This window comes from Roseovarius sp. A-2 (genome assembly GCF_002072155.1).
Taxonomy (GTDB): Bacteria; Pseudomonadota; Alphaproteobacteria; order Rhodobacterales; family Rhodobacteraceae; genus Roseovarius.
Map to the genome: position 1 here is coordinate 1 of NZ_BDIY01000021.1, position 56248 is coordinate 56248.

General features: G+C 59.6%; 61 protein-coding genes and 2 tRNA genes (1 of these 63 cut by a window edge). 47 read left to right on the top strand and 16 right to left on the bottom strand.

All coding sequences use genetic code 11. The features are described 5' to 3' along the window. The first annotated feature begins 50 nt into the window (after positions 1-50). From BHD06_RS17900 to BHD06_RS17970, 17 genes are all read left to right on the top strand, one after another. Positions 51-127: transfer RNA gene (locus BHD06_RS17900), tRNA-Met, on the top strand. Between the two features lie 376 nt (positions 128-503). Continuing rightward, the gene (locus BHD06_RS17905; protein WP_176214398.1) at positions 504-722 is read left to right on the top strand and encodes a hypothetical protein; all 219 of its coding nucleotides are present in this window, start codon (positions 504-506) and stop codon (positions 720-722) included. Next, on the top strand, positions 661-999 hold the full coding sequence (locus BHD06_RS24825; protein WP_376764864.1) for a hypothetical protein: 339 nt from the start codon (positions 661-663) through the stop codon (positions 997-999). The genes BHD06_RS17905 and BHD06_RS24825 overlap by 62 nt, the downstream gene beginning before the upstream one ends. 387 nt (positions 1000-1386) lie before the next feature. Then, on the top strand, positions 1387-1848 hold the full coding sequence (locus BHD06_RS17910) for a hypothetical protein (RefSeq protein ID WP_080458344.1): 462 nt from the start codon (positions 1387-1389) through the stop codon (positions 1846-1848). Continuing rightward, positions 1842-2354 (top strand): hypothetical protein, encoded by a 513-nt coding sequence (locus BHD06_RS17915; RefSeq protein WP_080458345.1) that lies wholly within the window; start codon positions 1842-1844, stop codon positions 2352-2354. The genes BHD06_RS17910 and BHD06_RS17915 overlap by 7 nt, the downstream gene beginning before the upstream one ends. Positions 2355-2548: 194 nt before the next feature. Further along, the gene (locus tag BHD06_RS24430; RefSeq protein ID WP_067267188.1) at positions 2549-2674 is read left to right on the top strand and encodes a transposase; all 126 of its coding nucleotides are present in this window, start codon (positions 2549-2551) and stop codon (positions 2672-2674) included. Then, a complete protein-coding gene (locus BHD06_RS17925) occupies positions 2671-3138 on the top strand; it encodes an IS3 family transposase (protein WP_080458347.1) in 468 nt (155 codons plus the stop codon). The genes BHD06_RS24430 and BHD06_RS17925 overlap by 4 nt, the downstream gene beginning before the upstream one ends. Positions 3139-3570: 432 nt before the next feature. Next, positions 3571-3660: transfer RNA gene (locus BHD06_RS17930), tRNA-Ser, on the top strand. A gap of 149 nt (positions 3661-3809) precedes the next feature. Further along, positions 3810-4991: a site-specific integrase gene (locus tag BHD06_RS17935; protein ID WP_080458348.1), complete on the top strand. Its 1182-nt coding sequence runs from the start codon at positions 3810-3812 to the stop codon at positions 4989-4991. 3 nt (positions 4992-4994) lie between these two features. Continuing rightward, on the top strand, positions 4995-5660 hold the full coding sequence (locus BHD06_RS17940; protein WP_080458349.1) for a hypothetical protein: 666 nt from the start codon (positions 4995-4997) through the stop codon (positions 5658-5660). 96 nt (positions 5661-5756) lie between these two features. After that, positions 5757-5960, top strand: a complete 204-nt coding sequence (locus BHD06_RS17945) for a hypothetical protein (RefSeq protein ID WP_071972618.1) — start codon at positions 5757-5759, stop codon at positions 5958-5960. A gap of 162 nt (positions 5961-6122) precedes the next feature. Beyond that, the gene (locus BHD06_RS17950; RefSeq protein WP_080458350.1) at positions 6123-6977 is read left to right on the top strand and encodes a hypothetical protein; all 855 of its coding nucleotides are present in this window, start codon (positions 6123-6125) and stop codon (positions 6975-6977) included. Positions 6978-6991: 14 nt separating this feature from the next. Then, positions 6992-7468: a plasmid mobilization relaxosome protein MobC gene (gene mobC / locus BHD06_RS17955; RefSeq protein ID WP_254892469.1), complete on the top strand. Its 477-nt coding sequence runs from the start codon at positions 6992-6994 to the stop codon at positions 7466-7468. Between the two features lie 744 nt (positions 7469-8212). After that, positions 8213-8674, top strand: a complete 462-nt coding sequence (locus BHD06_RS24440) for a hypothetical protein (protein WP_254892474.1) — start codon at positions 8213-8215, stop codon at positions 8672-8674. 3 nt (positions 8675-8677) lie between these two features. Beyond that, a complete protein-coding gene (locus tag BHD06_RS24445; RefSeq protein ID WP_254892475.1) occupies positions 8678-8965 on the top strand; it encodes a hypothetical protein in 288 nt (95 codons plus the stop codon). A 282-nt stretch (positions 8966-9247) separates the two neighbouring features. Further along, positions 9248-9652 (top strand): hypothetical protein, encoded by a 405-nt coding sequence (locus BHD06_RS17965; RefSeq protein ID WP_080458353.1) that lies wholly within the window; start codon positions 9248-9250, stop codon positions 9650-9652. After that, a complete protein-coding gene (locus BHD06_RS17970) occupies positions 9652-10692 on the top strand; it encodes a type IV secretion system protein (RefSeq protein ID WP_080458354.1) in 1041 nt (346 codons plus the stop codon). The genes BHD06_RS17965 and BHD06_RS17970 overlap by 1 nt, the downstream gene beginning before the upstream one ends. Positions 10693-11096: 404 nt before the next feature. Here the strand turns inward: BHD06_RS17970 and BHD06_RS17975 are convergent, their stop codons facing one another. The 4 genes from BHD06_RS17975 to BHD06_RS17990 are packed head-to-tail and all read right to left on the bottom strand — an operon-like array spanning position 11097 to position 15396. Then, the gene (locus tag BHD06_RS17975) at positions 11097-12527 is read right to left on the bottom strand and encodes an NAD-dependent succinate-semialdehyde dehydrogenase (RefSeq protein ID WP_080458355.1); all 1431 of its coding nucleotides are present in this window, start codon (positions 12525-12527) and stop codon (positions 11097-11099) included. Between the two features lie 27 nt (positions 12528-12554). Further along, on the bottom strand, positions 12555-13367 hold the full coding sequence (locus BHD06_RS17980; RefSeq protein ID WP_176214400.1) for an NAD(P)-dependent oxidoreductase: 813 nt from the start codon (positions 13365-13367) through the stop codon (positions 12555-12557). Positions 13368-13413: 46 nt separating this feature from the next. Beyond that, on the bottom strand, positions 13414-14307 hold the full coding sequence (locus BHD06_RS17985; RefSeq protein ID WP_080458357.1) for an SMP-30/gluconolactonase/LRE family protein: 894 nt from the start codon (positions 14305-14307) through the stop codon (positions 13414-13416). Between the two features lie 3 nt (positions 14308-14310). After that, positions 14311-15396, bottom strand: coding sequence for a low specificity L-threonine aldolase (locus tag BHD06_RS17990; protein ID WP_080458358.1), 1086 nt, complete (start codon positions 15394-15396; stop codon positions 14311-14313). A 164-nt stretch (positions 15397-15560) separates the two neighbouring features. Between BHD06_RS17990 and BHD06_RS17995 the strand changes: the two genes are divergently transcribed. The 7 genes from BHD06_RS17995 to BHD06_RS18025 all read left to right on the top strand — a co-directional run bounded on the left by BHD06_RS17995 (position 15561) and on the right by BHD06_RS18025 (position 22554). Next, positions 15561-16025, top strand: coding sequence for an Lrp/AsnC family transcriptional regulator (locus BHD06_RS17995; protein ID WP_176214401.1), 465 nt, complete (start codon positions 15561-15563; stop codon positions 16023-16025). 194 nt (positions 16026-16219) lie between these two features. Beyond that, complete coding sequence (locus BHD06_RS18000; protein WP_176214402.1) at positions 16220-17494, top strand: FAD-dependent oxidoreductase; 1275 nt, start codon at positions 16220-16222, stop codon at positions 17492-17494. Then, positions 17491-18264 (top strand): ABC transporter ATP-binding protein, encoded by a 774-nt coding sequence (locus BHD06_RS18005; protein WP_080458361.1) that lies wholly within the window; start codon positions 17491-17493, stop codon positions 18262-18264. The genes BHD06_RS18000 and BHD06_RS18005 overlap by 4 nt, the downstream gene beginning before the upstream one ends. Next, entirely contained in the window at positions 18261-18965 is a 705-nt protein-coding gene (locus BHD06_RS18010; RefSeq protein WP_080458362.1) for an ABC transporter ATP-binding protein, read from the top strand. The genes BHD06_RS18005 and BHD06_RS18010 overlap by 4 nt, the downstream gene beginning before the upstream one ends. A 6-nt stretch (positions 18966-18971) precedes the next feature. Further along, positions 18972-19982, top strand: a complete 1011-nt coding sequence (locus BHD06_RS18015; protein ID WP_080458363.1) for a branched-chain amino acid ABC transporter permease — start codon at positions 18972-18974, stop codon at positions 19980-19982. Continuing rightward, complete coding sequence (locus BHD06_RS18020; protein WP_080458364.1) at positions 19979-21340, top strand: branched-chain amino acid ABC transporter permease; 1362 nt, start codon at positions 19979-19981, stop codon at positions 21338-21340. Before BHD06_RS18015 ends, BHD06_RS18020 begins: the two co-directional genes overlap by 4 nt. Positions 21341-21363: 23 nt before the next feature. Beyond that, complete coding sequence (locus BHD06_RS18025) at positions 21364-22554, top strand: ABC transporter substrate-binding protein (RefSeq protein WP_080458365.1); 1191 nt, start codon at positions 21364-21366, stop codon at positions 22552-22554. 324 nt (positions 22555-22878) lie between these two features. Here the strand turns inward: BHD06_RS18025 and BHD06_RS18030 are convergent, their stop codons facing one another. Then, entirely contained in the window at positions 22879-23181 is a 303-nt protein-coding gene (locus tag BHD06_RS18030) for a hypothetical protein (protein WP_080458366.1), read from the bottom strand. Positions 23182-23532: 351 nt separating this feature from the next. On the opposite strand from BHD06_RS18030, the gene BHD06_RS23835 reads away from it, so the two are divergent. Further along, positions 23533-23691: a hypothetical protein gene (locus BHD06_RS23835; protein ID WP_176214403.1), complete on the top strand. Its 159-nt coding sequence runs from the start codon at positions 23533-23535 to the stop codon at positions 23689-23691. 65 nt (positions 23692-23756) lie between these two features. Here BHD06_RS23835 and BHD06_RS18035 read toward each other — a convergent pair whose 3' ends face one another. Beyond that, on the bottom strand, positions 23757-24041 hold the full coding sequence (locus tag BHD06_RS18035; protein WP_080458367.1) for a DNA-binding transcriptional regulator: 285 nt from the start codon (positions 24039-24041) through the stop codon (positions 23757-23759). Position 24042: 1 nt separating this feature from the next. After that, on the bottom strand, positions 24043-24165 hold the full coding sequence (locus tag BHD06_RS24450) for a hypothetical protein (RefSeq protein ID WP_254892470.1): 123 nt from the start codon (positions 24163-24165) through the stop codon (positions 24043-24045). A 731-nt stretch (positions 24166-24896) separates the two neighbouring features. Here BHD06_RS24450 and BHD06_RS18040 point away from each other — a divergent pair. The 3 genes from BHD06_RS18040 (at position 24897) to BHD06_RS18050 (ending at position 31223) form a co-directional block, all read left to right on the top strand. Beyond that, entirely contained in the window at positions 24897-25136 is a 240-nt protein-coding gene (locus BHD06_RS18040; protein ID WP_139784788.1) for a hypothetical protein, read from the top strand. Then, complete coding sequence (locus tag BHD06_RS18045; protein WP_080458369.1) at positions 25136-27634, top strand: AAA family ATPase; 2499 nt, start codon at positions 25136-25138, stop codon at positions 27632-27634. The genes BHD06_RS18040 and BHD06_RS18045 overlap by 1 nt, the downstream gene beginning before the upstream one ends. A gap of 235 nt (positions 27635-27869) precedes the next feature. Then, a complete protein-coding gene (locus tag BHD06_RS18050) occupies positions 27870-31223 on the top strand; it encodes a type ISP restriction/modification enzyme (RefSeq protein WP_217805692.1) in 3354 nt (1117 codons plus the stop codon). Between the two features lie 68 nt (positions 31224-31291). Here the strand turns inward: BHD06_RS18050 and BHD06_RS18055 are convergent, their stop codons facing one another. Together BHD06_RS18055 and BHD06_RS18060 are read right to left on the bottom strand one after the other, a co-directional pair. Continuing rightward, on the bottom strand, positions 31292-31831 hold the full coding sequence (locus tag BHD06_RS18055; RefSeq protein WP_080458370.1) for a hypothetical protein: 540 nt from the start codon (positions 31829-31831) through the stop codon (positions 31292-31294). Then, positions 31831-32577: a hypothetical protein gene (locus BHD06_RS18060; RefSeq protein WP_139784789.1), complete on the bottom strand. Its 747-nt coding sequence runs from the start codon at positions 32575-32577 to the stop codon at positions 31831-31833. The genes BHD06_RS18055 and BHD06_RS18060 overlap by 1 nt, the downstream gene beginning before the upstream one ends. Positions 32578-33438: 861 nt before the next feature. Here BHD06_RS18060 and BHD06_RS18070 point away from each other — a divergent pair. Beyond that, on the top strand, positions 33439-33756 hold the full coding sequence (locus tag BHD06_RS18070) for a helix-turn-helix transcriptional regulator (protein WP_080458373.1): 318 nt from the start codon (positions 33439-33441) through the stop codon (positions 33754-33756). Between the two features lie 275 nt (positions 33757-34031). After that, positions 34032-35198 (top strand): MFS transporter, encoded by a 1167-nt coding sequence (locus BHD06_RS18075; protein ID WP_080458374.1) that lies wholly within the window; start codon positions 34032-34034, stop codon positions 35196-35198. Positions 35199-35352: 154 nt separating this feature from the next. Here the strand turns inward: BHD06_RS18075 and BHD06_RS18080 are convergent, their stop codons facing one another. Next, positions 35353-35976, bottom strand: coding sequence for a DUF1638 domain-containing protein (locus tag BHD06_RS18080; RefSeq protein ID WP_080458375.1), 624 nt, complete (start codon positions 35974-35976; stop codon positions 35353-35355). A gap of 859 nt (positions 35977-36835) precedes the next feature. Here BHD06_RS18080 and urtA point away from each other — a divergent pair. The 16 genes from urtA to BHD06_RS18150 all read left to right on the top strand — a co-directional run bounded on the left by urtA (position 36836) and on the right by BHD06_RS18150 (position 50642). Then, on the top strand, positions 36836-38116 hold the full coding sequence (gene urtA / locus BHD06_RS18085; protein WP_080458376.1) for an urea ABC transporter substrate-binding protein: 1281 nt from the start codon (positions 36836-36838) through the stop codon (positions 38114-38116). Positions 38117-38188: 72 nt separating this feature from the next. Beyond that, on the top strand, positions 38189-40162 hold the full coding sequence (gene urtB / locus BHD06_RS18090; RefSeq protein WP_080458377.1) for an urea ABC transporter permease subunit UrtB: 1974 nt from the start codon (positions 38189-38191) through the stop codon (positions 40160-40162). 126 nt (positions 40163-40288) lie between these two features. Continuing rightward, positions 40289-41452, top strand: a complete 1164-nt coding sequence (urtC, locus tag BHD06_RS18095) for an urea ABC transporter permease subunit UrtC (RefSeq protein ID WP_080458378.1) — start codon at positions 40289-40291, stop codon at positions 41450-41452. Beyond that, positions 41449-42189 carry an urea ABC transporter ATP-binding protein UrtD gene (urtD, locus tag BHD06_RS18100; protein WP_080458379.1) on the top strand — a complete coding sequence of 247 codons (741 nt, stop codon included), beginning with the start codon at positions 41449-41451 and terminating at the stop codon, positions 42187-42189. The genes urtC and urtD overlap by 4 nt, the downstream gene beginning before the upstream one ends. Before the next feature lie 3 nt (positions 42190-42192). Then, the gene (gene urtE, locus BHD06_RS18105; RefSeq protein ID WP_080458380.1) at positions 42193-42888 is read left to right on the top strand and encodes an urea ABC transporter ATP-binding subunit UrtE; all 696 of its coding nucleotides are present in this window, start codon (positions 42193-42195) and stop codon (positions 42886-42888) included. Positions 42889-43017: 129 nt separating this feature from the next. Further along, positions 43018-43827 (top strand): urease accessory protein UreD, encoded by an 810-nt coding sequence (locus tag BHD06_RS18110; protein ID WP_080458381.1) that lies wholly within the window; start codon positions 43018-43020, stop codon positions 43825-43827. Between the two features lie 10 nt (positions 43828-43837). Next, entirely contained in the window at positions 43838-44140 is a 303-nt protein-coding gene (locus BHD06_RS18115; protein ID WP_080458382.1) for an urease subunit gamma, read from the top strand. 12 nt (positions 44141-44152) lie between these two features. Next, positions 44153-44311 carry a hypothetical protein gene (locus BHD06_RS23840; RefSeq protein WP_176214404.1) on the top strand — a complete coding sequence of 53 codons (159 nt, stop codon included), beginning with the start codon at positions 44153-44155 and terminating at the stop codon, positions 44309-44311. Continuing rightward, entirely contained in the window at positions 44308-44613 is a 306-nt protein-coding gene (locus tag BHD06_RS18120; protein ID WP_080458383.1) for an urease subunit beta, read from the top strand. Before BHD06_RS23840 ends, BHD06_RS18120 begins: the two co-directional genes overlap by 4 nt. A 1-nt stretch (position 44614) precedes the next feature. Further along, positions 44615-46324, top strand: coding sequence for an urease subunit alpha (gene ureC / locus BHD06_RS18125; RefSeq protein WP_080458384.1), 1710 nt, complete (start codon positions 44615-44617; stop codon positions 46322-46324). Positions 46325-46335: 11 nt separating this feature from the next. Continuing rightward, positions 46336-46797, top strand: a complete 462-nt coding sequence (locus BHD06_RS18130; protein ID WP_080458385.1) for an urease accessory protein UreE — start codon at positions 46336-46338, stop codon at positions 46795-46797. Then, positions 46797-47429, top strand: coding sequence for an urease accessory protein UreF (locus BHD06_RS18135; protein WP_080458386.1), 633 nt, complete (start codon positions 46797-46799; stop codon positions 47427-47429). Before BHD06_RS18130 ends, BHD06_RS18135 begins: the two co-directional genes overlap by 1 nt. Beyond that, on the top strand, positions 47426-48049 hold the full coding sequence (ureG, locus tag BHD06_RS18140) for an urease accessory protein UreG (protein ID WP_080458387.1): 624 nt from the start codon (positions 47426-47428) through the stop codon (positions 48047-48049). Before BHD06_RS18135 ends, ureG begins: the two co-directional genes overlap by 4 nt. A gap of 70 nt (positions 48050-48119) precedes the next feature. Next, complete coding sequence (locus tag BHD06_RS23845) at positions 48120-48257, top strand: hypothetical protein (RefSeq protein ID WP_176214405.1); 138 nt, start codon at positions 48120-48122, stop codon at positions 48255-48257. A gap of 106 nt (positions 48258-48363) precedes the next feature. Further along, positions 48364-50160, top strand: coding sequence for an ABC transporter transmembrane domain-containing protein (locus tag BHD06_RS18145; RefSeq protein ID WP_080458388.1), 1797 nt, complete (start codon positions 48364-48366; stop codon positions 50158-50160). 170 nt (positions 50161-50330) lie between these two features. Then, a complete protein-coding gene (locus BHD06_RS18150) occupies positions 50331-50642 on the top strand; it encodes an ETC complex I subunit (protein WP_080458389.1) in 312 nt (103 codons plus the stop codon). 270 nt (positions 50643-50912) lie between these two features. Here the strand turns inward: BHD06_RS18150 and BHD06_RS18155 are convergent, their stop codons facing one another. From BHD06_RS18155 to BHD06_RS18175, 5 genes are all read right to left on the bottom strand, one after another. Then, positions 50913-51536, bottom strand: coding sequence for a hypothetical protein (locus tag BHD06_RS18155; RefSeq protein WP_080458390.1), 624 nt, complete (start codon positions 51534-51536; stop codon positions 50913-50915). Positions 51537-52052: 516 nt separating this feature from the next. Next, positions 52053-52391: a helix-turn-helix transcriptional regulator gene (locus BHD06_RS18160; RefSeq protein WP_080458391.1), complete on the bottom strand. Its 339-nt coding sequence runs from the start codon at positions 52389-52391 to the stop codon at positions 52053-52055. A 283-nt stretch (positions 52392-52674) separates the two neighbouring features. Beyond that, positions 52675-53073 carry a hypothetical protein gene (locus BHD06_RS18165; RefSeq protein ID WP_080458392.1) on the bottom strand — a complete coding sequence of 133 codons (399 nt, stop codon included), beginning with the start codon at positions 53071-53073 and terminating at the stop codon, positions 52675-52677. Between the two features lie 60 nt (positions 53074-53133). Next, the gene (locus tag BHD06_RS18170) at positions 53134-54009 is read right to left on the bottom strand and encodes an S-methyl-5'-thioadenosine phosphorylase (RefSeq protein ID WP_080458393.1); all 876 of its coding nucleotides are present in this window, start codon (positions 54007-54009) and stop codon (positions 53134-53136) included. Positions 54010-54141: 132 nt separating this feature from the next. Beyond that, positions 54142-54954 (bottom strand): cysteine hydrolase, encoded by an 813-nt coding sequence (locus tag BHD06_RS18175; protein ID WP_080458394.1) that lies wholly within the window; start codon positions 54952-54954, stop codon positions 54142-54144. Positions 54955-55089: 135 nt separating this feature from the next. Here BHD06_RS18175 and BHD06_RS24650 point away from each other — a divergent pair, with 135 nt between their 5' ends. Then, complete coding sequence (locus BHD06_RS24650) at positions 55090-56031, top strand: AraC family transcriptional regulator (RefSeq protein WP_080458395.1); 942 nt, start codon at positions 55090-55092, stop codon at positions 56029-56031. On the opposite strand, the gene BHD06_RS18185 is transcribed toward BHD06_RS24650, so the two are convergent. Further along, positions 55998-56248 carry the 3' portion of a diguanylate cyclase gene (locus tag BHD06_RS18185; protein WP_139784790.1) on the bottom strand. Its footprint extends 1132 nt past the window's final position, so the window shows 251 of its 1383 coding nt (coding positions 1133-1383); its start codon lies beyond the right edge, outside the window; its stop codon occupies positions 55998-56000. The genes BHD06_RS24650 and BHD06_RS18185 overlap by 34 nt on opposite strands.

Below are 56248 nucleotides of genomic sequence, written 5' to 3' on the forward strand. Positions count from 1 at the left end.
GGGGCAACCAAAGGCCACATGAGCCCCTTCGGCAATTGGCCAATAAGCGTCGCGGGATGGAGCAGTCCGGTAGCTCGTCAGGCTCATAACCTGAAGGTCGTAGGTTCAAATCCTACTCCCGCAACCAGTTTTAGCGAATGACCATTCGCAATAAGGCCCGCCTCCTCTGCGGGCTTTGCTTTTGCAAGCATCTCCAACAACTTACCCCGTACATCCAGTCGGTGGCCGTTTGCCTCGGCGTCCCAGATGACAAACACCGTGTCGATCAGCCCGTGTAGTTCGTCCGAGGCGGCGGCCGACACCGCCTCGTCCTGCAGGGTCGCGGCGAGGTTGTCGACATACTCTCGGTAGAGCTCAGGCGAGTCGGGCGGCAGATCGACCGGGGCAGGGATCAGGGTGTCCCGCTCAGCGCGCAGAGCCTCGAGCTCGGCATCGACCGCGTTCAGCTCCTTGATGATCGGGGGCGAGTGGTCGCCCTGCGCAACCGCATCCAGGAACCCGCTGTGCCGCTGCTCGAGCTCACGGATCTTGAGGTCGTGGGCCTTCAGGAGTTCGGCAGCGCCTTTCTGGCCGGCCTTCATCCTCGCCTCGAATTGCACTGCGAAACGCGCGTAGGCGTCATCCTGCATCAGACCTGTGCGCAAGACGACGCTCGCCAAGATGCTTTCCTATTATTACTTGAACGAGGGCTGGCAGTTTTGCGCAATCAAATCACTCGATGAAGGCTTCGCGCAGATTAACGACAACACCCCGACCATATTCTTTTTTGACGACTTTCTCGGTCGCATCCAGCTCGACCGGCAATCCTTGCTCCAGCGGGAGTCCGCACTGGCGACGTTTGTCCGGCGGGTTAGAGCCTCAAAGAATGCGCGCTTCGTTCTGACAACGCGTGCGCATAGCGGACGCTATCATTCGTGCGATTGCCGCGCTCTGGGGTTGCCAGAATTTGCCGGTGGAAGCAAAATTTGCACAAACCACTGTTGTTTAAAGGGACGCTAATACAACGTCAGAGCGAAATTCAGACGGCCGGGTCACCAGACTGCATTCGATCACACGCGAATAGGGTCAAAAGCTACTTGCAATACGGGCGGCAACCACAGAAGGCCCTAGCTCTTCATAAAATACGAAGCGGCTTCTCCTTTGAGATCTGTCGTCCAGCGGATTGTCTTGAGTTGTAGGAAATACCGCTTTGGGAGTAGGCAAGCAATCCGGCCAGATTCGAGCGCTCTGACGACTGCAATCGATGCTGGGAGCGCAAAACACTCAATTTTGCGGCAAGATCAGACATGATCTGACGCCGTATGGCAGGTCACATGGAGAATTTCGGGTTGCAACCTGAGATCAAGGTTCGTAGGCGGAGCCGGAAAATCAACCATGGAGTGTCAGATGAAATCGAAAATTGCAGTGGGTCTCTTTGCCTTGGCGTTGGCCGCAGGATGTGGCGGAAACGACAATGTCGTCATCGATGGCAAGGAATACAAACCCGGCGAGAGCTTCACCAGGAACGGGGTGACCTACACGGTTGCCGATGGCAGCAAGTCCAAGCGGCCAAGGCCCGTTGACCAGGACGTGTGGAAGACTCGCGAGACCGTCACCTACGGCCAGAACGATTACTATGTGGCAGTGAACGCGGACAGGACGACAGCCTATGTGCAGGCGACGAGCCGCGATGTCCCCCATTCCCTGAACGATCTGAGTGCCGCGGTCCGCGAGGCGACCGGCTGCCAAGGGTCGCTGGGGGCCGGTGCACTCGTCGCGCTCGGCATCGACAACGACACGGACATCAGCCAAATGGGCTCGGCCACGGGCAAGCCGCAGAAGATCTGGTCGGTGCCCCTGTCGTGCTAGTTCGGCGCGTTGTCCGGGGCGCTCTCGGTGCCGGAATCATCCTGACGGTCGTGGGCTGTGGCGGCACACCGCCTACGGCCGTGCGCACGAGCGTCGCGGAGGTGGAATCGCGGACGAACCGCTTTCCCGCCTACCCGGTCGCCGGGACGACCTACCTGTCCTTCAATCGCGCGCATGGATTCCAGGTTAATTACATCGCGCCGCAGGGCAGGGCGTGGCTTTGGTATCCCGGAAACGACCGCGCGGTTCCCGAGGAGTGGAAAACGGATACCGTACGGGGTATCCCAGCGGTCTGTTTCCGCCATCCGCCGGGCAGCTTCAACCCAGTCACAAGGCGTCGGGACGGTGCCTATACCTGCCAGCCGCTGGACTTGTCGCAAAAGACCATTGTCTCCAGTCTCGAGGGCGATGCGTTTGGCCTGTCCTCGGGAGAAATCCCTTACCGGCGGAGCCGCTGCGCGGCGCCGGAGGAGTTCGAGTTCGACCGCGCCCGGTTCGGCTGCTGATCCGGATTTGCATATCCCGGTTGTAGTGACGGCGCCAGCTCTCGATCAGGATTTCCGCCATTCGCGACCGATGCTGCGACCTGAAGCTCTTCTGCTATGGGCTCTCCCCCTGAATTCGCTGCACTCAGCTTGAAGGTCCGCTCTCGGGACATCCGAACCAAGTCAGCACATGGAAGCGACAAGCCATCGAAGGCATGGCCGATGTGTTTTCGGGCGGTAAGCAAAGCGGGCCGACCGAAGCCGAGGTGAAAGAGCTGCACGCCAAGATCGGGAGGTTGGCGGTTGAGAATGATTTTTTGTCGGAAGGGCTGAAGCGATGAGCCCTGAGAAGAAACGCGCGATGATCAACCGGGACCACCCGCAGCTCAGTATCAGTCAACAATGCAAGCTGGTGCGGCTCAGCCGGTCGGCGTTCTATTACACGCCCGTCGGGATCGATGCTGACACGCTGGCGATGATGAAAGAGATCGATCGGGTGTTCACCAAATATCCGTTCTTCGGCAGCCGCCAGATCGCAGCCTATCTGCGCCGGGAAGGGGTCGTCACAGGACGGCATCGTGTAAGGCGGCTGATGGCGAAGATGGGTTTGGAGGCAATCTACAAACGCCCTCGAACCAGCCAGCCGCATCCCCAGCATCCGATCTTCCCGTATTTGCTGAGAAAGAGGCAGATCGATCACCCCAATCAGGTCTGGTGCGCCGATATCACGTTCGTGCCGGTCAAGAACGGCTTCCTCTACCTGGTAGCCATCATGGATTCCTGCGATAGTGGGTTCTCATGCTGAAGCATGGCGGCAATTACCTCGCGGTCTGCTCCACGCGCCACCAATGTATCGGCCTTGAGCAGTTGTGCCTTCCTTTGAAGCCCCGTCAGATGGCAGGCTGAAGCCAGCTGGAAGACGTTGATTGTTGTCGCGAGGGTCTTGCGATTTCATAGGTCAATCTCCTTTGTAGCCAGGAGATCGGTTCACTTCATCAAAACGGAAATCGGCGTGCAGAAGACGAGCGGCGCAGATGGCAACATTTGCAGGGACTCGCTCACCGCGCTGCCGAAGGCACTTTTGCCGATAAGGGAAATGACCAAATCCTTCCCATTTCTGGTTCCGCGTCGTTCCTTTCCATGCCATTTCAAGCATTTGGGGCCGTCGTGGGGTGCTTACCAAGTTTTTGAATTTTCGCCTTGTAATGCAGGGGATTGCCCGGCTATACGCATCGGCGGAGACGTGGCCGAGTGGTCGAAGGCGCTCCCCTGCTAAGGGAGTAGGCCCGGAAGGGTCTCGTGGGTTCGAATCCCATCGTCTCCGCCACCCACCATTTTCATTGAACCCCATGGGGCCGCTTGATAGCGTATAAGTTACTGAACTTATGCGCTCATCTGCGTTCGTTGTTCTCACTGGCTTCGTTTCGATTGCGCTCGGTTCTGTTCATTTGGTGGTACGAACTGTGGTATTTTTCTATGGCCTACACCCCGGGAAAGCTGACGAAGAATCTGGTCCGAACGCTCGGACCTGGCCGGCATGGCGACGGCCACGGGCTGTATCTGGTGGTTGATCCATCAGGAGCGCGGCGCTGGATCGTCCGCGTCACGGTGAAGGGTCAGCGGAATCGGCAGGGAAAGCCGCTCCGCACCGATTTCGGCCTCGGCGGTGCTGACGTCGTGACGCTCAACGTGGCTCGTGAACGCGCCCTGGAGTATCGCCGCCTCGCCAAGCAGGGCCTCAATCCGAAATACCACAAGGACCAGGACGTGCCCTGCTTCGAAGAGGTCGCCCGGCAGGTCCACATCGAGCGCCTGCCAACATGGAAGAACCCGAAGCACGGGCAGCAGTGGATCAACACGCTTGCTGACTATGCCTTTCCCAAGATCGGCCGGATGCCGGTCTCGGATATCGACCAGCCGGAAATCTTGCAGGTGCTGTCCCCGATCTGGACCGAGAAGCACGAAACCGCGCGCAGGGTGGCACAGCGGATGAAGGCGGTCCTCGATGTGGCCCGGTCGCGGGGATACCGCGAGGGTGAAAATCCCGTGACGGTCGTGATGGATGCCCGTGTGCTGCCGCGCGTGAAGGTGAAGGTGAAGCACCACAACGCAATGCGCTGGCAGGATGTGCCCGCATTCTACGCGCAACTCTCGCAACAAAGCGGCATGGCGGCCAAAGCGTTGATGTTCACCTGCCTGACCGGGTGCCGAACCAGCGAGGTTCTGCAAGCTGTCTGGGAGGAGTTTGACTTTGACGACTTGATTTGGACGATCCCAGAAGAACGCACCAAGACGGGTGCTGAACACCGCGTCCCGCTTACAGATCAGATGTTGGCAATTATCGAGCCATTGAAGGCACTGCGCTCTGAATGCGTCTTTGAAGGCCAGCGCCGGCACAAGCCGCTGTCGAACATGTCGATGCTGATGTTGCTCCGGCGCATGAATATCGACGGAGTAACCGTGCACGGTTTCAGATCAGCATTTCGGGATTGGGCTGCCGAGGAGGGGCATCACCCACGCGAGGTGGCGGAAATGAGCTTGGGGCACAAGGTCGGGTCGGAGGTGGAGCGAGCCTATGCGCGATCTGATCTTCTTTCCAGAAGGCGCGAACTGATGCGCGATTGGAACCATTTCGCTTGTTCGCAACGTGGAGGCTGATCTGTGGCAACTGAAATCGAACATGTCGCGGCAAGAATTTCCCACCTGTCTTTCATTTCGGAGTTTGACGCCGCGTGGCTCGCCATACGAGCGCTGCTAATAGCAACTAAGACGAAGGCCAACTTTTTGAAGCTGCATACCGGGCTGCTGGAGATTCGAGCTCGGGATCAGTACCTGAAGACCGGTAGGCGGGACGCACTGTGGCCAACCCCTGGCTCTGATCCATTGTTGCTTGAAGGCGCTGTTCGATATGCAGTGAAACAATGCGCCTTGGGTCAGGATGAAATGTGCCAGGACGTCATGCGTCTAGGAGATGTGCTGCGCCGGATCGTCATTCATGGGTCATCCAAGGGAACGGCATATGCTGACGCACAGGGGTTCGCCCAGCAAGAGTATAAGAGCGTACTTGATACGAAAGGGATCGAAGTCGCACGGAACTTCCTGGGACGAAGTCCTCGATCGCTACAGAAATTATGGGCGCTCTATGAGCCGGTGCTGGCATATGTGTATCTGGACTACGCTCAAGCGCAACGACTCGCTGCGCGCGTTCCTGGTTTTGACCACTCGCACATTGTCCAGTTCCCATATCTGTTCCGAGACCTCTTGAACATGACAACGCATACCAAGCCGATCAAACAGAAGAGAATGCAAGTCATTGTTTTCAAGTAGAAAGATATTTCTTTTTCGATTGCGCTAGGACGATTGCGGCAGGCTGGACAATATGGATGCAGTCGAACGCAACCGAAGAAAGGCGATGTCGGAACAATGGAGATTTTTGAGAACGAACGTGTCTACGATGATGGCGACAAAGAGCTTGATCTTATCGCCCCTCGCGCGAAGCGGGCGCAGTGGCGTCACCGGCGGGTGGGCCCGGCATGGGTCAAGTTCGGTCGGCGGGTGAAATACCTCGGGCGCGATTTGAACGCTTACATCGAAGAGAACCGCGTCTCTCCTGGTGATGCGGCATAGGCTCCAAAGTACAAAGCCCCACACGGGGCGGGGCCTTGTCGTATTCGCGTGATCACCGGAATCTTAGGACAAACGCGCCCCTGTTTTCAACCCCATGACAGATGCCGAACACCGGCAATCGCCAGCCCAGCCGCAATTGGGTTGACGGGAAAGGTTTGCCCTATGGCGCGCAAAAAATTTGCCATGCTCAATGTCTCGCTGCTTAACTCAGCTGCTTTTCGCGGCCTTCGAAGCTGCACAGACAGAAACGTCTACTTCACCGCACATCTGAGTTCTCAGGCCGATTATTCCGGCTTGTTCTGGTATCCACGTTCGCTCTTTGCATCCGAGGCAGGGATTACAGAGGAGCAGCTGCAAGTCTCGGTTCAGCGACTAAACGATGCGCAGTTGCTCGAATATGATTCAGAGGTCGAACTGCTCAGAATCTCTGGTTGGTTTCGGTCCATAAATTGCCCTGACAATCTCTCGCGCGTCCAGAACTTGGCGCAGGGTTATCTGTCCGGCGAACTGCCGACCACCGACATTTGTCGCCGCTCTATCGCTGAGTTCGTCCTGGGGTGCCTCGCTCGGGCGCAGCGTTTCAAAGCGGGCAGCGAGCACGGGCCGAAGATCGTCGATGAAATTCGCGTATTCCTAGCGACTGCCGGGGTCGTGTTTCGGAACCTGCGACCGTTTCTAGAGGAAGAGTTTCGGGAATACGGCGCGTCGGTTGCTCGCGAGTTCGAAGATGTGATGCTTGGTCTCGTAGAAGCGGAAGCCAAGATGCAGCGAGCAGCTGACAGAGTTCAGATGCAGGAGGCCATCAGGGTGGCGGCAGGGTGCGATCAGGGTGGGGACACCCTGCCGCCACAAGAGAAAAGAGAAGATTCAAAAAATACAAAAAAAGAAAAAATGGCCTTTCCGGATGACTTCACAGCCACTGGCGAGATTGACGGCAATCAGGCCGGGAAGAGTGCTCGCCCTTTAGCCGCGACCCTGAATAGTCCGTTGGTTCGCGCACTTCGCGCCTCGGCCTGATGTCGGGTGGGGTCATGAGTGCTGGTGAAGCGCAAAGAGCAAGGCGACCCGGTTCTAGGTCTTCGACCGTCGAACCGGGGCCTTGCGAGGGGCGGCAAGCCTCCCCTTCGAACCCCAACCGGACCGCGCGGGGCGCGGTCCCCTCGGAAAAGCAGGAAGCGGTGTTCTTCTACTGCTCCTCCGAGGAAAAGGCGCTGATCCGGCAGGCGGCTGCGGATCGCGGACTTTCCATGTCCGCCATGCTTCGGCAGCTCGCCACCGGCGCGGCTCCGAAGCGGCGCAAGCCCGCTCCCCGTGTCGATCCCGCGCTCGTGCTGGCTGTGTCCCGCTATGGCGGAAACCTCAACCAGATCGCGCGGTGGCTCAACACGGCGACCCGCGCGGGCCGGGCCAGCGAGGTCGAGGCCCTGCGCGTGGCGGCGGCGCTGGTCGGCATCGAGCGGCGATTGGCGGAGATCCTTGCGCAGCACCGGAGGCCGCCCGGATGCTGATCAAGTTCTTCCCCAACGGCAAAGGCGGCGGTGCGGGGCCGGTCGAATATCTGACCGCCCGCACCGTGCTTGCCTATGACGACAACCGCGACCTGATACGCGATGCCTCGGGCCAGCCCATGACCGTGACGCGCGAACCGCTGCCGGAGATCGTGCGTGGCGATCCCCAGGGCATGATCGACCTGATCGACGCTTGCCCGCACAAATGGACCTATCGCGCCGGTGTCGTCAGCTTCGCCCGCGAGGACGCCCCGAGCGAGGACCAGCAGCAGGAGGTGATCGACCGCTTCGAGGAGATCGCCTTTGCCGGCCTCGATGCCGACCGCTACGCCTGCCTCTGGGTGCGCCACACCCACGAGGATCGTGTCGAGCTGCATTTCTGCACGCCCCGCATGGAACTGCACAGCGGGCGCAGCCTCAACATTGCCCCGCCCGGCTATGAGCGCGCCTTCGACAGCCTGCGCGACCTGATGAACAAGACTCACGGCTGGGCCGACCCCATGGACGTGGAGCGCGCGGCCGAGGTTAAGCCGGTATCGGAGGCCCCGGACCGCGCCGCCGGGCGCGACGGGCTCCATGCTTGGATCGCCGACCAGATTTCCATGGGGCTGATCGAGGATCGCGCCGGGATGGTCGCCGCCCTGACCGATGCGGGCTTCGAAGTGCCCCGCGCGGGCAAGAATTACCTGACCGTCAAAGACCCCGAGACCGAAGAACGGTTTCGCCTGAGAGGAGAGATTTTCCATGAAGACTGGAGAGCCGAAGCAACGGCTGAGCGAAAAGCTGAACGCGGACATGGAGCGGATCAGGGCAGAGAACGCCGCCTCGATCGACGCACAGTTGCAGAGCTTCAGGACCGATTTGAAGACCATTGCCGAAAACGCGCTGGCTACAATCAAGACCGATACGGAAGGCTACCTGCTGCGCGTGAGGAAGCACCTCATGCGGCAGAGCGCGAACGCAGCGCGACCGGAATGGAAGGCGCTGATGTGGCCGATGCTGGTGGCCTGCTGCCTGATGATCAGCGCCGGGGTTTCGACCTGGACGGTGATGACCTGGCTGATGCCCAATCTGAACACGATGGGGCTCAGGGTGATCGAGCGTCCGGAGGCGACCTACCTGATCCCGCGCAGCGGCGGGGCAACGCTGGCCCGCTGTTCGCTGGCGGGGGAACCCGTGGACTGCCTGATGATCCCGAAGGAGTGAGCGATGGATGGTCTGACGCCGCTCGAACGCGAATTGCTGGGCTACGTCGAGCAGTTGACGGAAGCCTCCAAGGCGTCCGCGCAGGAATTGACCGCCTCCGGGCAGGACAGGCGAACGGAACTGGATGGGTTGCGCGGCTCCATGATCGCGTTGCTCAGGTCGCAGCTCTCATTGGTCGAAGCCTTGAACGGCTGGATGCAGGATGGCCCCGACACCACGCAGGCCCCGTCGAAGCTGAAGGACAGCCTCTCGCTCGCGCTGGAGGCGCAGAAGCGCCTCGGGACGCGGTGACAGACGAGATCGGAGAGGACGTGCATGGACTGCGCCATTGATCAGGGAATCCGACTTTCTGCCGGACACGCAACACTGAACAAGCAACACGCGACACTGAACAGGGGACAGGCAGCACCGGACACTGAACACGCGACACGCGACACGCGACACGCGACCGTGGCCACTCAACACCGGACAGTCAACACGCAACAGGCGACACCGGACAAGCGACAGGCAACACGCAACACCGAACAAGCAACACTGAACACTGAACACTGAACAAACGACGGGAGTAACCGCATGATTTATCGAGCTATCTTGTTTCTCACCTTAACCGCCACTCCGGTGATGGCGGATCGGATCAATTTGAGCAATTCCATCCAACCGGCAGAAACCGACCGCTACGGTTGCGCGATCCGCCCGCGACCGGACCACCTGACCTTTTCCTCCTTCCGCGATAGTTGGCGCTCCGTCGCAGCCGACAAGCTCTACAGCCTGCGCCGCTACCAACAGGTGCTGGACACCGGCAGCTGCGATTGCGCCGTGCTTCAGCCGGAATGGTCGATCATCGAGGACGAGTACCAAGGCCTCGGCTTCGCAGACGGACCGTCTTCCACATACGACGACTGGGCCGATGCGGCCTATTTCCCGGTGATCTCGGGACTTCGGGATGCCGTGCGCGATCTGTGTGAAGGGGCGGAATAATGGGTGTCGTGAGTTTTCTCGTGGAAGCGGCTGACGAAGGCCTGGAAACCGTCGCTGAATCCCAGTTCGCGGCGATCACCTCCGGGATGGGAGCCGCGGTGATGCTGGCTGCCACGCTGGCGATTATCCTCCTGTTCGTAAACATGGCTTATCAGTTCAAGCCCATGGATATGAACGATCTTATCCCGCTTCTGATCAAGATCGGCCTGATCAATGCCTTCGCTTTCAACTGGGTGAATTTCAACGTGGTCAGCACCTTCATCACCGATGGCCTCGACAACCTCGCAGGCACGATCCTCGGCTCGATCACAGGAGAGACCGGCGCCGGCGCGGCCTATTTCGCGGGGCGGTTCGACCAGGTGCTCGACGATCTGGCCGATCATGCCAACGCCATCGGGGATAGCTTGCCATGGATGGCAGGGGCGTTGCTGAGCCTCTTCTTCACAGCCCTGCTGGCACTGGTCGGCGGTGCTGCGGGCGTTATCCTGGTGCTGGCCAAGGCAATGGTGGCCTTTCTCATCGGTCTTGCACCGGTGATGATCGCGATGTCGCTATTCCGTGCAACGCAGGACTATTTCCAGCGCTGGCTGGCGGCAATTATCAGCTGGTCGTTCTACCCGGTGGTGATCGCCGGAACGATGTCCGTCATCTTCGGGCTTTTCAGCGTGCTCCAGAGCCGGGTTGGCGGCGTCGAGAACCTCGGTCGCATCGGTGCGGCCTTGCCTTTCCTCGCTGTCGTCATGGTCTCTCTGGGCATGGTCCTCGCCATTCCTGTGATCGTGCGGACTTTGACCGGCGATATCAATTCGGGATGGGCGGCCTCGGTCGTTGGGGCGGGTATCCGCAAGATGACGCAGCCGCAGAGGCCACAGCAAAGGAACCAGTCGCCTACGAACACGACAAGCGACACGAGCCGGAGGTTGAATGCCGGGTCGGACACACCACGCACGCAGGCCTCTGCACGCGATCAGCGCCCTTCGACCGGCACGGGGGCAAAGATGCAGCGTATGAAAGACCGTGCCGACAGGCTGGGTGACTGATCGGGAGTCCGTGGGAGCGGGCGTTCCGCTTCGTTTCCGCACTTCTTCCGGTGCCAGACGGATGTGCTTTCATCTTCTCCCAAGTATCTACCGTGTGCATTCGGTCAACATCCCTGAGTATCAGTAGCAAGGGCCTTGAGCGTGGAGACACCAAATATCGGAACGCTCAAGGCCCTTGCGGATTCTACCGAGCTGCCGTTCGTGCATCGCGCGGCGAAAGCTGGCTGTGAGCCCAACTCGGACATGGCAAAGTTATGCTGCGTGCGCTCGCAGCGCAAATTTTGTCGTAATTGCAAAGGCATCCATGCTGCATGACAGAGCGAATAGCAGCCGTTAAACCCAGTGGTGACCGGCATCCAGCACCGCCTCACTCCTGACACCCGAGATCAGCTTGCATCAAATACCTACCAAGCCGCTGAAATATATTGAGTTTCCATGAACTCGAGCATGCCGTCTTTGCCACCTTCGCGGCCAAGTCCCGATTGCTTGACACCTCCGAATGGAGCTGCGGGATCGGAAACGATACCTCTGTTTAAGCCAACCATCCCAAATTCAAGCTGCTCGCAGACGTTCAAAGCCCGTTTCATATTCTTCGAGAAAACGTAGGCTACCAAGCCGTATTCTGTGTCGTTTGCTCGGCAAATGACCTGGTCTTGATCTGTAAATGATTGGATGATCGCGACCGGTCCAAAAATCTCATCGTGAATACAATCGGCATCATCGGGCACATTCGATAGTACTGTAGGGGTATAAAAATAGCCGGGTCCTACAGGAGCGTATCCGCCTAACTCCACTATGGCTCCCTTTGCGACAGCATCTTCAACTAGTCTAGCGACCTTTGTTCTCGTTGCCTCATTTACCAATGGACCAACATCGCTACGCTGATCCGTGCCATCACCTAGTTTCAGCTTACTCATCCTTGCCACGAACTCAGAAATAAACTCAGCAGCGATGTTTTCGTGCAGATAGATTCTGTTTGCGGCAGTGCACGCCTCACCCAAATTGCGCATTTTGGCCTGGAAAGCACCTTCAACCGCAATATCGAGATCGGCATCTTCAAAAACGATCAGCGGCGCATTCCCTCCAAGCTCCATGGCTGGGTTGAGGACTTGACCCGCTGCGTTGCGCAACAATTCTTTCCCAACACTCGTTGAGCCAGTAAAGCTCACAACGCGAATACGCGGGTCGTCCATTATGTGATCAACGAGTGCACCGGGGTGCGTTGTTGGCAGCACATTCACGAGCCCGTTTGGGACGCCGGCCTCCTCCAACACGGGCATCAATGCGAGCATGGTAAGCGGTGTCTCGGCCGCTGGCTTTATGATGACCGCACAACCTGCTGCGAGTGCGGGGGCGATTTTTCGCGTCCCCATCGCGGCAGGGTAGTTCCACGGCGTGATCAAAAGCCCAATTCCGGCAGGCTTTTGTTGGACGAGGATCCGAGCCCCGGAAGAGGGGGCATGGCTGATGGTTCCTTCAGCGCGTACCGCTTCTTCAGAAAACCAGCGAAAGAACTCCGCCGCATAACTAGCTTCGCCAACAGCGTCAGCGGAAGCCTTTCCGTTTTCCAGACTAATTAGATGTGCGAAATGTTCGATCCTTTCACTCATAAGATTGAAAGCCCGACGTAAGACTTCTGAGCGATACCGCGGGGTTTCAGAACGCCAAAGCGCCATCGCTCTCTCTGCTGCATCCAGCGCCCTGTCGGCATCGGATAAATCAGCTGAGGCCACTGAGGCGATGACACGTTCATTGGATGGGTTGACGACGTCGAAGCGCGTGCGAGAGGCGCTTTCGACCCATTTTCCGTCAATGTAAAGGTTTGTGAGGTTCACTGGTCCCACTTTCGTATCTTGCCGCGGTCAGCAGGCTTTGAGGGCGGCATCTGAATCGCCGGAGAAACCAACATCACACGCTCCCCCTCCCTGAGTGATACCCCCGAGTGGTCCCAATTGCTTGCCCGTGGCTCTTACCTCGTCGAGATAGTCTTCGGCATCGGATGAAGGGCGATACCCGAGCCAGGCGACATGTGAATTGTCGACGCGACTGCGCGTATTGTTTGAAACACCAAACACCCGATAATAGTGGTGATCCGGGGCGTCGATCGCGCAGTTGAACAGATGAATTCCATCGTCAAAGCTCAACCAAGTGGACAGCATCCTTTCGTCAGTCGGTCTTTCTTCAAAGGATGCAATGCGCAAGCAGCCGACGCTTAGCCCATATTTGTCTGCATAGAGGCTTCCCAAAGCCTCACCGAACGCCTTTGAGACGCCATAGAAGCCACTCGGCTTTATGCGCACATCATCGGTAATCGTTGTGGCGAGAGGGTGGAACCCGACCGCCTGCACCGAACTTGCATATACAAAGCGTGTCACCCTGGCTTGGCGGGCCGCTTCGAATGCTGTCCGTGTGAGATCATAGTTCAGCGGGAAAATCGTTTCCCAGTCGGCTTCTTCCGGAAAAGCGGCAAGATTGACGACGACATCGACGTCCTTCATGGCCAGGATCAACGCATCGAGATCGGTCGCATCAATATTGCATATCTCCTCGCGCTCAGCAGCGACTCCAAGCGGCGCAATATCAACAAGGCGCAATATTCTGTCCGGGCCCGCAAGGCCTGCCCGCAAGACTTTTCCGATACGCCCGGCCGCGCCGACAAGCAAAATTCGTTTCATATTCTTTCCCATAGCATTCGAGTTGGTGTCTGTTGGTTCGGTTGCGCTACCCTGCAAACCGGTGCATTGGCAGCCCACGCACCCCGGGGCAGTACGCAAACAATCCACCCGCGAGCGGTTGCTCGTTGAGCTGCTGTTCGGTCAGGTCTTCCGTAGCTGTCGTGATGAAGAGGGTCGACATATCCTCACCGCCAAAAGCACAGGAGGTCACATTCTCAACGGGTAACAGCACTGTGTCGAGCACCTCCCCTTCAGGAGAATACCTCGTGACTCTCGAACCGGCAAAATGCGCACTCCAAAGGCATCCTGTTTCATCGACAGCGGCGCCATCAGGTCGACCCTGGTTCGGAGGGACCGTCGCGAAAATTCGCCCGTTGGAGATCGTTCCGTTCTTCAGATCGTAATCATAGGCCATGATGTTGAGCGTTGGCGTATCGGTAAAGTACATCGTTTGCCCATCCGGACTCCAGGCGAACCCATTGCTGGTCTTGATGCCAGAGAGTTCCTTAACTACGGAATGATCACCGTCTACTCTGTAAACCGATGCAATCGGCTGGCGAAGCGCTGGATCTGAGACCTCGTGAATACTGCCACACCAAAACCGCCCCAGGGGATCACAAGCGCCGTCATTCATACGGTTCTGCGGGTGCGGGCGTTCAGGGTCGGCGAATAGGTCGAACGCGCCGGATTCGAGGTTAAAAAATGCAAATCCGTCCCGAGTCCCGGCGATCAACTTGCCGTCTTGTTCACACAAGGCAATTGCACTGAATTCATCCGGTGCCGCGAACTTTTCCAATTGCTGTGTTTTCGGATCGTATCGATGGATAATTTTCTCAGTGACATCCACCCAGTAAAGAGCTTTCTGCTCTTCGTCCCAGAGGGGGCCTTCGCCCAGCGTGTTGCGCTCATTCACAACGCATGTCGGTTTGTCGATGTTCATTCTTCAGCTCCTTCCTTCAACCAACCTGCCAATTACCGTCAGGGCCGCCTCAATGTCATCGGAGTTCAATCCCATATGGGTGACAAAGCGCAGACGATTTCCTTTTGGAGGCAACACGCGGACACCAGACTGATACAGTCTCTTATGGAGCGACGCAGGCTCGCCGAGTTCTTTCGGCAAAAAGGCCATAACGATGTTTGTTTCCACTGTTTCGACGGCAACTTCGAAACCCAACCCGTCCAAGCCCAAAGCGAGCGCCTTCGCATTGCTATGGTCTTCGTGTAGCCTTCTCAGGTTTTCCTTCAGGGCAAAGTGTCCCGCAGCGGCCATAATTCCCGATTGCCGCATGCCGCCACCCACCATCTGCCTCCAGTGCCGCGCTTCCTCGATGAAGTCCCTGGAACCTGCGATCATCGCGCCGCCAGGGGCGCCCAACCCCTTCGAGAGGCAGAAACTCACACTATCAACAGGAGCGACCAAGTCAGAAGGATCTACTGAAAGCGCAACCGCAGCGTTAAACAATCGAGCCCCGTCCATATGGAAGATCAGATCGCGTTCATCCGCGAACCTTTTTAGCTGATTGAGATAGGGCTTGTCGAGGCAACGGCCTCCTTCTCCATTGTGCGTATTTTCCACACAAATCAGCTTCAAGGGTGGCGTAAGAACCGACCGAGGCGCATTCGGCGAGGGGGCCTTTGCGAAGTTCATGAGTTCGCCTAGATCGAACTTTCCCCCGGGCGTTGAAAACGCTTGTGATGTAATCCCGCAAATCGAAGCCAAATGACCAGTTTCGTTGACATGCAAATGGGATGTAGCGCTCACAATTGCCGAATGACCCGATGGAACCTGCGACCTGATGGAAACCAGATTGCCCATCGTGCCACTGAGGACAAACAGGGCGTCTTCCTTGTCGAGTATCGTCGCCGTCAAATCCTCCAGCGCGCGAATTGACGGGTCTTCTCGATAAAAATCATCGCCGACCTCCGCTGATGCCATGCGCTTGCGCATCGCGTCGCTCGGCGACGTGAGTGTGTCACTGCGAAAATCGAAAATCTGTTCGTTTGAAGCATCCAGCACTTGCGCCACCATCCCCTCATGATCCTGCGCTTGAAGTTAGCATGACCCCTATTGCCGAGTAGCACTTTGAGACCGCCTTCTTGAAACATTCGATCATTCATGCTCAACTTATCGATCAAAGATTTCACAACAGTCATCAGAGGAGGCGTTTGAGAATGTCAAGGAGACCGAGTGGCTTGGACCAGATTGACCGCAAGATTCTGAACCGATTGCAGCGCGATTGTCGGATCACGAATGCTGATCTGGCCGCCGAGGTTGGCACGTCGGCACCCTCGTGCATGCGCCGCACAAGGCGCCTCAGGGCGGAAGGCTACATCGAAAGAGAGGTTGCCTTGGTGAATCCGGAGAAAGTAGGCAGCACCCTCATCTCCATCTCCGAAGTTAAGCTCAACAATCACGAGCGCCAAGCCAGGGATAACGCGATCAGGCACATCAGGAGCATTCCAGAAGTTACATTCTGCCTGAATGTTACTGGCGACCGCGACCTGATGTTCGTGGCCATGTTGTCGGACATGGACGAGTTCGCAGAGAAGATAACGGAACCGTTGGCGGTCATTCCCGAAATAGCATCGATCAACAGTTACTTTGCGATCAAGACCATCAAGTTTGAACCCTTCTTGCATTTCGACGAGACAAGGTAGCCGAATGAAAAGGGGCTACCCTTGGGTTGATCAAGGCGTGTTTCCAAGGGCGACACACAATTCGGTCTTAATGAAATATTTTTACATTAACGATGAACATTATATGAAAATATTTCATTTTCTAATTAATTTTGAACAATACAAACACCCCGTGACTGCGACACTCTTCCTCGAAACTGGAAGGGTACGATGGCGTGAAAGAGCTTTGGAAAGCATCCGCTAGGAACTCATTTTCGGCGAATGTCCTTAATGCCGACATGGACTGCGACGTCGCGGTGATCGGGGGCGGCTACACGGGCTGTTCAACGGCCCTTCATGGCGCGGAGTTGGGTCTCGATGTGACGCTGCTGGAGGCAAGCACGCTTGGGGCAGGGTGCTCCGGCAGAAACTCCGGAAATCTGAATCCAGGTCTTTGGCTCACCAAAGAGGAAATATGCGCGCGTTTGGGGGAGAATTCTGGCAACAAACTCAACTCTCTACTGAGCAACGGGCCGACCGAAGTCAGAAAGCTCGTCGAGAAGCACAATATCGACTGTGAGTTCAACGCTAGCGGCACGTTCCATTGCGCGCGAGATGGCCGGGGGCTGTCGGAACTTCAGGCCCGGGCTGAAAGTCAACGCTTACAGGGCATGGACGTGCAGGTCCTGGGGGCGGATGAGACAAAGAGACATCTCGGTACAGAGTATTTCCAAAGTTGCCTGTGGAACAGAGATGCCGCGTCAATTCAACCTTTGGCGTACCTGCGTGGCTTGGCCCAGGCCGCAACGCGTCACGGCGCCCGTATTTTCGAGAACAGCCCTGCCACGAAAATCGAACGTTCCGGCACTCAATGGTTGGTCCACACGCCGCGCGGCACTCTGACTGCACAGGCCCTGGTTGTTGCAACGGATGCGTACCATAGAGATACGAGGTTTGGATCAATCAACCCGATGTGGCGGCTCTGGTATTTCAATTGTGCAACCGACCCACTCAGTAAGGATTATGACCACATACTGCCGTCAAGGCAGGGGTGCTGGGATACCGGCCGTGTAATGACGTCGTTTACCAGAGACGTCGACGGCCGATTCATAATCGGGAGCGTCGGCAAGCTGGATTCGATATTGTCAGGAATACACCTGCGTTGGTTGAAGCGGAGATCAATTGAACTCTTTCCGGAATTAGGGCCAGTCCCGCTAGAATTTTCGTGGCATGGAAGCATGGGGATGACGCCCGACCAGCTTCCCCGTCTTGTCGATTTGGGACCCAGGGCTATTGGTTCCTACGGGTACAGTGGCAGGGGTATCGCGCCCGGAACGATGTTTGGACAGGCGATTGCCAACTATCTCCATACGGATGATCCAGACATGCTCCCGCTCAAGCTATCTCAAACCAGATATTCTGTTCTCAAGAAGTTCCGCGAACCCTTTTACGAGATGGGTGCATTGGCCTGGCACCTCATTGGTGCCCGCAGTACCGGAGCAGCGCTGTGATCTCGGTGCGAAATATTGTGAAGGGTTTCGGTGGCGTTCGGGCGATCGATCACGCGTCATTCGATGTAGAGGCCGGCTCAATAACTGGTCTCATCGGCCCCAATGGTGCGGGCAAGACGACCATGTTCAACACTATCGCAGGTCATCATCGCGCAGATAGTGGGCAGATCGTTTTCCAAGGTGAAGACATCAGCGGTCTGCCGCCGCACGAGCTTTTTGCAAAGGGCATCCTGCGGACATTCCAGCTTGCCCACGAATTCCCGACATTGAGCGTTCTGGAAAATCTGATGATGGTTCCGGCAGAACAATCTGGCGAGAGGATTTTAAACACTTGGTTGAATCGAAAGAAGATAAAGCACGAAGAGGCCGCGCTGCGACAGACAGCGGAAAGTGTCGTTGATTTCCTGAACTTGGACCATCTCGCCCATACACCGGCGGGAAACCTATCCGGCGGGCAAAAGAAGCTCTTGGAGCTCGGCCGAACAATGATGGTCGATGCGAAAATCGTGTTTCTCGATGAGGTGGGTGCCGGGGTCAATCGGTCCCTCCTCCGGGAAATCGGAACCGCTATCAAAAGGCTGAACGATGAGCGGGGTTATACGTTTTGCATGATCGAACACGACATGCAGTTTATTTCCCGCCTCTGCGATCCCGTGATTGTCATGGTCGAAGGCCGTGTTTTGACCACGGGGCGAGCAGATGAGATCCTGCAAGACCCGGAGGTGATCGAATCCTACCTCGGTGCCACCGCAACAGAGGTGGTCACATGAGTTTCTTCGGTGGATCCAATATGTATGGCGGCTATGGCCCCATCAAAATTCTCAACGGGTGTTCCATATCTGTCGAACCTGGAGAAGTTTCGGTCATTGTGGGGCCGAATGGCGCTGGAAAATCAACAGCAATGAAGGCCTTGCTTGGCTTGTTGGAGCTGACATCCGGCGACGTCTTCTTGGATGGGAAGTCCATTGATGCCCTGAATACGCGCCAACGGGTCATGGCCGGCATCGGCTTTGTGCCGCAGACCGAGAACATCTTCCCGGGGCTTACCGTTGATGAAAACCTGTCGATGGGCGGCTACCTTAGAGCGGATAGCGTCGCCGATACGAAACAGGAGGTTTTCAAACTCTTCCCAATTCTCGGTGATCGACGCAAGCAGCTTGCGGGAACGCTTTCAGGGGGACAGCGCCAACAGCTTGCAGTCGGCAGAGCTCTGATGACGAATCCACAGGTTCTCCTACTCGATGAGCCCACCGCGGGCGTATCGCCCAACGTTTCCGCGCAGCTCCTGTATGAAATCTCAAATCTGAAGACGCGGGACATGGCCATTATCATGGTCGAACAAAACGCGCGGCAAGCACTTGAGATCGCTGATACCGGCTACGTGCTCGTCATGGGCGAGAACAAGTTCACGGGAAGCGGCCCTGACCTTCTCAAAGACAGCGAAGTCAAAAAGACATTCTTGGGAGGATAATTCGGTTTGGAACTCGCAAACGCATTCCTGATTTTCGCCAACTACGTGCTGGTGCCATCAATAACCTACGGCGCGCAGTTGGCCTTGGGTGCACTAGGCGTAACTCTCATTTTTGGCGTCCTTCGTTTCTCTAACTTCTCCCATGGCGAAATGATGTCTTTTGGAACGATGGTCACAATCCTGGTGACTTGGGTCTTTCAGAAGTCCTCCATATCGATCTACCCGCTTCCAACGGCCCTTTTGGCGCTGCCAATTGGCATACTTGCCACTGTCTGTTTCTCCTTGGCGGCGGACAAGATTGTCTATTCCTACTACCGAGAGGTCAAGGCCAAGCCCGTTATCCTGATGATGGCGTCATTGGGCATCATGTTTGTTCTGAATGGGGCCGTACGGCTGTTTGTCGGCCCTGGGGACCGGCAATTCTTCGACGGTGAACGCTTCATCGTTACCGCCTCGGAGGTGAAGGCATACACCGGCTTGGCTGAGGGCGTCTCCATTCGCAGCACACAGGCAATCACGGTCTTTATATCGATCCTCCTGTTCGTACTGCTGTACTTATTCCTTCAGAAGACACGGGCAGGCACAGCCATGCGAGCCTATTCTGACAACAGGACGCTTGCAACATTATCCGGAATCAACTCACAAGCCGTTGTCAGGATAACGTGGATTTTGGCGGCCTCGCTCGCTGTTGTTGCCGGGGTTCTCTATGGCCTCGACAAGAGTTTCAAGCCATTCACCTACTTCCAGATTCTACTTCCCATTTTCGCGGCAACCATTGTTGGCGGTGTCGGCAACCCGCTCGGGGCGGTGGTCGGCGGGTTCATCATCTCGTTTTCCGAAATTGCGCTGACCTATCCCTATAGGAAAGTCGTTCTATACATCTACCCGGATATCGACCTGAACGGGTATATCCTCCAACTGGTTCCGACGGACTACAAGTTCTCGATCTCGTTCACCATTCTCGTTCTGGTTCTGCTGCTCCGCCCGAGCGGCCTCTTTCGGGGGGTGAGCCTGTGACCCGGAATATCGCCTTGTTCGGAACCTTGTTTTTCCTCTTTATTGCGACTGGGTATCTACAGTCGTGGTCTGTCACTCTATCCATCCTGAACCTGTGCCTCATCTCTGCGGTCATGGCCCTCGGAGTAAACATCCAGTGGGGTTATGCCGGTCTCTTCAATGCCGGGATCATGGGCTTTGCCGCGGTTGGTGGAACCGCTGCCTTGCTCATATCGCACCCGCCCATTCAAGGTGCGGTCGCAGCGGGGGGCAGTGGAATACTTGCTGCTCTGGCGATTTTGCTTGCCGCATTTGCCATCGTTGTTGGAGTGAGGCGCTTTGCGGCCCGCAAACTCCGAAGGCCCCTCGTTCTCATTGTTCTTCTCGCAAGCGTTCCGATCGCAGCTCGCGCGTTCTCTGGCGCGAAAGAGGCTATCGAGGCCTTTGAACCTGCGTCTTCTGGGTTCCTGGGCGGGCTGGGCCTTCCGATAATATTGTCATGGCCGATCGGCGGGGCCGCCGCCGCGGCCGTTGCCTATATCATCGGAAAAGTTTCGCTTGGACTTCGTGCGGACTACCTCGCGATCGCGACGCTAGGCATCTCTGAAATCCTCGTTTCCTTCTTTAAGAATGAAGACTGGCTAACGCGCGGGGTCAAGAACGCGACAGGACTGCCAAGCCCCTTTCCCCCAATCCAGAACTTACAGAACAATGGGTGGGTGCAAGACATCGCTGCATGGTTGAACGGCGACAAACTTGCGCAGATGTCGGATGCCCAGATGAATGCAGCTCTGAAATTGCATTCTGCCGAAGTCGCGTCCCTTATTGTGAAACTCGGTTTTGCAGGCCTGTTCGCCGCAGTTCTCCTTTTCTTGGTTCTTTTGAGCGAGCTGTCCCTGAAGTCACCTTGGGGGCGCATGGTCCGCGCAATTCGCGACAATGAAACGGCTGCGGCTGCAATGGGCAAGAATGTCGGTGCCCGCCACATGCAGATTCTTGTTCTCGGTTCTTCAGTTGTGGGCATTGCAGGCGCAATGCTGGTCACGTACGAAGGCCAGTTCACTCCGAACTCCTACCTCCCTCTCCGCTACACATTTCTGATCTGGGTCATGGTGATCGTAGGCGGTTCAGGAAACAACGCTGGGTCAATCTTCGGGGCATTCCTGATCTGGCTTGTCTGGATCCAGGCCGAGCCACTCGGGTTCTGGATTGTCGACATGGCGACAAGCTGGATGAATCAGGACTCTGACATACGTGCCCAACTCTTGGCCCAATCCCAGCATCTCCGATTACTCATCATGGGATCAATCCTTCTCTTGGTCCTGCGATTCAATCCCAGTGGATTGATACCAGAGCGCCCGCACAACCGGGCCAAGTAATAACTTTCAACATGGAGAGACCAATGTACAGAAATATCATTTTGGCATCCGCGGCGGTCCCGATGCTATTGTCCAGCCCGGCCTTTGGCGAAGAAATCAAGATGGGCATCCTGCTCGGATTTACAGGGCCAGCCGAGTCCTTGGCCACGAATATGGCCCTATCCGCAGAACTGGCCTGGCAGGAAGCGTCCAAGTCCGGCCTTTTGTTGGGCGGAGCGACAATTGTCCCGGTCCGTGGAGACAGTACCTGCCAGGACTCAAGCACAGCGGTTACAGCTGCCGAACGTCTTGTAACTTCGGAAGGTGTTGTAGGGATTATGGGACCCACGTGTTCCGGAATCACCGTGGCTGTCACCAAGAATGTCACCGGCAACATCGGCGTGACAATGATTTCGCCGGCCGCAACGTCTCCGGCAATCACCGAATTGGATGACGGGGATTACACATTTCGCACGGTTCCATCGGACGCTAGGCAGGGTGTCGTCCTGGCAGAATATGCTCTGGAAAGTGGTGTCGATACCGTCGCAGTTTCATATGTCAACGATGACTATGGAAAGGGCCTAAGCACATCTTTCGAGACTGCTTTTGTCGAACGCGGCGGCCAAGTGCTCATGAATGCCGCCCACGAGGATGGGAGAGGTGATTACTCCGCGGAAGCTGGCGCGTTGTCCGCCTCTGGCGCTGAGGTGTTGGTCGTATTTGGCCGATTTGACCAAGGCGGCCGAGGAATCATTCAGTCTTCACTGGATGTAGGCGCTTTCGAGAGTTTTGTCTTGGCAGACGGTATGATCAGCCAAGTTCTCCTTGATAACGTAGGGCCTGGGCTTGAGGGCGCATTTGGGACTCAGCCCGGAAGTTCATCTGAGGCAGCGGATAGGTTCATTCAACTTGCATCTGAAGCTGGTTTCGACGGCGATGGCGGCTTCAGAGCAGAGTCTTACGACGCAGCTGCCGTATTGGCGCTCGCTCTTCAGGCAGCAGGTTCTGCAGACCGAGAAGCGATCCGCAATAACATCCGCAATGTATCAAACGCGCCGGGCGAAAAAATTTATCCCGGCGAACTGGCGAAAGGTCTCGAAATACTGGGCTCAGGTGGAGAAATCGACTACGAGGGCGCGACCAGTGTTGTCTTCGACGAATTTGGGGAAGCTCCCGGGACCTATCGCATCTTCGAAGTGGTGGATGGAAAGTTCGAAGTGGTTGCAGTCAGATAGAGGCTTCCGATCAAACCGAACGTTTGCCACCGATGCGCGGCACCTTATCCTCCCGGGTGCCGCGCTAAGTCAGACACTACATAGCTCAAATTGGCCCTTTCCGTCTAAATTGGTCTAAACGACCGCTTCGACGACATGCGTGGCATCGCTACGACCAGCATGCCGCCAGAGCGAAAGATTTCTGCGTTAACAATGGCCGAGCCTGCAAAAGGTGGCTTTGTCCCGCATTCTTCCCCTTCGCAACCGTTGTGGTGGAGGTCCGCTACGCATAGTCCTTGGGGGAGTGCCGTCAGGCACGGGGGGCAGACAGCCCCTAGCTGGTCCTCACCCCTCCGAAGTCGCGGGTGACAGAAGCCGCGGATCGTAGTCGCTTGAAACCAAAACGAACTTCCGATATGTCGAATCCGCAAGGTAGACGGGCTCTTTTTCGGCAATCGCCAGAACATCGTCGGTATGCCGCCTCAGAAAGCCGGTGGAGATCGGGGTCTCCTCCGACGACGGGTTGCAGCCGACCTTCAAGGTGATGGTCTGGCGGGCCAGCGTTTCAGCGGAAACCCCATCGTCCCGCGCCAGCTCGCATAGCCGCCCATAGAGGTCGTATGACAAGTTAAGGATCAAATCGGGCATCTTGCCATCCGTGTGGTTTCAACGGGCTATTCCATTGTGGCTAGTGGATGGCGTCCGCGCAAGCAGCATCCCCGTATATCCGGTCTGAAAAGCAGAAGGGGCGCGGCCAGCCGCGCCACATCTATTCTTGGAAGGGGGAAGGAGTTTCGGCTTCCTTGCCCCTGAAGCGAAATAGACAGGGCCGTGTCCTCGGCTACGCCTGCGGGCCGCACCCCCCCTGTCGATTTCGCTTCACCCCCATCCTCTCACGCTCGCCGCTCGGCAGGGGTAAGCGGGCGCTTACCCTCCCTTCAATGATGAAGAGGGCGCGGGACGGGGTGCTTCGTGGATCAATGAAAACGGAGAGAAACCATGCCGAGACAGGAAAGACTGGAAGCAAAGGCAAAGGCAATCAAGCGCATCCTCGATGCCAGGACGCGCGAGGTCGTCGGGTGGCTCTATGAATGGAACACCGGCGAGATACTGCCGCGCTGGAAGGACGGGCGCAGGGAGAAGGTCATTTACGAGTAAGGCCCCGAGGCGCGCGTGGTTGCGTCCTTCGACGCATGGCATGACAAGTGGTCGGAAACCCTTGGTCATGCACGAACAGTTTGCGCCACAATGTCCGGGTGGCGCTCGATCACCTTCAGGAGCAACACCGCAGCCCGATCCGGGCTGCGCCGTTTTTGCTCCCAATCGCTGATGGTGCTTTCTGCCAGCCCATACCGTTCAGCAAAAGCGGACAGGGTAAGCCCTTGCTGCTTGCGGATCGCGGCCACGTCAACGGTCTCGGGCACATAGACAGCGGCAGGTTCCGCATTGCCCTGTGCGATTTCCAGCGCCACCTTGGCGCTTTGGATCAGCTCTTTGCCGAAACTCATGCTAGTACTCCTTTCTTTTTCGATAGGCATCTGCCAGCGCGGGCAGGATGCGGGCCAGTTCATTGTGCTCGGCTTGGGTCAGGTTCGCCTTGTCGTTCTTTCCATAAATCGCCAGCATAAACACGGGAATGTCGTCGCAGAAGAATTGCCGACATCTGAATACGAGGAAAGGTTGGGCTGAGAATGTGTGACGATACCGAGAGGCGCCAGCGTTTGCAGGCATTTGTTCGATCCCAAGCCGGAAACGAACTGCCTGTCCGAAGGCATCCTGACAGTCACCTCCTGGATGACTGGGGTTTGTATGGGCTCAGGGACGCACGGATCGAATAACTGGTGAGTCGCTTGGCGCTGGATCACGGCCTGCGGGTGGCGGAAATCGAGGGGCTGATAGTCGAGGCGCTTGAACAGCGAATGCTTCGGCCTGAAAACGGTTGGCGTCACAGGCATTGTAGCGGTGAATCGCTTTGATGAGCCGGCGCGTTCGGGAGCGCGGCGCTCCCGAACAGCCTGCATCTTTCCTAAAAGGTCTGACCTATGCACTCGGGTACTCGGCCACACCTTCGTGCAACGGTAGCAAGGGCTTAGAGCGTGGAGACCTCAAATATCGGAACGCTCCAAGCCCTTGCGGTTTTTGGCCGATTGCTCGACCGGGGCACGTCACCCACAACCAGGGAGTGCTGCGCGATATATAGTTGCTCGCAAACCGTGTGTGGCTGACATGGCCCATGCCAAGGCCAAGCCAACGCGGACGACTACCTCTCCCAGAAATACTGTAGTATAGCACTCACCAGAGCAAACTTTCATGATCTGCTTGGTAGGTCGTACGAACTAAACAAAGTTCCATTGGGTGACCACTTGACTGATTTTTCACTCGACGACTGCAAGCGTTTTCCCGAAAACTGCAAGGCGTTCTTGGACAACGTGAAAAGCAGCGACCCTGAAATGGCGGCAATCCTTGAGGCGAACTGGAGTAAGCTTCTCGCCGTTGTCTGCGACGGAGAAAGGGATACCAAAGCCCGGACAACATTTAACGAGGCTATTGCCGCCGCTCTGGATGACCGTCTTGTGAAAGACGCAGAAGCGGAGAGCGACTGATGCCCCGCTACTTTCTCAGAAGATTAAAGGTCGAAGGCTTCCGGGGAGTCAATAATCAGGGCAATCCGCTCGACATCAGTTTCAAATCAGATGCCGTAAATTCCGTTTTTGCTGTCAACGGAATTGGAAAAAGCTCTATTTTTGAATCGCTGTACTATGCGATTCAAGGGACAATACCGAAACTTGATGACCTGAAGGCGCACGAACGTCCGCAGGACTATTACTGCAATCGTTTCCATTCCGGCAACAAGGCCATGATCGAGGTCGAGTTGGAGCCGGATGACGGTGGTGCGGTGGTGTCCATCAAAGTGGAACGCGATGGTGGCGGAAACCGGACGGTTAGCAGCCCCAGTGGGCACGCCGATCCCGAAGGTTTTCTTGGGACGCTGAACGAAGCCTTTGCACTCCTTGATTACCGCACCTTCTCGCGGTTCATTGAAGAGTCGCCGCTTGAGCGTGGCCGGACATTCTCCGCCCTTCTGGGGCTTTCGGAATACTCCGATTGCCGTCAGGCGCTGCAGGCTGTGTCCGATACGCGCACGACAAACACCGACCTCGAAATGAAGGTACTGGCGACACAGATCGCCGGAACGCAACGCGCTGTTCAGCAAGCCTTGGCGGCACTTCGATCCAATTTCGAGAAGGTCACAGGGAAGCCTCTCGAAGATGTTGGCAAGCTCGACCAATACGCCTCCGAGGTTTCAAAGGCGCTTGGCAACGTCGAACTTCTTAAGGAACATTTCGACGGAAAATCTCTGGATGACATAGATTTCGGCGCCATCAAGGATGCCATCAAGACGGCCGAGGGCGGAGAAAAGCGCAAAGAGCTCGAGACAGCTATTGCCGATATTTCGGCTCTAGAGGAATTGGGAGCCCACGACGCAACGGCGATTGAAGAAGAGCAGAAAAGGATAAAAGCGCTTATCGCTGAGCGGGACGCTTTGCTGGCCGCTACCCGAGGCGATCTGTTTGAAAAGCTCTATTCGGCGGCGCAGGATGTGGTCCAGAGCGATGTTTGGTCAAATGATACCCAATGCCCCCTCTGTGAGAGCGACCTCAAGAGCTCCATAAGCGCACATATCGAGCATCAGCTCACCCAGTATGCCGATTCAGCGGCCAAGGCGAAGGAACTTGGGGAGCTATGGGAGGGCTCAGGTTGGCGGCAGTGTCTGTCCGACCACGAGCTCGCAAAGGTTCTGGGCGTAGATGCAGGGGGCCGCATCCTCGCGCGCTTCGATGGCAGGATGAAATCAGGCGAAGTCAGCGACATCGATGCCATCGCTGCGGTTACGCGCACAAACGAGCTTACGGGCCTTGTCCCAGACTTACTGGAGAAGGCGCAGGAAAAGAAAACGAACCTCGAATCTGAGCTACCCGCATCGCTCGTTCAGCTCACTGAACAAGTGGAATACGGGCGGCAGTTCAAGGATGCTTTGGGCAGCTACAAACAAGGCCAATCAGAGGAAAGGGAACATCAAGCCCGGTTGGATATTCGCGAGCGCTGGAAAACGTTCATCTCCAAGGCTTCATCCAAATTTGCAGCCGCTGAGGCGGCGTTGTCCAAGGCCAAGATCAATGACATCGATGCCGAGTACAAATCCATGTACAAGGACATCATGCAGGTTGGCGACGTTGTGCCTGACCTGCAACGCGCCGCAGACAAAGAAGACCTGAATGTAGAACTCAGCGATTTTCATGGCCAGCGCAAGCTATCTGCGCGCGCTTTGCTGTCAGAGAGTTACCGCAACGCTCTTGCGATATCCGTCTTCCTAGCGGCGGCGATGAAGCATTCTGGTGCGCCCCGCTTTGTTGTTCTTGATGATGTGACATCGAGTTTCGATGCCGGGCACCAGTTCTATCTGATGGAATTGATCAGAACCAAGCTTCAACATCCGCAGAATGCAGATGGTCTGCAATTTATCATCCTGAGTCACGATGGGCTGCTTGAAAAATACTTCGATACGAAAGGCGGAACTGTAGCCTGGCATCATAATAGATTGCAGGGTTCGCCCCCTATGGGAGATATTCTCCATCAGGCCCAGGGCGCTGATCGCCTCAAGACACGCGTTACGACCCTTCTTTCTGCTGGACAGATCAGTGAAGCCGAGCCGATTGTCCGCCAGTATCTAGAATACAAGCTCCAGCAGATAATCCGAAAGGTGAATATTTCTGTCCCACTCGATTTCGCGATCAAAGACACGAACAAGATGGTCAGCAATTGCCTTGATGCGATCAAAGAGGCGATTGATCTGCACCAGAGGGCAGGCACACTTGTTCTTGAGGCGCAGCAGGTTCATGATGTACTGAACTCTCATGTTCCGGCGATCGTTAGCAATTGGGTTAGTCACTATGCGACAGGAGGCAGCAGTAGCTTCTCCGCACCAGTACTCAACGGCGTGATAAGTTCCATCGACGCCATGGCGGATTGCTTTGGATACGACGATACATCGACATCGCCTACGCGGCGCCGTTGGTACAGGTCTCTTTCCAGGCGATAGCCTATTCGTTCGAGTGTTGGTTACTCCCAACGGCAAGGCGGAGATCGAGCACTTTGCGGTTGTCGTTAAAAACCCGCACCCAACCCCTTCGTGTCCGAGCAGCGGCGGTTGAGTGGGCCATGTCGACCGTGTCTCAGCAGGCGACAATAGACAGAAGAAGACTGGAAGGTAACGAATTATTGCTTTTTTGCTGCGGCAAGAGTTAGTTTCCGTTTTAAAAGGAAAGTGCTGAGCAGTGCCCGATTTCGATGACCTGATCTCCCGCTTCGGGATCGAAGCGCAACGCCGCCTCTCGTCTGTAGTTTCTGGCCGCCCCGAGGAACAGCTAAGAGGCCCGCTTGAAACCCTCTTTCCCGGGCTCGCCCAGATCTGCGGCCTTGGTGTCTCCGATATCTTCCTCGTGCCCGAGACGCCGATGCCGGAATTGGCCATCCGTCCAGACTTCGCCATTATGCGGCGACGGGGGGCAGCGTCGGACCTCATAGGCTTCGTGGAGATTAAAGCTCCCGGCAAGGGCGCAGACCCTCGAAGGTTCACAGACGCGCACGACAAGAAGCAGTGGGAGAAGCTGAAAGCCCTCCCCAACCTAATCTACACCGACGGCAATGAGTTCTCCGTCTGGCACGACGGTGAGCTTCAGGAGGCGTCGAGTGGGTCCGGCATAGTACGTCTCAGCGGAGACATTCGGACTGCTGGAGGCGGTCTGACGGGTTCTGCGGACCTTGTGTCCATCTTCAACAACTTTCTAACCTGGACGCCTACCAGCCCACGCAACGCCCGCGAGCTGGCCCGTATATCCGCCCGCCTGTGCCGCCTGCTCAGGGATGAGACCATCGAAAGACTGGAAGCCGACGACTCCGAGGTTGCCGCGCTGCGGTCCGATTGGCGACAAATCCTGTTCCCGGAGGCTGACGACAAGCAGTTCGCGGATGGTTACGCTCAAGCGGTCGTTTTCGGTCTCTTAATGGCTCGTGCTCGTGGCGTCTCGCTGGCCGATGGTATCGACCATGCGGCGCGCGACCTCCGAACGACGGATTCTCTCATCGGGACGGCGCTTGGGTTTCTGACCTCCAATCCCGACACGCTGGCGACCTCTCTCAAATCGCTCACCCGCGTTCTGGACGCTGTGGACTGGCCCACCGTGTCACGGGGCGATGATGATGCATGGCTCTATTTCTACGAGTTCTTCCTCGAAACCTACGACAACAAACTCCGCAAGCAGACAGGCTCATATTACACCCCGCCCGAAGTGGTGCGGGCGGTGGTGCGCCTGACCGACGATATCTTGCGCCACCCCGCCCGTTTTGCCCTGACCAGCGGCTATCGGGCCGACGAGGTGACAGTCGTTGACCCTGCCGTTGGCACCGGCACCTTTCTCTTGGGCATCCTGAGTCATATAGCCGAGCAGGTTGAGGCCGACCTTGGGGCGGGAGCGGTCCCTGGCGCGATGGAAGCAATCGCCCGCCGTCTCATCGGGTTCGAGTTACAGTTTGGCCCCTTCGTAGTGGCTCAACTCCGCCTCCTGAGTGAGCTGTTGGAGCTGACCGGCTCTGGCTCCATTCACCCTCGCCTGTTCGTCACCGACACGCTCAGCGACCCAGAGGAGTCCCGCGCCCGCCTACCGTCCCTCTTTGCCCCTCTCACGGCCAGCTATGAGGAGGCCAACCGCATCAAAGGTGAGGAGCCGATTACGGTGGTCATCGGCAACCCACCCTACAAGGAGAAAGCCAAGGGGCGCGGCGGGTGGGTTGAAGAAGGCCGCGATGGCGAAGCAGCACCGCTGGACGAATGGAAGACCCCGCCGGAATGGGGAGCGGGAGCGCACCTCAAACATCTCAAAAACCTTTATGTCTATTTCTGGCGTTGGGCGACTTGGAAGGTCTTTGGCGACCCGCCCGTCGAGGGCGAGACCCCGAGGCCCGACCGCAAAGGCGTGGTGTGCTTCATCACAGTCGCCGGATTCTTGAATGGTCCGGGCTTCCAGAAAATGAGGGCAGACCTGCGCCGTGACGCCGATGAGATTTGGGTCATCGACGCCACGCCCGAGGGCCACCAGCCACCGGTAAACAGCCGGATTTTTCAAGGTGTCCAGCAGCCCGTTTGTATCGTCATTGCGGCCCGGAATAGCGACGAAGGAACCGCCGATCCGGCCACCGTGCGTTTCCGCCGCCTACCTGCGGTTCGGCGTGAAGACAAGTTCACGGCGTTGGCGACTATTGGAATTGATGACCCGCAATGGGAGATTTGTCCGAACCAGCCAAGAGCGCCCTTCTTGCCGCCCGCAGAAGGCGTTTGGGGTTCTGGGGCGCCATTAGCGGACATATTCCTTTGGGATGGGTCTGGCGTGATGGCAGGTCGCACTTGGGTAATCTCGCCAGATTCCCAGTCTTTAGACCAGCGATGGCAAACGCTGAAGGCAGAGCGGGATTCGGATGAACAAGCAAAGTTGTTTCATCCCCATCTGCGCAATGGGCGTCCGGGTGATAAACATATTGACAAGGAACTTCGGGCGGGACTTTCCGGGCATCCCTTCCGAAGCCAGCCCGTTCGTAGTGACACTGGCGAGGCGATACCACCGGTGCGATATGCTATGCGTTCGCTTGACCGCCAGTGGGTCGTCCCTGACGGGCGACTTATCAACCAAGCAAATCCGACGCTTTGGGAGAACTTCGGGCCGTCTCAAATCTTTATCACCTCGCCCGAAGATAGAACTCCGACGAACGGACCGGCTTGTTCGATTTGCGCACTTATTCCAGACCTCCATCACTACCACGGCCGCGGGGGGCGGGTGTTCCCACTCTGGGCCGATAGAGCCGCCACCCAATCCAATATCCGTCCCGCCTTTCTGGCCGCGCTCACGCGCAGCCTGAGCAACCCGGTAGCGGCCCCCGATCTGTTGGTCTACATCGCGGCTGTGGCAGCCAACCCAGCCTATACCGCACGCTTTCAAGTCGACCTTATCCAGCCCGGTCTACGCATACCGCTGACCGCCCGCCACGATCTGTTCCAAGAGGGTGTGGAAATCGGCAAGCGTGTGGTCTGGCTCCACACCTACGGCGAACGCTTCACTGACCCCGCGAATGACCGCCCCGCAGGTCCACCAAGGGCCGCAGAAGGCCCCACCATCCCAATGGGCGGAGCCATCCCGGCGGACCCTGACAAGTTCCCCAATGAGTTGAGCTATGACGAGGCCGCGCGCCGCCTCTATGTCGGCGAAGGCTTCATCGACAATGTATCGCCAGAAGTCAGGGCCTACGAGGTCTCAGGTAAGAACATCATTGACCAATGGTTCAGTTACCGCCGCCTTGACCGCAGCCGTCCGATTATCGGTGACCGCCGCCCGCCGTCGCCGCTGGAACAGATCCAGCCCGACCGCTGGCCCGCTTCCTATACCGAAGATCTCGTCAACCTGCTTCACGTTTTGACGCTGTTGACCGCCTTGGAGCTCGACCAGGCCGACCTCTTGGAGCGTATCTGTACCGGCCCCCTTATCGACGCCGAGTTGCTGCGGGCCGAGGGCGTTTTTGACGACGACAGCTCCGCCACGACCCGCGCAGGAGATGACCGACAGGACGAATTCGCGTTTTGATTGTCATGCGTCTGCTGGACGTGCGAGGTTCTCAAGTTTTCACGCACTGCCCTGGATATTCGACCCGTTCAGGTTTCGTCGAAATCCAAGGACTGCTGCGGGTCTTCGGGGGGAAGGTCGAGTTCGGCCGTCCGGTATGCGTCCAACCCAGCGTGCTTTGCGTAGCTGTGCACATCAGCGTCGTCCGAATAGATTGCGTGCGCGCCTTCTGCCTTCGCAATCGCAACGATCTGACGGTCAAACTTAATCTTGGTTTTGGTCGCGTCGGGATTTGCCGCGTCGATACGATGGCCACCGCGCTTGATCGCATCACTCATGGCAATGGCCGCTTCGATAGCTGCCTTCTGGTCGAAGGGTGCGATCCTGAAGGCTGCTTGTCCATTGAGGGTGTCGAGGTATGCCTGCATGGCACCTCCGGCATGGACCAGCACTTCACTCAGGACAGGGGTCGGGATAACGATCTTCTCTTTGTCGGCGGTGAGATTTGTGATCAGGTATTCGATCCGCTCAGCTGCCTTCTCTACGGAAATGCCGGTATCAGGGTCAACCGGCGCTTTGGCGTTGGGATCAAGGACAAGCAGCAAGATCGAACTATCGAAAACAACCATCAGTGGAAACCGTTGCCCTTCTCGCGCAGAGCTTTCAGTGCTCCAATCGGATCATCCATACTAGCCCAATCACTGCCCTTGATCTCACGCATCTGGTCGATAGCGTCTTTAAGATCGTCGGGGGCGAGCACGGTGAAATTATCCACACGAAACTTTTTCAGAATCCAATTGCCATCTTGATCACGAAGCCATCGGCCTGTGCCGAAAATACGCACAGGCTCGTACATATGCTTGGCAAGACGGCGAGCAGTGTCGCGATTGGTGTCGATGCCGGTATACTTAATCTCACCGTTCTGTAGCTGAAGGTGCACGGTCTGATCCGCGCCGCTGACGCTGATCAGTATTCCATCGAGCGTGCCTTCCTGATTGAACGGCCCATACGTTGTCGGTTTGGGGCGGTTCACACCTGGAAAGACAATGATTTCGGCGCTCTCGTCGCCGTCTTCGTAGACGAAGCCAGTGGCGTTGTCTTCCGCAAGCAAGCGGTCGATCTCTGTCTTGGCCCTTGTTGCCTCAGGACTACCCTCACCTCGCTTCACCTGGGCGATATGAGCTGCAACCTTCGGCACGTCCTCGTGGTCGATTCTCGTGACAAGTTGCGTGCTGCCGGGCTTCAGAGTATCGAAGTGAACGGCAGTATCATGACCGAGCATAGCGGCAAGGTTTTGCATGTACTGAGCCAACCGAGCCATCGGAATGGTCTCGGGCGTGTAGGCTTTGATATACAGCGTGTAGTTCTTGCTCATGGTCTCACTCATCGCGGCCTCTAGGGTTGAGCCGCAGTCCTCATCGTAGCATCTAGAGTTGGCGAATGACAATAAAATCCAATGAAGACATGGATTTAGGAAAGGTCTTTGAAATTCAGAATCTTAGTGGGTCCCATGTGCATAGTAGTGCTTCGCCGGGACGGTTCTCCCCCGTTTAGCCAAAGTGTGATTTGGAGGAAAGTTGATGGAACGGCGATTGCACCCTGACAGCCATGAGCTACACGACTGGCCCATATACGGTCCCAAGGACCCGGAGATCGCCAATCTGGTTGACGCGCTCGCATACGACCATGGACTCCGTGTTCGAGAGATCGAGGAAGTTATTCTGCAAGCGTTACGAGCTCGTGTGTCAGCTGAAGAAGCGCGAAGCGGACACAGCTCTACCTGATGGGCTTTCGCGCTTCAGGGTGTGGTGCAAAGTGTGGTATGTGATATTTGTTATAAGTATTTATGTATTATTATCATATTGATGAATGAAATGTAGCGCACCCATCGTCTCCGCCAGAATATTTTTTGCCCTTCGACCGCTGCGTAAAACCCTGAAGGGCAACGTAGTTCCGGGTGTTCTAAGTCCCTTATTTGGGCAATATCTAAGCTTGCTTGAGAAGACGACTTTTAGAACTGCAATCTTCCACTCGTCATCCCGTTTTTCCATATATCACAAGGCGTTGAAAGAACGCTGAGTGTGTGTTCAAACATCTCATCGAAATTCATGGGCTTGGCATTACGATTCACTACTGCGGTCAGCGCAAGTATATCCTTGGTCCGGTGAATAGCACTCGGGTGACCATCAGCTGACAGACAGCTTTACAAAACCAGAAATGTAGTTATTTTAACTCCATGATCACGATCAGCCCCGAAGCCCGTGCGCTCGCCGCACTCGGACATGATGCCCGCCTGTCGATCTTTCGCCTCTTGGTGAAGGCTGGCGAAGATGGTCTCCGGGTTGGCGACATCGGCGAGCATCTTGGCCTTCCGCCGTCAACGCTCGCGCATCATCTTTCGTCGCTCGTCGATGGGGGACTGGTGGTGCAGGACAAGCAGGGGCGCGAGGTGTTCAACCGCGTGGACTTCCCGGCCATGCACGGGCTCGTTGCCTTCCTGACCTCGGAATGCTGTGCCGGTGTCACGATCAAGCCTTCGAAAGATGCGGCATGACGATGTTGAACATTCTTCATCCCAAAAACAACTAAAAGTCCGGACATATAGCAATGTCTGACCCATCTCTTATCGCGCCCGGTTTTTGGACTGCTTTGCGCCATATCTGGAACGAACACCGCGTCTGGCTGGCGTCGGCGTTAGGGCTGGGAAACCGGCGCGAGCTCTTCCATGCGACGGGGGCGGTTATAGATGCTCCGAGATGTAGCCTTGGGACCGCCCTCACGACCGAACAGCCCTGATTATTCCTACATCCCGTTAAGGACCCATTTTTCGTGACCACAGATACCCCCCAAGCCGAGCATGGCGGATGGCACGCCATCATCGGCTCCTCTTCGATCATGTCGCTGGCGCTTCTCGGGGATGCGCTTCTTTACGCGGTGCTGCCGGTCTACGCCGAGGCCTTCGGTCTCACGCTGCCCTGGGTCGGGGTCATGCTCTCGGTCAACCGCTTCGTGCGCGTCTTTGCCTATGGGCTGCTGGCGCGGTTGACGCAGGCGGTGGGCGTGCGGCGCATGTGTATGGTGGCAGCCATTACCGCGACGGCCTCGACGGCGATCTATGGCTTTGGTCAGGGCCCGGCGATCATGCTGGCCGCTCGGGTTCTCTGGGGGCTTACATACGCGGTTCTGGTGCTCGCCACGCTCTCCTATGCCATTGAAAATCGCAGGGGTATCGGGACACGCGTGGGGATCGGACAGGCCATCCAGCGGCTTGGCCCGATCTTGGCGCTGTTGGGGGGAGCTTGGCTGATCGGTGTCTTCGGACCCAATATGACCTTTGCCCTTCTGGCCATTCCGACGGCGCTGTCCCTGCTCATCGCCTTTTCTCTGCCGAAGGCGCGGGGCGAGGCGGCCAAGCGTGGCAAAACGCCGTCGCTTGCCCGCCCCACGCCGATCGACATCGTCTACTTTCTGCAAGGCTACGGCGTTGATGGGGTTTTCGCTGTTTCGATCACCCTGATCTTCGCGCGCGAGGCATCGCTCTCGGAGGCAGTCATGGGCGGCAGCGCGCTCCTCGCCGTTCGGCACTTCGGCGAGGCGATTGCGGCGCCGCTGTTCGGCTGGATCGCCGACAGGTTCGGCGCCCGAAAGGTCTTTGTCACGGCGGCGGTGCTGACCACCTTGGGCTTCGTTATGGTCGCCGCAGGGCTGACGGTGGCCGGAGCGCTGATTATGTTGATTTTCCGCGGCGCGCTTGCCTCGCTTGGCCCGGCGGTCATCGCGCAGGGCCTCGCGCCCGAGGACGACGCCATCGCCCCCCTGGCTCGCATGCAGGCCTGGCGTGACTTTGGAGCCGCCGTCGGTCCGCTCGCGACAGGTTTTCTGCTGACCGCTGTGGCGGCAGAGGTTCTGCACGCGGCCGTCGCTGTCATGCTCGCTGCGAGTCTCGTGTTTTGGCTGGCAGAGTCGCGGCGGTCGCGCGCGAAATTGGAGGCATAGGCTACCACACGTGCCCCAATCCTTCTGCGTGCCACCCAGTAGCGGCCACTCTTATTTCCTACTACAGCGATTTAGCCCGCGATTTCCCGCACAAGGCGTCGGATCTTGGATCGACGGGAAGAACGCGCCCATGACCCCCATTGCAAGAGGCCGTTCATGGGGCAGCCATCGCAGTCAACAAGTCACCGTAGCCGCAGAATTTATATTCATACTGCAAGCCTAATCGGTCCGCGATTTCCTGTGCCTTGAATTCGAGCGCCTCGTCCTTCACCTGAGGCATGAACAGGAGCTTCGTGTAGTTGCCAAAAACAAATTCGGCCATGTCAGGACGCCGATCCAAAGCCAAAGCTTGCCAGACAAATTTATCAAAGTGGCGGCAAAAATAATCTGTCAAATAGAATGTTGTGATCTCGTCATCTGAGCGTTCGGCAAATTCGTCGTTTCCCATGAAGAATGAAAAACAGTGTGGTCCAGCTATTCGTTCGATTCCGCCTTCTTCCTCAAGCACCTTGTCCAAGAGGCCGCCTGTCCCGCAGTCGCCGTAGAGAACATATATTTTCTCGTAATTACCTTGCGCAGCCCTTATCTTTTTGCGGACGGCTTCGGGGATCAACTGGGGATCATGGTGAAGTCGGGCGGGCAGGCAAGTGACATCCAGGTGTTGCCACTTGTTCATCTCAATCAGATCAATGATCTCACGCGCAAGCGCACCGCACGCGATCATCAACGTGCTCCCCGTTCCTTTTCTGAACCGGTAGTGATCTTGATTATCAATCATGGCATTCAGACTATCTCAATCAGGGCTGCGATACATCGAGTAACCGTCATAAATCGTGCATCCGCGACATCACTGGGTTGGGGCACGGAGCGAGCCGGAAGGTAAAGGTTCTTGCGTCGGCCAGCTGGCCAGATCGCCGAAGCCTGAACGGGCAGAGCCCCGGTTGGACCATCGTTTCAGGAAAGGCCGCCGTGATCGCGCCGGTTCGCGCGATGCGCGCCAAATCGTCGACGAAGGCCTCTCAACGCGATATCCACCGTAACCGCATACATCACATGCGCCACGAGGGAGAGCCAACTAAAGCCAAGAAAGATCGGTCGCCCGGCAAGCGGTACTTGAATAGCCTGGGCGGGCCGGTTTCAACCTCTCTGCACCCGGTTCGCGCAAGCACAACCATCTGCTCGCTGAATTCCGCAGGGAACGGGTTGCTCATTCTCGCATGAAGAACACTCTTCTTCATCAGTGAAAGTACCCACGAAACCGGCGGAACTCCACCTCCACCCGAGGTGCCCCTCAGCTTGGCTTCAGGCCGACCGGCGAGAGCGGTGGCGCAGCGACCTTCTGATTCCTTGATGTGGAAAAATCAGGCAGTTCCTGCAAAACGCTCCCAAAAATAGTGCAAATCGCCATACTCATCAGCCCGGCTGGCGCCAATCATTGGCGTGTCGCCGTGGTGCGTTGTTGAAAGATAACGTCTGGCTTGACCGCGACCAAGCCCGTGCGGCCCCGGCACAACCGGAAACCGCTGGGTGGAAATACAATAACACGCTGCCGCAATCGCTCGGCAGGGATGCCGTGCGCTTGCGCAGGCGGTCCCCTCATAAGGCTTGCGCTGCTTTCACATGGGAGTTCCGAAGAGATGAAGATCAATACACTTATGGCGAGCCTCGCCACGTCAACCGCGCTACTCACCGCGCCCGCATGGGCACAGGATTGTCCCGTCAAGGTGGGCGTGCTGCACTCGCTGTCGGGTACGATGGCAATCTCCGAGACCACGCTCAAGGACACCGTGCTGATGCTGATCGAACAGCAGAACGCCAAGGGCGGACTGCTGGGCTGCGAGATCGAGGCGGTGGTGGTCGATCCCGCCTCCGACTGGCCGCTCTTCGCTGAAAAGGCGCGCGAATTGCTGACCGTGAGCGAGGTCGACGTGATCTTCGGCTCCTGGACGAGCGTGAGCCGCAAATCCGCCCTGCCGGTGCTGGAGGAACTCAACGGGCTGATGTTCTACCCCGTTCAGTACGAGGGCGAGGAAAGCTCGAAAAACGTCTTCTATACCGGGGCCGCGCCTAATCAGCAGGCGATCCCGGCGGTCGATTACTTCCTCGATGAACTGGGCGTCGAGAGCTTCGCGCTTCTGGGCACCGACTATGTCTATCCCCGCACCACCAACAACATCCTCGATTCCTACCTGAAATCCAAAGGCATCGCGGATGAGGACATATTTGTGAATTACACCCCCTTCGGCCATTCCGACTGGGCCACTATCGTCTCGGACGTGGTCGCCCTCGGGGCCTCGGGCAAGCAGGTCGGCGTGATCTCGACGATCAACGGCGATGCCAATGTGGGCTTCTACAAGGAACTGGCGGCCCAAGGGGTGGACGCCGCCGATATCCCCGTGGTCGCCTTCTCGGTGGGCGAGGAAGAGCTTTCGGGCCTCGATACCGCACCGCTCGTGGGTCATCTCGCGGCGTGGAACTATTTCCAGTCCGCCGATACCGAGATCAACGCCGAATTCGTCGAGGCATGGAAGGCCTATGCTGGCGAAGAGCGCGTCACCAACGACCCGATGGAGGCGCATTACATCGGCTTCAACATGTGGGTGAATGCCGTGACCGAGGCAGGCACCACCGATGTCGATGCGGTGCGCGCGGCGATGTGGGGGCAGGAATTCCCCAACCTCACCGGCGGCACGGCGGTGATGAACGCCAATCACCACCTCTCCAAGCCCGTGCTGATCGGCGAGATCCGCGATGACGGTCAGTTCGACATCATCAGCCAGACCGCCGAAGTGCCGGGCGACGCCTGGACCGACCACCTGCCCGAGAGCGCGCCGCTCAAGAGCGATTGGAAGGATCTGGGCTGCGGCATGTACAACACCGAGACCGCGACCTGCGTGCAGATGACCTCGAACTACTGAGGCAACAGGGCCGCGCGGACTACACCCCGCGCGGTTCCTCACACTGAATTCCCGCTCAGGACCGGACAAACCATGCGTTTCACCGCCCTCCTTGCCCGCGCCGTGGCGCTGCTGATGATGCTCGCCTGCGCCGTGATCCTGCGCCCGGGTATCGCGACCGCACAGGGCGCGCTGCAACCGCTCCTGCAAGAGTATCAGGCCGACCTCGCCAAACCTTCGCGCCAGAGCATCGGCCCGGTGATCGCCGACCTGCTGACCTCGGATCACCCCGGCATGGCCGATTTCCTCCGCAAATGGGAGTCGCGCGAGGTTTATCTGCGCCCCGATGACGGGCTTTTCTTCTACGCCGAAAAGGCGGGCGACGGCCTGCGCCTGATCGACATCGACAGTGGCGCGCCGGTGGCCGAAGTTTCCAGCCGCGATGTCGGTCAAATCCGCCCCAATGCGGGCGTGCGCCGCGAACTCGCCGCCGCCCTCGTGCCATACGAGTTGAACGCCCCCGATCCCGCCCGCCGTGCAGAGGCACTGGAAGCCATCACGCGCAGTGCGGATGCCAGCCAGATCGCGCCGCTGGCAGGCAGTATCGAGGGCGAGACCGACCCCGGCCTGAAGACCCGCAAAGAGCGCCTGCTCACCCTGCTGATCGCCCAGTTTGGCGCGATCAAATCCGAGCGTCTCGACGCCATCGCCGGGCTTGGCGGCGATACCAGTATCGAGGCGCGCAGCGTGCTCAACCAATTGACCGGCACCCGTGACGGCGTGGCCACAACCCTGCCGGACGATGCCAATATCGCCCGTCTCCTCGAGGTGGGCACGGATATCACCGAGGCGCAGGCCCATGACCGGCTCGTGGCCGAGGGCCTCGCCCCGCCGCGCCAGACCGCCACCGACCTGCGCGACGTGCTGACGCAGCATATCGTGGATGGCAGTGTCGGCGGTGTGCCACTCCACCAGCTTAACACCGTCGCCGCCCGTGCCCGCGCCTATGAGGCACTGGAACAGGCGGGCACCGTGCCGCCCCGCGCCGCCCCCGACGAGGTGGCGCAGGCCGTTGCCGCTCATGTCTTCTACGCCGAATACCTGCAACCCGACCCGCAAATCACCCGGGCCGCCGAGAACGCGCTCACCGCCACATCGCGCACCCTCGGCCTCTACCAGACTGCCGACCTGGTGCTTGACGGGCTGTCGCTCGCCTCGATCTTCTTTCTCGCCGCCATCGGTCTTGCGATCACCTTCGGCGTCATGGGCGTGATCAATATGGCGCATGGCGAATTCATCATGATGGGGGCCTACACGGGCTATGTCGTGCAGCTCTTTATCCCCGATTACACCGTCAGCCTGCTCATCGCCCTGCCGCTCGCCTTTGGTGTCACCTTCGGGGCGGGCGTCGCGATGGAGCGGCTGGTGATCCGCCACCTCTATACAAGACCGCTGGAGACGCTTCTGGCGACGTTCGGCATTTCCATCGCCCTGCAACAACTGGCCAAGAACATCTTTGGCACGCAGGCCCGCCCCCTCACCGCCCCGGACTGGCTGGGCGGCGCGATCACCCTCAACGATATCGTCAGCATCTCGACCATCCGCGTGGCGATCTTCGTGCTGGCGCTCATCTTCCTCGCGCTGCTTCTCTACATCCTCAAGCGCACCCGGCTGGGGCTCGAGGTGCGGGCCGTCACCCAAAACCCCGGCATGGCGGCCTCGATGGGTATCAATCCCGACCGTATCAACATGCTCACTTTCGGCCTCGGTTCCGGCATCGCGGGGATCGCGGGGGTGGCCATCGGACTATATGCGCAGGTCACCTCGGAAATGGGTGCCAATTACATTGTGCAGAGCTTCATGACCGTCGTCGTGGGCGGTGTCGGCAATGTCTGGGGCACGCTCGCGGGGGCCTCTCTCATCGGGTTCCTGCAAAAGGGCATCGAATGGTTCAACCCCTCCAACACGCTGGCGGCACAGACCTACATGGTGCTCTTTGTCATCCTCTTCATTCAATTCCGGCCCAAGGGCATCGTCGCCCTCAAGGGCCGTGCTGCGGGGGACTGACCGCATGACCGGTGTTTCTTCTTGGCTCAAATACTCTCGGGGAGTGCGAGGGGGTGAAACCCCCTCGCGCCCCGCGACGCGCATCGCGCGGCGCAACACCTCGCAACACGACGGGACACGGGTAACATGAATCGCAGCTTTCTGGCCGAAAACCCCTCGGTGATGTGGTTTCTGGGTTGTCTCGGCCTCCTCACCCTCGGTGTCACGGTCTTGGCCGAGGGCTTCGGGCTGGCGCTCCTTTCGACCTCGATGGTCAAGATCCTCGGCATGACGCTGTGTCTGTGCCTGATAGCCGTGGCGATGGATGTGGTCTGGGGCTATTGCGGCATTCTCAGCCTCGGGCATTTCGCCTTCTTCGGCCTCGGCGGCTATGCCATCGGCATGTGGCTGATGTATGCCCGCACCCAGGGCATCGTGGTGGAATCGCTGGCGAACGCCCCTATCCCTCCCACGCAAGAGGAAATCAACGACGCCATCGCGACGCAGATTTTCGGCGTGGTGGGCAGCAACGAGTTACCGCTGATCTGGGCCTTTGCCGACAGCCTCGCGATGCAGCTTCTCTTCGTCGTGTTGGTGCCGGGCCTGCTCGCGCTCATCTTTGGCTGGCTCGCCTTCCGCAGCCGCGTTACCGGCGTTTACCTGTCGATCCTCACACAGGCGATGACGCTGGCGCTGGCGCTCTACCTCTTCCAGAACGACACCGGCCTGCGCGGCAACAATGGCCTCTCGGGGTTGCAGAACATCCCCGGCCTGCTGCACATGCCGCAATCCACCATCGCGCTGTGGTTCTTCTGGGCCTCCGCCGCTGCCCTCGGGCTGGGTTATCTCTTCTTCGCCTGGCTCATCTCGGGCAAGTTCGGCTCGGTCATTCGCGGCATCCGCGACAACGAGGCCCGCGTGCGTTTCCTCGGCTACCATGTCGAAAGCTACAAGCTGGTGATCTTCACCCTGACGGCGGTGGTCTCGGGCCTCGCGGGGGCGCTCTACTACCCGCAGGCGGGCATCATCAACCCCGCCGAGATCGCTCCTATCGCCTCCATCTACCTCGCCGTCTGGGTGGCCATAGGCGGGCGCGGGCGGCTTTACGGTGCGGTGATCGGGGCCGCCGTCGTCAGCCTCGCCTCAAGCTGGTTCACCGGCGGCGGCGCGCCCGATATCGACCTCGGGTTTTACACGATCAACTGGACCGACTGGTGGCTGGTGCTTCTCGGCCTCGGCTTCGTCGCAGTCACGCTGTTCTTTCCGCGCGGCATCGGCGGGTTCTTCGACATGCTGGTGAGGAAATCATGACCACCCTTCTCGAAGTCTCCGGCGTCTCGGTCACATTCGACGGCTTTCGCGCGATCAACAACCTCTCGATCCAGATCGCAGAGCCGGAACTGCGCGCGGTGATCGGCCCCAACGGGGCGGGCAAGACCACCTTCATGGATATCGTCACCGGCAAGACAAGACCCGATGAGGGCCGGGTTGTGTGGGGGGACAAAAACATCTCGCTTCTGGGCATGAGCGAAAGCGCCATCGCCCGCGCAGGCATCGGGCGCAAGTTTCAGAAACCCACCGTGTTCGAGGAACAGACCGTGCGCGAAAACCTGCGCCTCGCGCTCAAAAACAAGCGCGGGCCGCTTGACGTGCTGCTCTATCGTCGTTCGTCAAAGGGGGCCGCACGCATCACGGAACTGGCCCGCGAGATCGGCCTCGAAGGCGACCTGCCGCGCCGCGCGGGCGATCTCAGCCACGGGCAAAAGCAATGGCTGGAAATCGGCATGCTGTTGGCGCAGGATCCGCGCCTCTTGCTGGTGGACGAACCCGCCGCCGGGATGACCCCGGCAGAGCGCGAGCACACCACCGATATCCTCAAACGCGCGGCGCAGACCCGCGCCGTGGTGGTGATCGAACATGACATGGAATTCGTCCGTCGTCTGGATTGCAAGGTGACGGTGCTGCACGAAGGCGCGGTGCTGGCCGAGGGCAGTCTCGATCACGTCACGCAGAACCGCGAGGTCATTGATGTCTATCTCGGGAGATAATCCATGCTGAGCGTCGACAGTCTCACCCTGCATTACGGCGCCTCGCAGATCCTGCACGGCGTCAGCCTCACCGCGCGCCCCGGCGCGGTGACGGCGGTGATGGGCACCAATGGCGTCGGTAAGACCAGCCTGCTCAAGGCCATCGCCGGGCGGCATCCCTACACGGGCGGGCGCATCACCCTCGACGGGCGCGAACTGCCCCATCTCTCCGCAGCACAGGCCGCGCAATCGGGCATCGCCTATGTCCCGCAGGGGCGCGAGATATTCCCGCTGCTGACGGTCACCGAGAACCTGCAAACCGGCTTTGCCTGCCTGCCGAAGACCGATCACGCCATCCCGCCCCGCATATACGAGCTCTTCCCGGTGCTGAACCAGATGCGCGACCGCCGTGGCGGTGACCTGTCGGGCGGCCAGCAACAGCAACTGGCCATCGCCCGTGCGCTCATCGCGCGGCCCCGCGTGCTGTTGCTGGATGAGCCGACCGAGGGCATCCAGCCCAATATCATCAAGCAGATCGGCGCGGTGATCGGCCTTCTGCGCGACGAGGGCGAGATCGCCATCGTGCTGGTCGAGCAGTTCTTCGATTTCGCCTATGATCTGGCCGACGACCTTGTGGTGCTCAATCGCGGCGAGGTGCGCCTCTCCGAGCCTGCGGCGACGGTGGAGCGCGAGCACCTCTTGCGCGAAGTGTCCATTTGATGGGCGGCCTGCCTGTTATTTGGTCATCTGACCTTGCAAGGGCGTGCGGGCGATGCTTGTCCAAAACCAACTGCTGGCGGTCCGGCGCAAGCGCGGTAGCCTCGGGCCGAACCTGACAAGAGCCCCCGCATGAGCGCCTGCCCCGCCCCCTCACCGACTCAGGAACGCAGCTTTGGTGCCGCGCACGTGACGCTTTTGTCCGGGTCGGATGGCGGGCGGCTCGACCGGTTGCATCAGCAGGGGTCGGCCAAGGCGTTCCTGCATCCCGGCCCCGAGATTGTGCTGCTCAACACTTCGGGCGGGCTCACGGGCGGCGATCGGCTGTCCTACCGGCTTGATCTGGCGGCCGGATGTCGCGCCACCGGCACCACTCAAACCGCCGAGCGCGCCTATCGCAGCACCGGCACGGCGGCACGGGTCACGGTGCATCACCGCGTTGCATCCGGCGCGCATCTCGACTGGCTGCCGCAGGAAACGCTTCTGTTCGACGGCAGCCATCTCGCGCGCGAGACGACCATGGACCTCGCGACAGACGCCTCCTGCCTGATGCTGGAAACGGTCGTTCTGGGACGCGCCGCGATGGGTGAGACCGTCACGCGCACCACTCTGCGCGACACGCGCCGCATCACCCGCGCAGGGCGGCCCGTTCTGGTGGAACCGCTCCACCTGAGCACTGGGGCGCTTACCGCCGGTCCCGCCATTCTGAACGGGGCGCGCGCCTTCGCCACGCTGGCGCTGGTCGCGCAAGGGGCCGAGGATGCCGCACCCCGCATGCGGGCACTGCTGGATGAGCCGGGCGTCACCGGCGGCGCTTCGGGGTTTGACGGCAAGCTGATGATCCGGCTCATGGCAGGGGACGGCTGGCCGCTGCGGCGTCAGATCATGCGGCTACTGCTTGCCCTGCGCCCCGGCCCCCTGCCTCGCGTCTGGCAGAACTAGGAGATCCGTGATGAACCTCACCCCCCGTGAAAAGGACAAGCTGCTAATCTCGCTCGCCGCCATGGTGGCGCGTGGGCGCCTTGCGCGCGGTGTCCGCCTCAACCACCCCGAGGCGGTGGCGCTGATCACCGATTTCGTCGTCGAGGGCGCGCGCGAGGGCCGCAGCGTCGCCGACCTGATGGAGGCGGGCGCGCATGTCATCACGGCCGACCAATGCATGGAAGGCATCCCAGAGATGCTCCATTCCGTGCAGGTCGAGGCCACCTTCCCCGACGGCACCAAGCTGGTGACCGTCCACACCCCGATACGCTGAAAGGATATTATCATGCGCTATCCCTTTGCCTTTTTCCTTCTCACGCCGACTTTGGCACTGGCCCATCCCGGGCCGCATCTGCACCCGCATGGCATCGACGCGATGTGGCAGGTGGTGGTGGGCCTCCTTGCGCTCGCGGGCGGGTACTTTCTGGCCCGGGGCCGCAAATGATCCCTGGCGAAGTGCTGCCTGCCGAGGGGGACATCACCCTCAACGACGGTGCCGAGGTCACCGTGCTGGAGGTCGCCAATACCGGCGACCGGCCCGTTCAGGTGGGCAGCCACTACCATTTCGCCGAGGCCAATGCCGGGCTTTCGTTTGACCGAAGTGCCGCACGCGGACAGCGCCTGGACATTCCCGCAGGCACCGCCGTGCGCTTCGAACCGGGCCAGCGGCGCGAGGTGCGGCTCATTCCTTTCGGCGGTGGTCGGCGGGTGTTCGGGTTCAATGGGCAGGTGATGGGAGACCTCTGAAATGGCCACAACCCTCCCCCGCGCCGCCTATGCCGCCATGTATGGTCCCACCACGGGCGACCGCGTGCGTCTAGGCGATACTGATCTGATCATCGAGGTGGAGCGTGACCTCACCACCTATGGCGAGGAGGTGAAATTCGGCGGCGGCAAGGTCATTCGCGACGGCATGGGGCAGAGCCAGACCACCCGCGCGGGCGGGGCGGTGGACACTGTCATCACCAACGCGCTGATTGTCGATCATCAGGGCATCACCAAGGCCGATGTCGGCCTGCGTGACGGGCTGATCGCGGCCATCGGCAAGGCCGGCAACCCCGACACGCAATCCGGCGTCGATATCGTGATCGGACCGGGAACGGAAATAATCGCAGGCGAAGGCCGCATCCTTACCCCCGGCGGATTCGACGCGCATATCCATTTCATCTGTCCGCAACAGATCGATGACGCGCTGCATTCGGGCATCACCACCTTGTTGGGCGGCGGCACTGGGCCCGCGCATGGCACGCTGGCTACCACCTGCACGCCGGGGGCGTGGCATATCGGGCGAATGCTGCAATCGCTCGACGCCTTTCCGATGAATTTCGGCCTTGCGGGCAAGGGCAATGCGAGCATGCCCGAGGCACTTGTCGAACAGGTGCAGGCGGGGGCCTGCGCGATGAAGCTGCACGAGGATTGGGGCACTACGCCCGCCGCCATCGATTGCTGCCTGAGTGTCGCCGATGACATGGATGTGCAGGTGATGATTCACACCGATACGCTGAACGAGAGCGGCTTTGTGGAGAACACGCTGGCCGCCATGAAGGGCCGCACCATCCACGCCTTTCATACCGAAGGCGCGGGCGGGGGCCACGCGCCCGATATCATGAAGGTGGTGGGATACGAGCATGTCTTGCCCTCCTCGACCAACCCCACCATGCCCTACACCGTCAACACCATCGAAGAACATCTCGACATGCTGATGGTCTGTCACCACCTCGACAAGGCGATCCCTGAGGACGTGGCCTTTGCCGAGAGCCGTATCAGGCGGGAAACCATCGCCGCCGAGGACATCCTGCACGACATGGGGGCGTTCTCGGTCATGGCCTCGGACAGTCAGGCCATGGGGCGCGTCGGCGAGGTCATCATCCGCACCTGGCAGACGGCATCAAAAATGCGCAAGCAGCGCGGGCGGCTGGCGGAAGAGACCGGCGACAACGACAACGCGCGGGTGAAACGCTATATCGCGAAATACACCATCAACCCCGCCATCGTGCACGGGATGAGCGCGTATATCGGCAGTGTGAGCCCCGGCAAGCGCGCCGATCTGGTGCTGTGGAACCCGGCGTTTTTCGGGGCGAAACCCGAGATGGTGCTGATGGGCGGCACCATCGTGCTGGCGCAGATGGGTGACCCCAATGCCTCGATCCCGACGCCGCAGCCGGTCTATTCGCGGCCGATGTTCGGGGCCTATGGGCGGGCGGTCGAACGGTCTTCGGTGCTGTTCGTCTCGGAGGCGGCGCAGGCGGACGGTATCGGCGCGACGCTCGGCCTCGCAAAGGACACGTTGGCGGTCTCGAACACCCGGAATATCGCCAAGCGCGACATGATCCACAACAGCCTGACACCCGCGATCTCGGTCGACCCCGAAACCTACGAGGTGCGCGCCAACGGGGAATTGCTGACCTGCGAACCGGCTTGCGAATTACCCCTCGCGCAACGCTATTTCCTGTTCTGAAGGCCCTGTTCATGACCGACCTGCCAACCGCCCGCCGCCTACTGCATCACGCGCCCGAAACCATCGCCGACACGGTCGTGCTCGACTATGACGCGCGGCTGATGCGGCGCAAGCGGCTGGCCGGCAAGGCCGGGCTGACCTTTCTGGTCGATCTGGCGGAGGTGACGAACCTCGACGACCACTGGGGCTTTGCGCTGGACGATGGCCGGGCCGTGGCGGTGGAACCGGCCTCGGAGGATCTGACCCTGGTGCGCGGCGACCTGGCGCGCCTCGCCTGGCATATCGGCAACCGCCACACGCCCTGCCAGATCGACGCGGATCATCTGTGCATTCGACGCGATCATGTGATCGAGGCGATGCTGGCGCACCTAGGCGCGGACCTCACCCCCGTCACTGGCCCCTTCCGCCCCGAGGGCGGCGCCTATGGCAAGGGCCGCACGATGGGGCACGATCATGGCCACAGCCATCCCTGATGCTCACGTCCGCGCATCTTTCGCTCATTCAATGGCTCTCCCCGGCCTTTCCGACCGGGGCCTTCGCCTATTCCCACGGGCTGGAACGCGAGATTGCGACGGGGGTCGTCACCGATGCGACAAGCCTCGCGGCGTGGCTGCGCAATATCCTGCACTACGGCGCGGGCTGGCAGGATGCGGTGATCCTCGGCCACGCACTGGAGGGCGAGGCGGACGCGCTCGACGATCTGGCCCGCGCGCTGGTGCCCTGCGCCGAGCGGCTGCAAGAGGGGTTGGACCAGGGCGTCGCATTCGCCCGCACCGTTACCGGCATCACCGGGCGCACCCTGCCGCCGCGCATGCTACCCGTGGCGGTGGCGGAGGCCGCCGCGCCGCTCGATCTGGCCAAACCGGACATCATCGCCCTCTACCTTCAAGGCTTTGTCGGCAATCTCGTCACCATCGCCATCCGCCACCTGCCGCTTGGTCAGACCGAGGGGCAATCTGTCCTCTTGCATCTCACGCCCCTGATCCACGATCTGGCGCACCGCGCCGCCTGTGCGCCGCTCGACACGCTCGGCACCTGCGCGCTTGCGGGCGACCTTGCGGCGCTGCAACATGAGGTGATGGATGTGAGGATTTTTCGGACATGAGCGCGACCCCCATGAACGGCCCGCTGCGGGTGGGCATCGGTGGCCCGGTGGGTGCGGGCAAGACCACGCTCACGGCGGGCCTCGCGCGGGCGCTCGCGCATCGCTGCTCGATGGCGGTGATCACCAATGACATCTACACCCGCGAGGATGCCGAGTTTCTATTGCGCGCGCAGATCCTGCCCGCCGACCGCATCCGGGGGGTGGAGACCGGAGGCTGCCCGCATACCGCGATCCGCGAGGATGCCTCGATCAACCTCGCCGCCGTCACGGACCTCAACACCGCCTTTCCGGATCTCGACCTGGTGCTGATCGAATCGGGTGGCGACAATCTGGCGGCCACCTTCAGCCCGGAACTGGCGGATCTGACAATCTACGTGATCGACACCGCCGCCGGACAGGACATTCCGCGCAAACGCGGTCCGGGGCTGACGAAATCTGACCTTCTGGTCGTCAACAAGACCGATCTCGCGCCGCATGTGGGCGTCGATCTGGTGCAACTTGAGGCCGACACGGCACGCGCACGGGGCTCGCGCCCCTATGTGCTCGCCAATCTGCTCAATGGCGAGGGCCTCGATCAGATCATGAGTTTCCTGAAGACCGAAGGCGGGTTAGGGACCTAGAGATACGACATCGGGTGGCTCGGGCCGGAGCCGTCCGGGGCATGGCTCCGCCCCGCTGAGCGATCCGGTCGTGCGCGATGCCGCTGCCACCGCCATCGGTGCCGATCTGCCCTCCGATCCGGATGCCAATGTGCAGGAAATCGCCTGCGGGCGTAAAGTGTGCGTCAGGGCACTGGAAAATGCCGACGCTACGACGTCGCCGGTTTGAACTCGGTCGCCCGCTCCATTGCACTCCGCCTGCGGCTGAACTGCCCCTTGACCTTGGCGCGTGCGCCCGCCAAGACCCTGTGCGAAACGACGAGGGAAGAGAACCTATGGTGCGCAAGGCCGAAAACGGGGCCGATCAGCTGGATCGCGAGAGATCGAAGCGGGTAGGGGCGCTGGCCGAGTTGTGGCCGTTCCTGCGGCCCTATCGCCTGCTTCTGGGTGCGGCGATTGCGGCGCTGGTGCTGACCGCGGCGGTGGCTTTGGTGCTGCCCATGGCGGTGCGCCGCGTGGTTGACAATTTCGGTGCCGAGGATGGCGCGCTGCTCGATCAGTATTTCGGCGGCGCGCTCTTTATCGCGGCGCTTCTGGCGCTTGGCACCGGGGCGCGCTATCTGCTGGTCACCCGCCTGGGCGAGCGCGTGGTGGCCGATATCCGCAAGGCCGTCTTTGACCGCGTGATCGGCATGAGCCCCGCGTTCTTTGAGCGGCTGATGACCGGCGAGGTGCTGAGCCGGATCACCACCGATACCACGCTCATTCTGTCGGTCATCGGCTCGTCCATCTCGATCGCGCTGCGCAACCTGCTGTTGTTCATCGGCGGCATGGCCCTGATGTTGCTGACCTCGGCCAAGCTGACCGGGCTTGTGCTGCTGATCGTGCCGCTGGTGATATTCCCGATCCTCTTTCTGGGCCGCAAGATGCGCGTGCTCAGCCGCGAGAATCAGGACTGGATCGCGAACAGTTCCGGCAATGCCTCCGAGGCGCTCTTGTCGGTGCAGACGGTGCAGGCCTTCACCCATGAGGGCGAGAGCCGGGCGCGCTTTGCCGATGTGACCGAGCGCAGCCACGACGCCGCGCGCCGCCGGGTGAACACCCGCGCGCTGATGACGGTGATCGTGATTTTCCTGGTGTTCACCGGCATCGTGGGCGTGCTGTGGATCGGCGCGCGTGATGTGCGGGCGGGCGACATGACCCCCGGCAGCCTGGTGCAGTTCGTGATCTATTCCGTGATGGTGGCGGGCGCCGTGGCGGCGCTGTCGGAAATCTGGGGCGAGTTGCAGCGCGCGGCGGGCGCGACAGAGCGGCTGGTGGAATTGCTGCAGGTCGACGATCCGGTCAAGGACCCGGCCGCACCGGTGGCGGTGCCGCGCCCCGCGCGCGGCGGGATCGAGTTTGACGCGGTGCGCTTTGCCTATCCCGCGCGGCCCGAAACCCCGGCGCTTGACGACTTCAATCTGACCATCAAGCCCGGCGAGACCGTGGCGCTGGTGGGGCCGTCGGGGGCGGGCAAGACCTCGGTCATTCAGCTGATCCAGCGGTTCTATGACCCCGATGAGGGGCGGATCACGCTTGACGGTGTGCCGCTCCGAGACATGGCGCGGCACGAGTTTCGCGCCGATCTTGCGCTTGTGCCGCAGGACCCGGTAATCTTCGCCGCCTCGGCGCGCGAGAATATCCGCTTTGGCCGTCTTGATGCCAGCGATGCCGAGATCGAGGCGGCGGCGCGCGCGGCCAATGCGCATGACTTCATCGCAGGCCTGCCCGGGGGCTATGACACCTATGTGGGCGAGCGCGGCGTGATGCTGTCGGGCGGGCAGAAACAGCGCATCGCCATCGCCCGCGCGATCCTGCGCGACGCTGCCGTGCTGCTGCTCGACGAGGCGACATCGGCGCTGGATGCCGAAAGCGAACGCGCGGTGCAGCAGGCGGTGGATGCGATGGCCCGCACCCGCACCACGATCATCGTGGCGCACCGGCTGGCGACGGTGAAAAAGGCCGACCGAATCGTGGTGATGGATCAGGGCCGGATCGTGGCGCAGGGCTCGCATGACAGCCTTGTATCGGAAAACGGGCTTTATGCGCGGCTGGCGCGGCTGCAATTCACCGATGGCGAGGCGGCTTGAGCGGCCTGAAGTGGTTGTTGGCACTTACTGTGCGATTCACGCGGGATGCCCTTATGTCCGCTTCAGCCTAACACTTGCGCCTATCGTCGTTCCGGATAGCGGTCATTCGCCCCTTGCCCAAACTCACGCGATTTGGGATAAGTGCCAACAATTCACCGACGGAGAGCCCCATGCCTGCGCGCATCTACAAACCCGCCCGTAACGCGATGCAATCGGGTACGGCCAAGACGAGGCACTGGGTGCTGGAATTCGTGTCGGAGACCCGGCGCGAGGTCGATCCGCTGATGGGCTGGACATCGAATGCCGACACGCAGGCGCAGGTGCGACTGCGTTTCTCTTCCAAGGAGGCGGCGCTGCAATACGCCAAGGAGCACGGCATAGACGCCGTGGTGCAGGAACCGCACAAGCGCAAGACCAACATTCGCCCCGGCGGCTATGGCGACAATTTCGCCACCAATCGCCGTCAGGTCTGGACCCACTGACAGGGGTGTTCTGGATGGCGCACTTTGTCGGCGGGGTGGTGGTTCTGTCGGTTGCGATCCTCAACAACCTCGACAGTATCCTCGACGCTTGAAGGCGACCGCGAGGCGGTTGGGCAATGGCGCGTGTGCCGACGCGGACAAGAAGGCGGCCTCGCCACATTAATAAGGGAAGCAGCACCGGAACAGGGTCTGGGGGAACCCGCATCCCGGCGCTGCCTGCGCGATTGGTGAAAGCTGGAGATTGACACCAACCGCGATCTTGTGTGGCGCTCAGCGGGGTTTGCCGTTGAGTGCCATATCCGCAGCGGTCTTGACAGCCAGCCAGAGCGTGGTCTGCGCCACCGGCGTCTTGAGCGTGATATCCCATTTGTCCTGCCAACTCGGGGCGAAATCGTTCACTTCGACTTTCTCCGACAGCACGATCACCGGAGACTCGTCGCAAGCCTCACCGGCGGCGCTGAGGAACGTGCCGAAGGCGGGCCCCAGGTCAGTAAAACTGTCGCCGTCAATCACGACGATGCCGGCGAGACCGGCAAAACGGAACAGCCATTCGTAAAAATAGGCCGGGTCATGAACCACGGTCACGTCGAGGCCGAAGATCGTTTCGAGCCAGATTTGCAAGTTGGTGACATTATGCGACGGCTTGGCCAGAATCAGCACGGTCTGATTGGTGAAGGCCTCACGCATCTCGATTTCGCGGGCGGTCGCCTGTGGGCTGTCGAGGCCCACCGCGTTCAGGCGCTGCTCACTTTCCCGGAACAGCCGGGTCGCGAGACCGGGCTGTCGCGGCTCTTCCCATGTTCGTTGCGCAGGCGCGGGAGCAGGTTTCAGAAATGACACCAGCCGCTCCAGAAGGGGCGCCCGATCGGGTATTTTCAGCGATTCAAAGCTCATTGCACCCCTCCATGGCGACGTTGCGTATATGATATGTGATTAATCACAAATTTTAAGCCTTCAGTTGCTACATAACGACTCCAGGGCAAAAGGGGCGAATATCGCAACTCTCCCTTAGCGTGTATCGTGAAGGAAATAATTTTGTAAAGTGGCAGGTTTTAGGAGTGCGTCTGTTTAGGCGACTTATCGCTCAATCGAGGGTTGTAGTTCACCTTTCCTGATGCTCGACGAGAAAGTGTGATAAATCACGACTTTCGGTAAGCGAGAATTTCTTAACGACCTGGATTCTTGAGGTCTTTGGGGTCCCGATGCAGTCTTTTTATATAAGGCAGAGGTTGCGTAGCCATGGCATGGCTTTTAGCTACTTATTCACGGGATCGCTCAGATGCTGATGGTGCGGCCAAGGAACGTGAGGCGCGCTGGCACTGGAACAAGGTCTCCTCATGGAAGAGGTCAGTGCCACTCTGGACGAGCACGCCCGCTTGATTTTTGCTGCGAAGTTGCGCTGCTATGGGTTCACGCCTTGCGCAACGATCTCAGCGTCACCAGAAGCTGTTGCTGAGTTGCTTCGTCAAGCTCATGAAGAAGCGCTTGCAATTCCGCCGATACCTTCGCCGGACCGAACCCGAGGAGTGTCCCCGGACTGAGCCCCAGGCCGACCTCGAGTGCCATGACCGTTTGCACACGCGGGCTTTTGATGCGACCTTGTTGGATATCGGTCACGGCCCGTGCGTTCAGCCCGGCGCGCCGCGACAGTTGAGCCGCATTCATGCCTGCTTCGGTCATGTGATGCGACAGCCTGTTTCGAAAAGACTCCATGTCGAACCCTGTTTTTTCCAGGTGTTCATATGGCATGTGACGTGTCCCCAGCACTTTTACACTGTCCAAAGCTATAACCTTTTATATTTTTTCGCAATCACGCAGGTGGTCGCGCGATTTCTGCTTCACGACCTGTAAGTGGCATAAATCACATTTTCCGGCTACGGCTCGTCGGGATAGTATTGGCTTAAAACAATATCTTAGGGACACTCATTTTAAACGTATTTGCCATCTTGGGAAATTACACAGATAGTTGATGGCAACAGTATGTGCGTCGTTAGGGCTGTCCAAGGGAAAGAGCGATGGCCCGCCGGACAGATCAAAGCGCTCCACGGTGGGTCGCGATGGTCTCTGTCAGGTTCGCGATGATGCACAGGACGATGGCAAAGACCACGATACAGAGCAGGAAATTCAACCCCGATTGCGCGAAGCGCGCCAAGCGCCCAACCGGATGACCGAGAAACGGGATCTCGGGTCGTAACAGGAAACGCGAGGCGATGTAGCCGAAAAGCAACGCGGAGAGCCCCCAGTAGGTAAGGTCGAGGATCAGGCTGTCGCGGAGGTGGGCGAGGTAATCGGCGAAACCCACCATGAGGACCCAGCGGATCACCTGGAAAATCTCGTCGGTCATCGCCTCGAATCGGCGGCCCATGCGGTAGCGCCATTTCTGATCGGTAAGGGTGTCGATGATCCGTGACATGCCCTTTTTAATGGGCATGGCGCGCGCGGACGTCCAGTGCTGTGACAGACCGCGCGCGAAGAGTTGAGCGGCGCGCGATCAGCCGAGCACGCGCCCCGCCACGGCATCGAGCCGCGCCACGAGGGCCGGGTCGCGTTTGTCGGGGGCGGTAAGGATGGCAAACTCAAGCGCGCGGTCGCAGCCATGCGGACAGGGCGCGCGCTCGGCCCCGAGCAGCGCGGGCAGGCGGCGGACCATGTTGCGGCCCTTCTCGGCATTGCCCGAGAGCGTGGCAATGATGTCGGAGATATCGACCTCGCCGTGATGCGGGTGCCAGCTGTCATAATCGGTGATCATGGCGATGGAGGCATAGCAAAGCTCGGCCTCGCGGGCGAGCTTGGCCTCGGGCATGCCGGTCATGCCGATCACGTCGCAGCTGAAACTTTCGCGGTAGAGTTTCGATTCCGCCATGGTTGAGAATTGCGGGCCTTCCATGGCGAGATAGGTGCCACCCCGGTGCACGGTGATGCCCGCATCGCGCGCGGCTCGCTCGCAGGCGTCCGACAGACGTGGGCAGGTGGGATGCGCGACGCTCACATGCCCGACGCAGCCGGGGCCGAAAAAGCTTTTCTCGCGGGCGAAGGTGCGGTCGATATATTGGTCCAGGATGACGAAATCGCCTGGCGCCATGTCCTCGCGGAAGGATCCGCAGGCGGAGACCGAGATCACGTCGGTCACGCCGAGGCGCTTGAGGGCGTCGATATTGGCGCGGTAGGGCACCGAGGAGGGCGTATGCACATGGCCGCGCCCGTGGCGGGGCAAAAAGGCCATCGGCACGCCGCCGAGCGTGCCGGTTAGGATCGCGTCCGAGGGTGCCCCCCACGGGGTCTCGATCGTTTGCCAGTTGGCATCCTGCAATCCGTCGATCTCGTAGAGCCCCGAGCCGCCGATCACCCCGATCCTCGTCTGTGTCATGTCCCGCCATCCCCGCCTGATTGATGCAGTCACAGGAGTAGGCGGTTTCAGCGAAAAAGAAAATGCCCGCGCGGTCCGTGATCCGCGCGGGCGGGCCTGACCTCATCCCCGGGGCCGGGCTGAGTGGCGTGCTTAACCGAGCATCGCCACGACCTCATCGGTGGACCACAGGGCGTTGGCCATGTAGCGGAAATTGGTCAGCGCCGCGAGATAGCCGTCGCCCTCGGGCAGCATCGCCGCCGCCGTGCCGTCGCTGACCACCGCCACCTCGAAGCCTTGTTCGAGCAGTTCGCGCATGTGGCTTTCGGTGCAGAGATTGGCCGACATGCCCGCAAGGATCACCTGATCGACACCGGCCTTGCGCAGCTGCAGAACCAGATCGTTGGTCTCGGGGCCGTAGACCTTGTGGGGCGAGCATTGGATGGTCTTGCCGTCCTCGATATACTGTTTGTATTGCGGCATGTAATCCGCGCCCGAGCCGTCGAAGCCCTCAAGGCTGAGCGGGCTTTCGCGGTCGAACATGCCGATCTTGTGCATCAGCTTTTCCAGCGCGCCCTCGAATTTCCAGCCGTGATCGGTGGGGTAGTAGTAATGCGGCGAGACGGCGACGGGGATGCCCGCGCCTTTGGCCGCCTTGAACAGCCGTTCGATGTTGTCGACGGTGTTGTTCATTTCCACCGATTTGCCGACCGCGCCCCAGGCGACCCCGTCGGGCGACAGGAAATCGACCTGCGGATCGGTGACGACGAGGGCGGCGCGGGCAAGGTCGAGCTGCATGTCGCTCGGCGGCAGGAAAGGCTCTGCCGGGGGGGCGTAGGGGTTGTCCTGCGCCTGCGCGCCAGAGGCCGTCAAGGTGGTCGCGGCAGCAGCGATCGCGGCGGTGCCGGTCAAGGCCTGGCGGCGGGTGAATTTGGTATCGTGGTTGTGGTCATGTCCGTTGCACATCGGGGTGTCCTCCTCCGGGTTTCAGGGCGTATCGTGGCCCCAGAGTAGAAAGCTCAATGTACCTTTGCGTCTCAAAATTGTGGCTATTTACTTTATTTTGGTGCCTTTCATGCCGAATTGCGGCAGGTTGCAAACATGACCTGCAATGCCCATCACGACCGTATCCTGAGCGAGCTGGACATCAGCGCGGACCCCTTCGCGATCTGTGCGCTGGAAGGGGTGTGCAGCCTGGGGCTGGGCCGGGTGCCGCGTGCGACGCTGCATTACGTGCTTGGCGGGCGGGGCGAGTTGCGGCTTCCGGGGCATGCACCCCTGCGGCTGGAGCCGGGGCGGCTGGTGCTGGTGCCTGCCGCGATGCGCCATAGCCTATGCAATATGGGCGGCGGGCAGGTGGGGGTGCCTGCGTGCGAACCGGTGGGGCTCGATCTGGAGGCGCATATCGCGCGCGGTGAGGCGGGCGGCAATATGGTGGTGCTATGTTCGACCATATCCCTCGGGCTGTGCGGGGCGCACGGTTTGATCGACCTTTTACGGGTGCCGCTGAGCCTCGATGTGGCGGCGAGCCCGGTTGCGGCGCAGGCGATGGAGGCGCTGTTGTCGGAGATGGGGGCGGTACGGGCGGGGGCACGGGCAATGGTGCGCGCGCTCTTGCTGCAATGCATGATCGAGATGCTGCGCCAACGGCTGGAGGCGCGCGATCCGGCGGTGACCTGGCTGGCGGGGCTGGCCGATCCAGGCCTCTGGCGCGCATTGCACGCGATGCTGGACGATCCCGGCGCGCCGCACGGAGTCGAGAGCCTTGCCGAGGTGGCGGGGATGAGCCGGTCGCGTTTTGCCGAGCGGTTCCAGGCGGCCTATGGGCAGGGGGCGATGGGGTTCCTGCGCGAGTTGCGCCTCGCGCGCGCGGCACAGATGCTGAGCGAGGGGCGCGAGCCGGTCAAGCGGGTGGCGCAGAAGGTCGGATTTGCCAGCCGCAGTGCCTTCACCCGCGCCTTTATCGAGGCGTGGGGCCAATCGCCGCGCGCGTTTCGCGCTGGGCGCGATCAGGCTGCGGATCGGGCGCAGAAACTGGCCTGATTGCGACCCTGTGCCTTGGCGAGATAGAGCGCGCGGTCGGCCTCGTCGAGCAGCCCCGTGACGGTCGGGCCGGGCAGGCCCGGGCGATGCCGGGCCACGGTCACGCCGATGGAGATGGTGACACCGACCGTGCCGTCCGTTTCGGGCAGCGGCACTGGCGTTTGGCGCACGACATCGCAGAGCCGTTCGGCGATCTGCAGGGCGCGGCTGCGCGGGG

Coding starts and splice junctions, on each gene's coding strand:
- BHD06_RS24825 (WP_376764864.1), top strand. CDS start 661: ATGCTTTCCTATTATTACTTGAACGAGGGCTGGCAGTTTTGCGCAATC.
- BHD06_RS17910 (WP_080458344.1), top strand. CDS start 1,387: ATGAAATCGAAAATTGCAGTGGGTCTCTTTGCCTTGGCGTTGGCCGCA.
- BHD06_RS24430 (WP_067267188.1), top strand. CDS start 2,549: ATGGCCGATGTGTTTTCGGGCGGTAAGCAAAGCGGGCCGACCGAAGCC.
- BHD06_RS17925 (WP_080458347.1), top strand. CDS start 2,671: ATGAGCCCTGAGAAGAAACGCGCGATGATCAACCGGGACCACCCGCAG.
- BHD06_RS17935 (WP_080458348.1), top strand. CDS start 3,810: ATGGCCTACACCCCGGGAAAGCTGACGAAGAATCTGGTCCGAACGCTC.
- BHD06_RS17945 (WP_071972618.1), top strand. CDS start 5,757: ATGGAGATTTTTGAGAACGAACGTGTCTACGATGATGGCGACAAAGAG.
- BHD06_RS17950 (WP_080458350.1), top strand. CDS start 6,123: ATGGCGCGCAAAAAATTTGCCATGCTCAATGTCTCGCTGCTTAACTCA.
- mobC (WP_254892469.1), top strand. CDS start 6,992: ATGAGTGCTGGTGAAGCGCAAAGAGCAAGGCGACCCGGTTCTAGGTCT.
- BHD06_RS24440 (WP_254892474.1), top strand. CDS start 8,213: ATGAAGACTGGAGAGCCGAAGCAACGGCTGAGCGAAAAGCTGAACGCG.
- BHD06_RS24445 (WP_254892475.1), top strand. CDS start 8,678: ATGGATGGTCTGACGCCGCTCGAACGCGAATTGCTGGGCTACGTCGAG.
- BHD06_RS17965 (WP_080458353.1), top strand. CDS start 9,248: ATGATTTATCGAGCTATCTTGTTTCTCACCTTAACCGCCACTCCGGTG.
- BHD06_RS17970 (WP_080458354.1), top strand. CDS start 9,652: ATGGGTGTCGTGAGTTTTCTCGTGGAAGCGGCTGACGAAGGCCTGGAA.
- BHD06_RS17980 (WP_176214400.1), bottom strand. CDS start 13,367: ATGAAACGAATTTTGCTTGTCGGCGCGGCCGGGCGTATCGGAAAAGTC.
- BHD06_RS17985 (WP_080458357.1), bottom strand. CDS start 14,307: ATGAACATCGACAAACCGACATGCGTTGTGAATGAGCGCAACACGCTG.
- BHD06_RS17990 (WP_080458358.1), bottom strand. CDS start 15,396: ATGGTGGCGCAAGTGCTGGATGCTTCAAACGAACAGATTTTCGATTTT.
- BHD06_RS18010 (WP_080458362.1), top strand. CDS start 18,261: ATGAGTTTCTTCGGTGGATCCAATATGTATGGCGGCTATGGCCCCATC.
- BHD06_RS18025 (WP_080458365.1), top strand. CDS start 21,364: ATGTACAGAAATATCATTTTGGCATCCGCGGCGGTCCCGATGCTATTG.
- BHD06_RS18030 (WP_080458366.1), bottom strand. CDS start 23,181: ATGCCCGATTTGATCCTTAACTTGTCATACGACCTCTATGGGCGGCTA.
- BHD06_RS23835 (WP_176214403.1), top strand. CDS start 23,533: ATGCCGAGACAGGAAAGACTGGAAGCAAAGGCAAAGGCAATCAAGCGC.
- BHD06_RS18035 (WP_080458367.1), bottom strand. CDS start 24,041: ATGAGTTTCGGCAAAGAGCTGATCCAAAGCGCCAAGGTGGCGCTGGAA.
- BHD06_RS18045 (WP_080458369.1), top strand. CDS start 25,136: ATGCCCCGCTACTTTCTCAGAAGATTAAAGGTCGAAGGCTTCCGGGGA.
- BHD06_RS18055 (WP_080458370.1), bottom strand. CDS start 31,831: ATGGTTGTTTTCGATAGTTCGATCTTGCTGCTTGTCCTTGATCCCAAC.
- BHD06_RS18060 (WP_139784789.1), bottom strand. CDS start 32,577: ATGAGCAAGAACTACACGCTGTATATCAAAGCCTACACGCCCGAGACC.
- BHD06_RS18070 (WP_080458373.1), top strand. CDS start 33,439: ATGATCACGATCAGCCCCGAAGCCCGTGCGCTCGCCGCACTCGGACAT.
- BHD06_RS18080 (WP_080458375.1), bottom strand. CDS start 35,976: ATGATTGATAATCAAGATCACTACCGGTTCAGAAAAGGAACGGGGAGC.
- urtA (WP_080458376.1), top strand. CDS start 36,836: ATGAAGATCAATACACTTATGGCGAGCCTCGCCACGTCAACCGCGCTA.
- urtB (WP_080458377.1), top strand. CDS start 38,189: ATGCGTTTCACCGCCCTCCTTGCCCGCGCCGTGGCGCTGCTGATGATG.
- urtC (WP_080458378.1), top strand. CDS start 40,289: ATGAATCGCAGCTTTCTGGCCGAAAACCCCTCGGTGATGTGGTTTCTG.
- urtD (WP_080458379.1), top strand. CDS start 41,449: ATGACCACCCTTCTCGAAGTCTCCGGCGTCTCGGTCACATTCGACGGC.
- urtE (WP_080458380.1), top strand. CDS start 42,193: ATGCTGAGCGTCGACAGTCTCACCCTGCATTACGGCGCCTCGCAGATC.
- BHD06_RS18110 (WP_080458381.1), top strand. CDS start 43,018: ATGAGCGCCTGCCCCGCCCCCTCACCGACTCAGGAACGCAGCTTTGGT.
- BHD06_RS18115 (WP_080458382.1), top strand. CDS start 43,838: ATGAACCTCACCCCCCGTGAAAAGGACAAGCTGCTAATCTCGCTCGCC.
- BHD06_RS23840 (WP_176214404.1), top strand. CDS start 44,153: ATGCGCTATCCCTTTGCCTTTTTCCTTCTCACGCCGACTTTGGCACTG.
- BHD06_RS18120 (WP_080458383.1), top strand. CDS start 44,308: ATGATCCCTGGCGAAGTGCTGCCTGCCGAGGGGGACATCACCCTCAAC.
- ureC (WP_080458384.1), top strand. CDS start 44,615: ATGGCCACAACCCTCCCCCGCGCCGCCTATGCCGCCATGTATGGTCCC.
- BHD06_RS18130 (WP_080458385.1), top strand. CDS start 46,336: ATGACCGACCTGCCAACCGCCCGCCGCCTACTGCATCACGCGCCCGAA.
- BHD06_RS18135 (WP_080458386.1), top strand. CDS start 46,797: ATGCTCACGTCCGCGCATCTTTCGCTCATTCAATGGCTCTCCCCGGCC.
- ureG (WP_080458387.1), top strand. CDS start 47,426: ATGAGCGCGACCCCCATGAACGGCCCGCTGCGGGTGGGCATCGGTGGC.
- BHD06_RS18145 (WP_080458388.1), top strand. CDS start 48,364: ATGGTGCGCAAGGCCGAAAACGGGGCCGATCAGCTGGATCGCGAGAGA.
- BHD06_RS18150 (WP_080458389.1), top strand. CDS start 50,331: ATGCCTGCGCGCATCTACAAACCCGCCCGTAACGCGATGCAATCGGGT.
- BHD06_RS18155 (WP_080458390.1), bottom strand. CDS start 51,536: ATGAGCTTTGAATCGCTGAAAATACCCGATCGGGCGCCCCTTCTGGAG.
- BHD06_RS18160 (WP_080458391.1), bottom strand. CDS start 52,391: ATGCCATATGAACACCTGGAAAAAACAGGGTTCGACATGGAGTCTTTT.
- BHD06_RS18165 (WP_080458392.1), bottom strand. CDS start 53,073: ATGCCCATTAAAAAGGGCATGTCACGGATCATCGACACCCTTACCGAT.
- BHD06_RS18170 (WP_080458393.1), bottom strand. CDS start 54,009: ATGACACAGACGAGGATCGGGGTGATCGGCGGCTCGGGGCTCTACGAG.
- BHD06_RS18175 (WP_080458394.1), bottom strand. CDS start 54,954: ATGTGCAACGGACATGACCACAACCACGATACCAAATTCACCCGCCGC.
- BHD06_RS24650 (WP_080458395.1), top strand. CDS start 55,090: ATGACCTGCAATGCCCATCACGACCGTATCCTGAGCGAGCTGGACATC.